Source organism: Williamsia sp. Y712 (assembly GCF_059445525.1).
In genome coordinates this window covers 682,493-740,163 of the sequence record NZ_JCAIUN010000001.1, presented here as the reverse complement: position 1 = coordinate 740,163, position 57,671 = coordinate 682,493, and the positions used below count along the sequence as shown (strand labels likewise).

Here is a 57,671-nt window from a genome sequence, read left to right as displayed (position 1 = left end):
CGCGTACCCGCCATCGTCAGAACCGGGTCGTTGCCGCCGCAGAGAAACATCGCGGGTACATCGAGCATCCGAGGCTGCACGTCCTGTTGTTCCCAGTTGAGGTCGGCGGCGCGGTACCAGTTCAGGCCACCGGTGAAACCTGCTTGGCAATAAGCGCTTTCGTAGACGTCCATCTCGGCGGGCGTCAGCCAGGACCACGGGAGCGGCGGCGCCTGCGGCAGGACGTCGAGGTATCCGAGCCTGGTGTCGTCGCGATGATTCGGGCGATGACTCGGGTGCTGCCAGATGTCGAGGTAGCGGTACGACCCCGACAGCGCGTGATGGATGCGGTGCAGGAACTCCCGAGGCGCGCCGTCGAGTTCGGCATCGGCCAGGCCGGGCTGCAGGAAGTATTCGAAGTGGAAGAAATGCTTCTGCGCCATGGCGGTGAACACATCGGACGGCCTGATCGGAAGCCGGTCCGGCGTGTACGGCATTGCCATCAGAACCAGTCCTGCGACACGAGTCGGGTGCTCGAGCGCCAAAGTCCATGCCGTGGGCGCCCCGAAGTCGTGGCCGACCACCAGCGCGCAGTCCACGTCGAGGGCGTCGAGCAAGCCGATCAGACGGGTACCGACGGACCTGTAGGTGTACTCACCGACGTCCGCAGGCGCCGAGGACCCGCCGTATCCCGGCATGTCCGGTGCGATCACCCGGAACCCGGCGGACACCAGCGGCTCGACCTGGTGTCGCCAGCTGTACGCCAGGCCCGGGAAGCCATGGCAGAGCAGTATCGCCGGCCCGGAGCCCTCGTCGATCAGGTTCCAGTCGAATCCGGCGACAGACATCTGCCGATAGCGCATGAAACTACAGTTGCTGCAGGTCCTCGGGACGCCAGACCGCTCGCATCGTCTTGATCTTGCCGTTCTCGTCGAACACCATGATGTCGACCGGGGTGATCTTGAACGCCATCCCGGCGGTTTCGGTGATCAACGTGAACTCGAACACCGCGGTGTCTCCGGCGATCTTGGTCCAATGGAGTTCGGCGGTGGCCTTGTCCATCGCGGCGATCACGCCGTAGAACTCGATCAGCGACTCGCGGGTGTTCCGGATGTCGGCCCCGATGGGATCTTCGACGGTCGCCCCGTCGGCGTAGAGGTCGGCGACCTGTTCGGGCGTTCCGTTCGCAACCAGGTCGACATACGATTCGACAACCTTCTGCAACTCCTCGACACTCGCCATCTGGCGTCTCCCCTCGAATATGTAGAACGTGTTCTAGTTCGAGGCAGGACAATACCCCGCCGGCACACTGTGCCGACGGGGATTGAGGAGTTCGGAGTCCGGCTACGCGGTCAGCGACTCTTCTTCGCTGCCCCAGCCGCGGTCTTCGCGCCCGCGTTGGACAATTCGCCTGATGCGTTCTCCAGATGCGCCCGGACGAACCACTGGAACTTCTCGAGTTCGGCGGTCTGGCCGATGAAGATGTCCTCGGTGACCGGATCGATCTCACCTGCGACGGAGATCGCCTCACGCTGCGAGGTGATGAAACCGACGTACACCAGATCAAGCGCTCCGAGGTGGGCCTGGACGGTATCGCGGCCGACCGAATAGTCCTTCCACGAGCGATCCTCCTCGATCGCCTTTGCGGTGCCGTTGGGCGATCCGCCCAGCGTCGCAATTCTCTCGGCGAGGGTGTCTGCGTATCCGCGGGCCAGCTCGACCTGCGGATCGATCATCTCGTGGACACCGATGAAGTTAGGGCCGACGACATTCCAATGAATGTGCTTGAGGGTCAAGTGCAAATCGTTGAACGCGCTGAGTCGTTCCTGCATGACTGCGATCAGTTTTTTTGTGGCGTCATCCGAGAGGCCGGGTGCGGTGAATGTCATGGGGGCAGGGTTCCCATCAAGCACCGGCGCCAAACGTCCGCAATCGTCACCGTGTGACGTTCAGACACACGTTGGCCAAACGGGTCCCGATGTCCTTGACACCCCATACCTGGTGGGATTGGGTCAGTTGAACACTAGTGCCGAAGTCTCAACGGATTGTCGAAGGATTGCGAAATGACGCAGAACCCACCCCCACCCGGGAACGAACCAGACGTTCCCCTCGGAAAGGATCCGGGGCAGGCCGAACCACCCCAGGGTGGCCAATACCCACCGCCGGGCGGATACCAGCCCCCGCAGGGCGGCCAGTACCCAGCGCCCGGTAGTTACCAACCGCCACAGAGCGGGCAATACCCACCGCAAGGTGGCTACCAGCCCCCACAGGGCGGGCAATACCCACCGCAGGGCGGCTACCAGCCCCCACAAGGCGGATTCCCGCCACCACCGCCGCCCGGGCAGTACGCGCCGCAGGGTGGCGGATACCCCGTCGGCGGCTTCGGACCTCCGCAGCTGTCGGTCGGAGCGGCGATCAGCTACGGCTGGGACAAGTACAAGGCGAATGTCGGTCCCTGGATCGCGATCTGCCTGTTGGCATTCGTCGTGAGCCTGTTTGTATCATTTGCATTCTCGGGCTTCAGCTTCAACGACGAATCAGTGGTGATGAGCCTGCTCGGCAGCTTGGCGTCGTTCATCGTCAGCACGCTTTTCAAGGCCGCGCTCACCAACGGCGCCCTGGCCGAACTCGACGGCCGGCGTCCGAACGTCGCCGCGTTCTTCAACTTCAGGAACCTCGCCGCGGTGTTCCTCGTTGCCATCGTCGTGGGTATTGCCACCTCGATCGGCTTCATCCTGCTGATCATCCCGGGCCTGATCATCATGTTCCTGACCTGGTTTGCGCTCACCTTCGCGATCGATCGCGATCAGGACGCGATAACCGCGATCAAGGCGAGCTTCGAGCTGACGTCCAACAACGTCGGTCCCCTGTTCCTGCTCGCGCTCGCCAACACCGGACTGATCGTCCTGGGAGTCATCACCTGTGGCCTCGGGTTGCTGGTGGCCGCACCAATTGTTGTCATCTCCAGCACCTACGCCTACCGCGTCCTCACCGGCGGTACGGTCTCACCGACCGCCTAGGTCAGTAGCGACCTGCGGAGCCAGATTCACCAAAAGCCCGATACCGGCGCCGATCACGGCGACGGTGTCGGGTTTTTGTTGTCCGCAGGCACCGGCACTTCGATGAGCCGCACGCCCGCTTCCCGGCGCGCCCGGCCGCGGTAGACCAGGACACCGGCGATGGCGCCGATCCAGACGAGGAACTGCACGGTCCACGCGACCCGGAACGAGTCGAAGGAATAGCCGCCCATCGCGCCGATGATGCTGCCCATCAACTGCATCACCACCATGGACACCAGGAACCCACCCATGTTGACCAGGCCCTGCGCGGTCCCGAGCACCGCACCCGGGTTGGAGGTCCGGGCGAAGTCGAAGCCGATCACCGATCCGGGGCCCCCGACCGAGATGACCACCACCAGCAGCAGCAGCAACCACATCGGCGCCGCAGTGGGAAGCAGCAACACAATCGCCCAGATCACCGCGTTGCTGCCCATGATCACGAGCACCAGATCCGACCGCCGCCTCGGGTAGCGTCCGGTGAACATGCCGATCAGGATCCCGGCGATGACGATCACACCGACCGACACCGTCAGGATCCCACCCGCCGTGTGCTTGGAAAGTCCCTGTGCAGCAGTCAGATACGGGATTCCCCACATCAGAGAGAACACCGTGATCGAGAACTGGGTGCCCATGTGGGTGAAGAAGCCCAATTTGGTCCCGGACCGCGACCACACCGTCTTGACACCCGCCAACGTCACGCGCAGCGAGGTCCGTGGCACGGCCGTCTCGGTTCCGGCCGGAGCGTTACGCACCACGGCCACTGTCAACACCACCGACAACAGTCCGAGGGCGGCAGCCGACATGTACGCCGGCGTCCATCCGTGCACATCGAGCACCTTGAGGAACGGCAGCGCCGACAGCACCTGACCGAACTGTCCACAGATCCCGGTCAACTGCGTGACCAGGGGCACCCGTCGCGGCGCAAACCATCGGGGGACCAAGCGCAGCACCGAGATGAAGGTGAATGCGTCGCCGATCCCGACCAGGACCCGCGCCGCAATCGCGACAGCCAAGTCGTCGGTGAGCGCCATCGTCATCTGTCCGGTGACCAGGATCAAACCACCGGTCACGAGCATCGACCGGGACCCGAAACGGTCGAGTAACAGTCCCGCCGGAACCTGCGAGAGCGCGTAGACCGTGAGCTGTAGGACCACGAACGTCGAGAGCACACCGGGCGACGCAGAGAATCGGTCAGCGGCATCGAGCCCGGACACACCGAGTGTGGTTCGCGCGAGAATCGCCACCACATAAGCGAATACACCTGTCGCCCAGATCACCCATGAGCGCACAGACATCCCTTTCACGCGTTCGGCCCCAGGTTTCAAGCATGGTCCTCATCGATTCGGCCCCGACATCCGGCCCAAGGCCGGTGCACACGAGGGTCATGGGCGATGATGGAGTCGTGCCGAATCCCGATGAGCCACCGGCGGATCAACAGCTCCCTCCCGGTGCGGTCGACGCCCGGTTCACCCTCGCCGCCGAACGGACGGTGTTGTCGTGGTTCCGGACCGCGCTCGGGCTCGTCGCGGCCGGGTTGGCGGTGATGCACGTGCTGCCCGACTACTCGACCCAGATGTCTCGTGACATCCTCGGCATCGGCCTGGTGGCGTTCGGCGCGTTCACCGCGATCGCAGGCGGCTTGCGCTGGAAACAGACCGCCACCGCGCTGCGGGACGGCGGCGAACTGCCCGGCCCTTTCCCCATCTGGATGCTGATCGCGCTGCTCATCGGATTCTCTGTGTTCGCCGTTATCCTCGGATTGCAAACACGCTGAGCCGCCCCCTGGCACGTGGAACACCTGAACCTCACCCGTCGTTGTAGGTACAGAACTCCACGACTCCCGCCGAATGCCCGACACCGGCAGTCGGCGGTGACAATTATCAAAGGAGCGTCCCCGTGTCGCATGAGTACCGCAAAGATCCAGAGGCCGTCGCCAAGCTGAACCCGGCGCAGTTCGCCGTCACGCAGGAATCTGCCACCGAGCCGGCCTTCCGGAACGAGTTCTGGGACAACCACGAAGCCGGCCTCTACGTCGACATCGTGTCCGGCGAACCGCTGTTCACCTCGACTCAGAAGTTCGACAGCGGCTGTGGATGGCCCAGTTTCACCACTCCGATCGAACCGAAGAATGTTGTCGAAAAGACAGACACCACACACGGGATGGTCCGCACCGAGGTGCGTTCGGCCCACGGCGAGAGCCACCTCGGCCACGTCTTCAACGACGGCCCGATCGCCGAGGGTGGTCTGCGTTACTGCATCAACTCGGCCGCACTCCGCTTCATCCAGGTCGCTGACCTGGAGAAAGAAGGTTACGGCGAGTATCTCAAGCTGTTCACCACCGAGGAGGCGAAGTAGATGAGCGAGAAGGCGATACTGGCCGGCGGCTGTTTCTGGGGCGTACAGGACCTGGTCCGTAAACTTCCCGGCGTTCTGTCGACCCGGGTCGGATACACCGGCGGCGACGTTCCCAATGCCACGTACCGGAACCATGGCACGCATGCCGAGGCCCTGGAGATCGAGTTCGATCCGGACAAGATCACCTACCGTGATCTGTTGGAGTTCTTCTTCCAGATCCATGACCCGTCGACCAAGAACCGGCAGGGCAACGACGTCGGTGCCAGCTACCGGTCGGCGATCTTCTACACCGACGACGACCAGAAGCAGGTGGCGCTGGACACGATCGCCGATGTCGACGCGTCGGGACTGTGGCCGGGCAAGGTCGTCACCGAGGTGACCCCTGCCGGCGATTTCTGGGAGGCTGAGCCCGAACATCAGGACTACCTCGAACGCATCCCGAACGGGTACACCTGCCACTACGTCCGACCGGGCTGGAAACTGCCACATCGGGCGCAAACAACCAGCTAGACCCGCATTTCTCGAAGCCCTCGCCCGACTCCGGTCGCGCGGGGGCTTTGACTTTCCCACTGGGAAAGTAGATACTACTTTCCCGATAGGAAAGTGAGTTTAACATCATGGCCGATATTGATCCAGAAGAAGCCCGCAGCGCCCTGGAGTCCGCCGAACGCGCCCGTCGCCAGGTGAGCGACGAAGTGGGTTTGCCCAACCGATACTGGTGGGGCATGGCGGCAGGCTGGCTGGTGTTGGGGGTCCTTTCCACATTCACTCCGTGGTGGGTGGCGCTCGCGGCAACCATCCTGTTCGGTGTGGGGCATTCCGTTCTCGCATCGCAACTGTTGAGCGGTCGTCGCCGCACCTCTCGCCTCCAGGTCAGCCGAGAGGTGACCGGCGCGAAGAACGCAATCATGGTGGTCGGAATCCTGCTGATCCTGGTGGCGCTGACCATCTCGTTCGCACTGGTTCTCGACGCCCAGGACGTCGGGATGCCCGCGCTGTGGTCATCGCTGGTCGTCGCCGTGATGACCGGGGTCGCCGGACCGGAGATCCTGAAGACGGTACGCAGATGGGCACGCGTGTGAGCCCACCCGACGGTTTCGACGAACTCATCCACCCGAGTACACGGCTGTCGCTGGTCGCGACCTTGGCGGCCGCAGACTGGGCCGAGTTCGCATTCCTGAAAGAACGCCTCAACCTTTCCGATTCAGCGCTGTCCAAGCAATTGTCGACGCTCGAAGACGCTGGTTACCTGATCACCGAACGGGCATCCACCGGTCGCAGACGAACGGTTCGGGTCAGGCTCACCGACGTCGGACGGCATGCCTTCAAAGGCCATACCGCTGCGTTGCAAAAGATTGTCAGCAGCGCCGCCCCCGGTCATCCACTGACCGAAGGATGACCGGGGCCGTGCGTTAGAAACCGAGCCCCATCCAGTCGGTGGCGGTGAATTCTCTCTCCAGGTGCGCGGCCTCGAGCTTGACCTCATCTGGATCCGGGTCGAGACCATCACCGGCGAAAGCACGCAGTGCACAGATGACACCGGCCTCGTAGGTTTCGAATCCACCGATGACCACACTGTCGGCCCGCCACCACACAAGTAGGTGCGATCCACTCGGGGACGGGCAGAAGCCGATCACCCGGCCATCACGGGCCAACGTCGGGCAATCGTCGGGGAAGCCGTCGGTTTCACTCATGGGAGCACTGTATTCGCAACCCCCGACGTACCCGTTGACCAGCAAAAACACCGACCACACCGCAGCGGTTGTGTTTGCCCCCGAGGCGCACAGGGTAGTCCGTCAGCACCATCGACATGTCTGGAGCTGATCGTGAACACCGTTGTCTGGATCGTCATAGCCGTTGTAGTCGTACTCGTCCTACTCGCACTTGCTGTCGTCCTGGTGCGCAAGCGCCGCGCCCATCGCCGGGTCGAAGCCGGACAGATCCGGGAAGCCGCCTCCCATCGGGTGAACGAAGTCCAGCGGAACGAGGCCATCGCCGAAGAATCAGCAGCGAAGGCTCGCCGCGCACAAGCAGACGCCGAAGCAAAGGCCGCCGAGGCCAAGCGTCTGTCGCACGAAGCCCAGACCCATCACGGTGTGGCAGCGTCCTCACGTGAGGAACTGCAGGCCGAGTTCGAACACGCCGACAAGATCGATCCCGATGTGCCGCACGCCGGCCGGCATGAGCGCCACGGAGACGGCGACAATCCGGTCGGTGTCGATACTCCGGCTCGCGACGACAATCCGGTCCACTCCGGCAATCCGGCCCGCGATGGCAATCCGGTCCACTCCGATAATCCGGTCCGCGACGGCAACGTCTCACGCGGCGAAGATCCGGCCCGGCACGTTGGTGATGCTCCGGCACCCGGCCAACGGCACACGCCCCAGTAGGCGAGTGGTTTCGGCGATCAGATGAGGCCGGTCACCTCGAGTCCGTCCAGGGCGACATTGGCCGTACCCAGCAGCAGGTTCATCTCGGCGACCGTCGCGTCGTGGGTGGCAGGATTCTGCAAACCGAAACTGTTGACCAGCGCCACGGTCCGTACCGACTGGAACATCAACGTGGTCGCCAACTCATCGCCGAAGATGTCGCCGACGAACCAGCCCGTGAACAACCCCTCGAGGTCGGTGCCGTAGGTCTTCTCGAAGCCCGAGACGATCCCGGGTGTCGCGTCGACCAACGCACCGCCGAAGGTGTAGAAATCCTTGGTGTTGTCCGCGGTGGTGCCGATGTTGACCAGCGCTTTGGGGAAATCGATGATCAGGTGCGCAAAGATCGCGCCCATGACAACCCGTCCTGGACTACGGTCGCAATCCTCGGTCAGCGCCAGCGCAGCGGCCCAGTGGGGCGACGGTGTGCCACCGGTGACGAACTTGTGCAGGTCGGTCAGGTACAACCGGACCACCTCCACGGCAAGGTCGCCGGCCCACACCGGATCGTCGTACACCCCCGAGTCGATACTCGGGCCGACGAGATTCAGGATCTCGTCGAACGCCAAGGGGAATGTGCCCCGGTAGTCGTCGGAGTGGGTGAGTTCGCCACGCAAGGCGGTGATGCGATCTCGCGCCTGCTCGAAGGTCTCGATGCCGGCGGGGTCCGTCAGGGCGGCGAGTGTGGCGTCGGACTCAGGTGTCGAAAGGGGTACACACGCCGACGCGGCAGGTGCCGCGCCAACGGCGGGAGCGGTCAACGTCGCGGACCCGAGAACCAGCGCAGCCGTCACGACTGCGGCCCGGAGTGTCGTATTGAGAATCACAGCCGGACACTAGCCCGTGCTGTGACCGACTGCACGTTCGGGTGTGGGCGTCATCTCGCGCACACCGCTCAGAACTGTGCGCCGTTTCCGGTTTAGGCTCAGCTGATGCGGTATGGGATCTCAATACTTCCGGACCAGCCATGGCATCAAGCGCGGCCGAAGTGGGAACGTGTGGAAAGCATGGGTTTCGACCACGGGTGGTTCTTCGACCACCTGGTGTGGGGTGGTCTGCCCGACTCCCAGTGGTTTTCCTGCATACCCACGATGACCGCCGCGGCAGCGGTGACACCGATCAAGCTCGGGACATTCGTGGCCACACCCAACTTCAGGCATCCCGTCTCGTTCTCCCGCGAGATCGAAACCCTCCTCGACATCGCCGGCGACCGGATCCTGCTGGGACTGGGCGCCGGTGGCACCCCCGACGACGGTCTCGAAGGCAGGGCTCCGCTGTCCGCCAAGCAGAAGGTGGACCGGTTCCAGGAGTTCACGCTGCTGCTCCAACGGCTTTTCCACGAAGACCACGTCACCGCGGACGGTGAGTACTACCAGGCCAGGAACATGCGGCTCGTCGGTGGATCGGTACGCGACAGGATCCCGTTGGTGCTGGCAGGCAACGGCCCCAGATCAATCCGCTTTGCCGCAAAGTACGGCGATGCCTGGATGACCACCGGCGCCAAGGTCGAGACGCTTGATGAGTGGTTCACCGGCATCGCCGCGAGTTGCGGGTTACTCGACGAAACACTGATTGCCAACGGTCGGGATCCGGAAGGCTTCGATCGCTATCTGAACCTTGATGCCTCACCTCAATTCTCACTGGAGAGCATCGGGGTCTTCGACGAGATGGTCGGCCAGGCAGCAGAACTCGGATTCACCGACGTGATCACCCATTGGCCGCGTGACAACGACCCGTTCCGTGGATCGGTTTCTGTATTGGAGTCGTTGGCAGAACGCGGATTCAAGAACCCGTAGTCAATAGCCGGTTCGTACCATCGGCCCGTTCGGGAACGAAGCGGTGCCCGTTCGCGCGAGGTTTGACCACATCCCTTACCTGGCGGCCTCGGCGCGGTTATCGTCGAGCGGACCATGTACTCAGACCGCACACCGGATACACGCTTCGAGTCAACGCCGCCTCGAACCCGATCCCTCTCTGCCCCAACGCAATCGGGTGCGGCACTTCTGAGCCTGCAACGCGAGGCCGGCAACGCGGCGGTGACGAACGCGATCACCGGAACCGGTGGCCCACAGACGTCCACCCCCGCCAATGCCCAGTCCGGGGAGGCCGGCGCGGCCCCGATGTTCCCGGTCTATGACCGCATCGCGCGGAAGAAGAAGATGGTGGACGCCACCGCGTTTGAAGCCGAACGCGCGGCGCTCGGTCGTCGGTTGCGCTACCAGATGAAGGCGATCCCGGAGGACGCCAAGACGGTACTCAAGGAATACCCGTTCGAAGAAGTCAAAGAGATGTACGCCGAGTCGATGGAGCTGCTCGGGCGGGCAGCCAACCATTACTCCCGCGGCAATTTGTTACTCGCCGGGATGTGGACGCGCGAGGCGGGCAAGTACACGGACATCGAGATCAAGGCGCACCGGATCTTCATGGGGCAGTCGGTGTGGTCGTATGTCGGCAAGCGGGTGGGGCTGGCCGTCATCGGCATCTTCGAGGGTGCGGCCGACTCCCTGCTGGGTTTGATCGACATGGGCGCCGGCCTGGTCGGCGTCCATCCCGGGCTGGTCGAGTGGAACACCCAGCGCTACAACACGATCAAGGGCGGCTTCACCTCGGCCACAGGCATCGACCACACACTCGTCAGCGATGACGAACTCGGGCGCTTCGGCGGAAAGGTCGCCGGCGGACTGGCTTTCGGCGGCGGAATCGCCAAGGCAGCGCAGGGTGGAAGCGTGGCAGCACAATTCCTGATGCTGACCCAGGTCGGCGGCGGCATCCGGATGACAGCTGACGGTATCGGCGTGATGCGTGGCCAAGGGAAGTCCTGGGGAGAGATCTTCAGCGATCCGGCCGTGATCGCCCAGATAGCCGGGGGTATCGCCGGTGTGGCGGGAATCGGATCGGCGAGCGTGCCCGCGGTGCGCGACTTCCTCAACCAGGTGGGCCTCGTCGCGACCGCTGCCCAACTGTCCGGGATGACGGCGACATTGGTGAAGATCCAGAACGACACCACGCTCACCGACGAACAACGACAGCAACAGTTCCTCGATGCGACCGCCAATCTCATTGTGGCAGTGGGTCTGACCGCCGACCAGCAATACGGTGCCAGGCAACCTGCCGCGGCACCGGAAGCCATCGGCCAACCCAAAGCTGTTCCATCCGCCACCGCAGCACCGGAAGGCCTGCCGGTACCGGCACCCAAGCCGGCTGCACCCAAACCGAGCGTGCACGAGCGGTTCGACCTGTCCGACACCCCGGACGGAACCCAGCCGGCGCCGGTTCCGGCATCAGCAGGTGGACGCGGCAGTGGGGCAGGCGGCAGCAGTAGAGACAACGACGGCCCGACCGCTCCCGGCGACAACAAGACCGTGACGCGGCCCGCACCCCACGACGCCGACGCCGTCACCGATCTGGGCGACGTCATCGAACCCCCGAAACCGGCCGGCCCCACACCAACCACCCCCGGCGACAAACGAACCACCACCCGCCCCGCACCCCACGACACCGACGCCAACACCGACCTCGGCGACGTCATCGAACCCCCGAAACCGACGACATCGCCGAAGACATCCGCACCCGAACGCGACGTGCACGGTCGGTTCGACCTATCCGATACCCCGGCACCGGTCGAATACTCCGCGAGAAGCGCACAGGCCCAGGCGACGACCGCCCGCCGGTCGCTCGACCAGATCGCTGCTGCCGCAGGTGAGGTGAGCGCGGTGATCGGCAGGGCCGGCACCAACTCCACCCCGGCCTCAGAGGTTGTCGCCTCCGCGGGACGAACGATCAACCGCCTGACCAAGGAAAGTGCGGATCATGCCCGACGCGCGGCGGAGGCGGCGGAGAACGCCGCGGCGGCACGGCAGGCGGGCGACCACAAAACCGAGCGACTCGAGGCCCGGGTCGCCGAGTACAACGCCAACCAGGCTCGCAAGGCCGCCGTCGATGCCACTCGACTGGCCCTCGCGGCCCAGATCGACGGGGTGAATCCCACGAAGTCGACGAACAACTGCGGTCACGTCATCGAGGCCATCGAAGCCCGGCTGAACGGGACGAACCCCGATGCCCACGCCCGCGCAGGCGGCAATCTGCGTCTGGGCTCCACACCCCGCTCCGACGGCATCCGGTACAAGGAGAGCATCGGTGACCAGTACGACGGTTCGTTCGACCCCAGTACCGAGCCCAAGGTCGCCGCGAACCTCGCGGCCCGCGGCGAGGGCGCTCAGGGGGTTGTCTATGTCGATTGGCTGGGCGTCGATGGCAAGGCACTCGACACCGGGCACTTCTTCAACGCCCTCTACAAGAACGGGACCGTCTACTATCTCGACGGTCACAGCGGCAACGTCGCGACCACAATCGCGGCGCTGTTCCCCGATGCGCGAATCGGTGCGATTGACTACATGCCGATCGAACGGCACTGAGCCCGGCCCGGGGTCGAGGTCGCTGGGAGACAGCACTTCACGGTGGATGAGGAGGCTGTTCGCCCACAAGTTCTCGGCGACGCCGGATTCTGCTGTCGATGAACACCGATACCTGCGGGAACAACGCTCCTGAATTCGAAGTTGAGCCCTATGAACTTAACTTTGGAGGTCACATGTCCGAACTCAATCGCTTGCCGGTGTTGTTCCTGACCGAGCCCGTTCTCCTGCCTGGGATGGTCGTGCCGGTCGAGCTGGATGACGCCGCTCGAGCTGCGGTCGACGCTGCGAAAGCCAGTGATCCGGAGACGAACGCGAAGCCGGAGCTCGACCACTACGCCGGCAAACTACTGGTCGCCCCACGCCTGGACGACCGCTATCCCGCCTACGGTGTCGTTGCCTCGATCGTCCAGCTCGGCCGGATGGCCGACGGCCGATCGGGCGCCGTGCTGAGAGGTGAATCCCGCGCGCACATCGGCTCGGGCACCACCGGCCCCGGCGCTGCGCTCTGGGTCGAGGTAGAGCCTGTTGACGAACCCGACGTCACCGACGACGTCCGTGAACTGGCCACCGAATACAAACAACTGGTGCTCGCGATGCTGCAGCGCCGCGAGGCCTGGCAGGTCATCGACTCGGTCAACAAGCTGACCGATCCGTCGGCGCTCGCCGACACCGCGGGCTACGCGTCGTATCTGACCGACGTCCAGAAGCGTGAACTGCTGGAGACCCCCGACGTGGGGAGCCGCCTGCGTACCCTCATCACCTGGACCCGCGACCACCTGGCCGAGGTAGAGGTCAACGACAAGATCGCCGGCGACGTCCGCGACGGCATGGAGAAGACCCAGAAGGAATTCCTGCTGCGTCAGCAACTGGCCGCCATCCGCAAGGAACTCGGCGAGGATGAGCCGGACGGCAGCGACGATTACCGCGCCCGTGTCGAATCGGCAGAATTGCCCGACAACGTCCGCGAAGCCGCGATGCGCGAAGTCGGCAAACTCGAACGAGCCAGCGACCAGAGTCCCGAATCAGGTTGGATCCGAACGTGGTTGGATACCGTCCTCGATCTACCCTGGAACGTCACCACCACTGATTCCACCGATATCAAGGGCGCTCGGGCGGTTCTCGACGCCGATCACCACGGTCTGGACGACGTGAAAGACCGCATCGTCGAGTACCTCGCGGTACGGGCCCGCCGGACCGAACGTGGCTTGCAGGTCGTCGGCGGCCGCGGTTCCGGAGCCGTGATGGTGTTGGCCGGACCTCCCGGGGTCGGCAAGACGTCGCTTGGTGAGAGTGTGGCACGGGCGCTGGGCCGCAAGTTCGTTCGTGTCGCCCTCGGTGGCGTCCGCGACGAGGCCGAGATCCGCGGCCACCGGCGCACCTACGTCGGCGCACTGCCGGGCCGTATCGTCCGGGCCATCGGTGAGGCGGGATCGATGAATCCCGTTGTACTGCTGGATGAAATCGACAAGGTCGGCGCCGACTACCGTGGCGACCCCAGCGCGGCCCTGCTCGAGGTGCTCGATCCGGCGCAGAACCACACGTTCCGTGACCACTACCTCGACCTGGACCTCGACCTGTCCGACGTGGTGTTCCTGGCCACGGCCAACGTCATCGAACAGATCCCGTCGGCGCTGCTCGACCGGATGGAACTCGTGACCATCGACGGCTACACCGAGGACGACAAGGTGGTCATCGCGCGTGACTACCTGCTGCCCCGGCAGCAGGACCGCGCCGCCATCACCGGCGACGAGGTGGAGGTCACCGACGCCGCGCTCCGCAAGATCGCGGCCGACTACACCCGGGAACCGGGAGTCCGCCAGTTCGAGCGTCTCCTCGCCAAGCTGCTCCGCAAAGTGACGACGGAACTCACCGCCGCGGGCAACACCGACAAGGTGCTGGTGGATGAGCCCGATTTGGTCGGGTACCTCGGACGACCCCGGTTCACCCCGGACGCCGAGGAACGCACCGCGGTGCCCGGTGTGGCGACCGGACTCGCGGTCACCGGCCTCGGCGGTGACGTCCTCTATATAGAGGCCGGATCCACCGACGGTGAAGGTCTCGTGCTCACCGGACAACTGGGCGACGTGATGAAGGAGTCCGCACAGATCGCGCTGAGCTACGTCCGTTCGCACGCAGCCGAGTTCGGCATCGATCCGGAGGCACTGGAACGGAGCATCCATGTACACGTGCCGGCAGGTGCCACTCCCAAGGACGGACCGTCCGCGGGTGTCACGATGGTGACGGCGCTCGTGTCGATGGCAACGGGCCGCAATGTTCGCGCAGACGTCGCGATGACCGGTGAGGTCACACTCAACGGCCGGGTCCTGCCGATTGGCGGGGTGAAGCAAAAGCTTCTCGCTGCGGCCCGCTCGGGAATGAGCACCGTATTCATCCCGCAACGCAACGAGCCCGATCTCGACGACGTGCCGACCGAAGTTCTCGAAGCACTGACTGTGCTCCCGATGACCGATGTGGCACAGATAGTTGCCCAGGCACTCGAGCCGATCTCCGAAGGCGCGACCGCCGCCGCCTGATCACCCCGATCTGAAGCCCACCCGCACCTGGTTGCGGGTGGGCTTCTTTGTGTCCGACGCATCGCGAATTACTTAGCTTGGCTACAGAGATAAGCCGAAAACAATTGCCTGCTAGCTGCTTTCGCAAAGCATCTACAGCACAGCGCATTCCACACGCCAAATGCGTGGTGACTCACATCACATCAACGGCTCTCAGCACCGAAGACGCGCAAATTTCGTAAATCGGAAATCGGTTTGTCACGTCAAGACACCTCGATGAAACAAACCCTACCTATTTTTATGCAGGTACACGGAACCGTATACGCGCAGTTCTGGGTCGGAGCGCTGCTTGCAGACCTCCTCTTTCGGTGCAAATTCTCGTGCAACGCAACACAAGTGAAAGGCCGCTATGCCGCAATCCGATGCTGTTTCCCAGAGGTCCCGGTTCCGCCGGTCCGCCCTCGTCGCCCCTGCCGCACTCGCAGCAGTTGCCCTCGCCCTCAGTGCCTGTGGCAGCTCGGCCAGTGATGAGTCCACCACCTCGGCCACTTCGTGTGTCGACACCTCTGGCAGCACAATCAAGGTCGGCTCTCTCAACTCGCTGTCCGGCACCATGGCGATTTCCGAAGTCACCGTTCGTGATTCGATCGCTCTGGCGGTCGATGAGATCAACGCCTCCGGCGGTGTGCTGGGCAAACAGATCCAGCTCGTCGGTGAAGACGGCGCCTCTGAGCCGACAATCTTTGCCGAAAAGGCCGAGAAGCTGATCAGTAGCGACTGTGTTGCAACGGTTTTCGGTGGCTGGACCTCCTCGAGCCGCAAAGCGATGCTCCCGGTCTTCGAAGACAACAACGCGCTGCTCTACTACCCGGTGCAGTATGAGGGCCTCGAGTCCTCGCCAAACATCTTCTACACCGGCGCCACCACCAACCAGCAGATCGTCCCGGCGCTGGACTACCTGAAGGAAAAGGGCGTCAAGTCCCTCTACCTCGTCGGCAGCGACTACGTCTTCCCGCAGACGGCCAACCGCATCATCAAGGCCTACGCAGAAGCCAACGGCATGGAGATCAAGGGCGAGGACTACACGCCGCTGGGCTCCACCGACTTCTCGACAATCGTCAACAAGGTTCGCTCCGCCGACGCCGACGCCGTCTTCAACACCCTCAACGGCGACTCCAACGTGGCGTTCTTCCGTGAGTACAACAACGTCGGCCTGACCGCCGCGGACATGCCGGTCGTCTCTGTCTCGATCGCCGAGGAAGAGGTCGGCGGAATCGGTGTACAGAACATCGACGGCCAGTTGACGGCCTGGAACTACTACCAGACCATCGACACCCCGGTGAACAACGCGTTTGTCGCCGCATACAAGGCGAAGTACGGCGCCAACAAGCCCACCTCTGATCCGATGGAAGCCGCGTACGTCTCGGTCTACCTGTGGAAGAACACCGTCGAGAAGGCGAATTCTTTTGAGGTGGCAGCTATTCAGGAAGCCGCAGGCGGCGTCACCTTCGACGCACCCGAGGGCCCGGTCACCATCGACGGCGAGAACAACCACATCACCAAGACCGCACGTATCGGTGAGATCCGTTCCGACGGTCTGATTTACACGATCTGGGAGTCACCGGCACCCATCGAACCCGATCCGTACCTCGAGGGGTACCCCTGGGCCGAGGGCCTGAGCGCCAAGTAGTTCAGCTCGACAGCGACGACGGAAGCCGGCAAAAAGTGATCGGGAAGGAACAGCCCTCGTGGATGTGCTGATAGGACAGACGTTTACCGGACTCAGTCTGGGGTCGATCCTGCTACTCGCAGCATTGGGACTCTCACTGACCTTTGGTCAGATGGGCGTCATCAACATGGCTCATGGTGCGTTCATCATGACCGGTTCGTACACCGCCTACGTGGTGCAGGAACACGTGGTGGCCAATACCAATGTCTCCCTGATCGTTTCACTCTTTGTCGGCTTCCTCGTCGGCGGGCTGATGGGTGTACTCCTCGAAGTCACACTCATCCAGCGCATGTATCACCGGCCGCTCGACACCCTGCTGGTCACATTCGGTGTTGGCCTGGTCCTGCAACAGGCTGCCCGCGACATCTTCGGCGCACCGGCAGTGAACGTGGTCGGCCCGGAATGGCTCAGCGGTGGTGTCGACATCTTCGGCGCAGTCGTGCCGAAGAGCCGCATCTTCATCATGATCCTCGCCGTCGTCTGTGTGGTGGCTCTGGCGGCAACCATGAAGTACACACCCATGGGCCGGCGGATCCGGGCTGTGGTGCAGCACCGCGAACTCGCAGAGACAAGCGGGATATCAAGTCGCAAAACAGATATCACCACCTTCTTCATCGGTTCAGGCCTGGCAGGCATCGCCGGTGTGGCACTGACACTGATCGGCTCCACCAGCTCCAACACCGGAACCACCTACCTGATCGACGCCTTCCTGGTGGTTGTGATCGGCGGCCTCGGACAGATCAAGGGCGCAGTCATCGCGGCCGTGTCGCTCGGTCTGCTCAATTCATTCATCGAATACAACACCACCGCCTCGGTGGCCAAGGTGATCGTCTTCGTCCTCATAGTGGTCTTCCTGCAGATCCGGCCGCAGGGACTGTTCACCGTCAAGACGAGGAGCCTGGTATGAAACAGTTCTTATCCTCACGCTGGCAGGCTTACTCCGGCTTTGCGATCGCCGCAGTCATCCTCTTTGCCGTCGCCCCCGCCATACTGAGCGACTTCCGGCTCAACCTGCTCGGCAAGTTCCTCTGCTTCGGCATCGTGGCCGTGGGTATCGGATTGGCCTGGGGCCGTGGCGGAATGCTCGTCCTGGGCCAAGGTGTGTTCTTCGGCCTTGGCGCCTATATCATGGCCATGCACCTCAAGATCTCGGACGCCGAGCTCCGAGGTGACGACGTTCCCGACTTCATGCAGATCGCAGGCAAGACCGAACTGCCCGCGTATTGGCAGCCGTTCGCCTCACCGGTCGTCACGATTCTGGGCATCCTGTTCATCCCGGCCGGTGTGGCACTGATCCTCGGCCTGGGAATCTTCAAACGCCGCGTCAAGGGCGCGTACTTCGCCATCCTGTCGCAGGCTCTCGCGGCCGCGTTCGCCATCCTGCTCATCGGCCAGCAGAGCACCGGCGGCAGCAACGGGCTCAACCGTTTCCGTAGCTTCTTCGGTCTGGCACTGAATGATCCGGCCAACAAGCGACTCCTGTTCTTCATCGCCGCAGCAACATTGCTGATCGTTGTCGCACTGACCCGCCAGCTGATGTACAGCCGCTACGGCGAACTGCTGGTTGCCGTCCGCGACCAGGAAGAGCGCGTCCGTTTCCTCGGCTACGACCCCGCCAACATCAAGCTCGTGGCGTACACCGTCGCCGCACTGTTCGCGAGTATCGCCGGCGCACTGTTCGTTCCGATCGTCGGCATCATCTCGCCCGCGGACGTCGGTATCGTGCCGTCGATCGCATTCCTGATCGGTGTCGCCATCGGTGGGCGCACCACACTGCTCGGTCCGGTCCTGGGCGCCATCGGTGTTGCGTGGGCTCAGACCAACCTGTCGGAGAACTTCCCGTCCGGCTGGGTCTACGCCCAGGGTCTGCTCTTCATCGTCGTGGTCGGCTTCTTCCCCGCCGGATTGGCCGGGCTCGGTGCCCTCGCCAAGTGGCGTCGCAAGAAGGCCGAATCCGAGCCACCCGAATCTGATCCCGATCCAGACAAGGCGGACGTGACACCAGTGGGAGCTTCCTCATGAGCGCAAATGAAACCCCGGTTGTGGAGAAAGAACCCGAACTCGGCGGCAACGCCGGTATGTCGAGCGACTACCTCCAGGTCCGTGGCCTATCGGTCAGCTTCGACGGCTTCAAGGCCGTCAGTGACGTGGATCTGACTTTGCTGCAGGGTGATCTACGGTTTCTCATCGGCCCCAACGGCGCAGGCAAGACCACCGTCATCGACGCCATCACCGGCTTGGTCCCCGCGACCGGATCCATCCAGAAGTCCGGTGTCGAGCTGGTCGGCAAGAAGGTGCACCGCATCGCCCGCCTGGGTGTTGGCCGAACCTTCCAGACCGCCAGCGTCTTCGAAGAGCTCACCGTCCTACAGAACCTCGACATCGCCGCCGGCGCCGGACGTGGTCCACTGACCCTACTGCGTCGGCGGTCCGGGATTCTGCCCGAGATCGAAGAAGCACTCGAGACGATCGGCTTGCAGCACCTCAAGGACTCCCCCGCCGGGATTCTTGCCCACGGGCAGAAGCAGTGGCTCGAGATCGGGATGTTGCTGGTACAGAACGCATCTGTGCTCCTTCTCGATGAGCCGGTCGCCGGCATGAGTCACGAGGAACGCGAAGAGACCGGACAACTGTTGCGCCGCATCGGTGGACAGCGCACCGTGGTGGTGGTCGAACACGACATGGAGTTCATGCGCTCGTTCGCCACCTCGGTGACCGTGCTCGCCCGCGGCAAGGTCATCGCCGAAGGCTCTGTCGCCGACGTTCAGGCCAACCCGCAAGTCCAGGAGGTCTATCTCGGTACCGCGGCCGGCGGCACCGAGATCGAAGAAGTCGCCGCCGCCGCAGAATCCGAAGGGGCACTCTGATGCTCGAATTGATCGATGTCCGTACCGGTTACGGCCGCACCGAGGTCGTCCACGGCGCCAGTATCGAAGTACCCACCGACGGTGTCGCAGCGGTGATGGGGCACAACGGGGCGGGCAAGACCACCCTGCTGCGTGCAGCGGTCGGCCTGTTGAAGGTCACCAAGGGCACCGTGAAGTTCAACGGCACCGACATCACCTCGATGCGTCCGAGTGCACGGGTGGCCCGGGGATTGGCCTATGTCCCACAGGGCCAACAGAGCTTCGGCTACCTGACCACCGCAGAGAATCTTCAGGTTGTCGCCGACGGCCGCAAGCGCGGCAAAGAGCTCGTCGCCGAGGCATTGGACTTGTTCCCCGCACTGACAGAACTCCTGACCCGCCGAGCCGGACTGCTCTCAGGTGGTCAGCGCCAGCAGTTGGCCATCGCGCGAGCCCTGATCACGGAACCGAAGATGCTGATCCTCGACGAACCCACCGAGGGCATCCAGCCGTCGGTTGTCGCCGAGATCGAGAACACCATCACCGCCCTCACCCAACGCGGTGACATGGGAGTTCTGTTGGTGGAGCAGCAGATCGGATTTGCGCTCGAAGCCGCCGATCGGTACTACATCCTCGAAGGCGGTCGAATCACCTCATCCGGCGCAGGTGGCGCCGACGCCGAAGCCGGCGTCCGTGAGGCGATGACCATCTGACCGGAATCGCTCTCGGATGGCGATATGTGCACTGCGCCAGTATCTTTAGCTGATGAAAGGGAAACCTGGGGCCGGGGAGCACGAATCACGTTTCAGTGCACCAAGAGTCAGTGAAATACCGGTGGCGCTGGGCGCTCTCCTGAGCCCGACATGACGATCGAGAAGTCCGCGATCCCGGGGGATCGCACCCGAATCGGTCTGGCCACAGCGGCATTGGCCGCCGGAACCTTCGTCATCGGTATGACGGAGTTCATCACCATGGGGCTGCTCCCAGAAATCGCAGCCTCGATGGACCGCTCGGTCGCCGAGACCGGGCGCATCATCACCACCTATGCCTGCGGAGTTCTGGTCGGTGTTCCCCTGATCGTCGCGGCGACAACCCATCTGCCGCGTCGGACACTGACCATCGGATTGGTCCTTGCCCTCGGCGTGGGCAACCTGCTGACCGCTCTGGCCACGAACTTCGAGACCTTGCACGTGGCGCGGTTCCTGGCCGGGCTGCCACACGCCGCGTACTTCGGAGCCGCACAAGTGCTGGCATCGACGTTGGTGGCACCGATCCGGCAGGGGAGGGCGGTCGCATACGTTGGGTTGGGCCTGACACTGTCGTCCATCACCGCGGTCCCGGCCGGCACCTGGCTCGGGCAGGTCACGAACTGGCGGGTTCCCTTTCTGGCGATCTTTGTGCTGAGCCTGGTTGCCGCCGCGGCGATCTGGGCGTTTGTACCGATGTCCCCCGGTGACAAGACCCTCAATGTGCGTGCGGAGTTCAGCGCACTGCGGCGGTCCCAGGTGGTCTTCGGCGCGGTGGGCGCGCTCCTGACCTCGAGTGGCGTCTTCGTCATGTACGCCTACATCGCGCCGCTGGTCACCGACTCCGCGAACTTGTCGGAGGGTTCGGTACCGGTGGCGATGCTGCTGTGGGGACTCGGTTCGGTGCTCGGCGGCCTCGTTGCCGGACGCATCATCGAATCCGGGGCGATCAGGGTGATTGTCGTGGGGAATCTGGTGACGATCGGCCTACTGGTTGGGATCACTCTGGTGACGCGCACGTCGTTGGCGCTGTTCCTGCTCATCTTCCTGGTGGGCCTGCTCGGCCCACCTACCGGACTCGGCTTCATCGTGCACGTCATGCGTGCGGCCGGGCGGGCCCAACTACTGGCCACCGCCCTCACCAGTGCATCGTTCAACGCGTCCAACGGTCTTGGCGCACTGATCGGTTCGATTGCTGTGATGCGTGGGATGGACTACGGATCGACCGGGGCGTTGGGCGCGGGGGTGACACTGTTCGGTCTGGCGACCTTCTGTTTGGGCTTGCTGTTTGTTCATCGTGCGGCGCCGGTGCGATCGTGAACCACCCGTTTCCCCACCTGGCGGGTCCAGCTCGCGATCCCGTCGGGATCGCTCACGCCGGTGGCATGACGACGGGTAGATGTGCGGTGTCACCGAGGGTGAACATTCCGGTCTCGGATCCGATGGGATGAGACAGGTGCCGGATCCGACCGTCCGCAGATGCCGCGGTTGTGGTGTCGCCCAACCGATGTGCTGCGATCGACAGGAGCGCCCACCGTGTGGTCGCGAGGTGATCGGGAGGTGGTGCCGGTGCCTGCTGAAGCGATGTCAACGCGCGTCGGTGATCGCCGGCGGCATCAGCCGTGATGGGGGTCGTCCACGGCATGTTGGGCCCGAAGTCGACGTCGTCGAACGTGTGGAGACCCGACCCGGTTCGTAGGGCATGGACCAGCGCGATCAACGGGGCCAGCCCACGTGTGATGCCGGGCATTCCGCAGGAGGGCAGCAGGGAGAGCGCTGTGGCGTAGCGTTGCCGGATCTCGGCAGGTGGACCGTCGGTCATATCCGCGCGAATCGCACGGTACCAGGTGGTGAAGAACCCCGCGAGGCTGCGCTCGTGGTATTCGCCGAGCCGGTCCACGGTGGTTGCGTGGTGATCTCCTCGGTCGAAATCGACTGTACTGGCGCTTGTTTGGAGGCAGATCAAATGTCCGAGGATCTGATAGGTCGGCAGGTCGTGGTCGGCAGCGAGCGCGATGAGTTCGCCGCCGATCGCTTGGCGCTGCTCGATGGAGTCCAAGGTATGGAACGACTGTAGAAACTCGGCGTTGAGCGCGATGCACAGCACGGTGGGATCGCGGAGGTCGCGCGCCATCGCGACCGCCCGGTCCGCGGCCTCGGAACCGGCCGGTCCACGGGTACCGCGTGATTCGATGCCGATGAGGGCCAGTAGTCGGGCGCGTTGCGCGGGAGACAGTTCGCCGTCGAGGAGTTCGAGACACCTGCGGGAGGCGGCGACGATCCGGGCTGATCGCGCCGGATCGTCGGAGATGGTCCAGATACCCGGGATCTCGAGGTGGGTGAGAAAGTCCGCGGCCAGGCGGGGATCGTCGCGCGCCGTGAGTTCCGTTGCACCCGTTGAGCGTTCCGTTTGGGCGGTCACCAATCCGTCCGCACCACTCAGTGCCAGGTCGCGCAGCAGGACCGCGGAGCTGAGCACCCGGGATCGGCTGCCTGTGGGCATGAACGCGGTCGCCGAAGACTGCCACGGTCTCCCGGTCTCTTCGGGAAGACCATCACTCTGCAGAAGCTCCCGGCGCACCCGATCCAATTCCACCGATGGGTCCAGACCGAACTCGTCCGCCAAACGTGTGCGTGCGCGGTTCAGCACCGCGAGTCCGTCTTCTGTGCGCCCGGCGGAGTGCAGGGCCGACGCCAGAAGAATCCACGCGCTTTGCCGACTCGGGTGTCGGTCGACATGCGACTGCAACTCGGAGATGGCGAGATCACCTCGGCCTGAATGGATCTGCGCCTGGGCGAGTGCCTCCACTGTCCGGGCGTGTAGTTCGACGAGCCGAGCGTACTCTGCTCCAACCCCCGGTAGATCACGGTGCCCGGCGAACGGCGCCCCACCCCACAAGTCGGTCAGAGCGTCGGGAAGCCTGCTGAGCCGCTGCGCCCATGGCATCGAATCCACCGATGCGGCGAGCTCGGCGAACTCCCATGCGTCGACTCGTGCCGAGTGGTCGAGCCGATAGAAGCGGCCCGAGGTCACCACAAAAGCCGACGGCACTCCGCGGGGCCGCTGCGGTTCGAGTCGGCGGCGGATGTCGGCAACGAAGGTGCGGATCGCGGCGACGGGGTCCCGCGGGCTCTCCGCCTGCCACAACGTCGCGGCCAGATCATCAACGGACACCGCGGCGCCCCGCGCGGCCACCAGCCGGGCCAAGAGCTGCGCCTGACGGCGGCCGCCGAGCTCGATCCGTTCACCGGTCGGCGTGCGCCCACCGACAAACCCCAGGACGCAGACCATCTCCGCGGCGGTTGCGGGTAGATCACCGCGAGGACTCATCGGTTACTCATCCGCTCCGCACAGACTCGATCCGAACGACATCACCACTCAACTGTAGGAGACCCGATCGCCATGACCACACCATCCATCGACGGATTCGAATACCACCGCGTCCAGGTCGCACCCGATGTCTCCTTGAACGCCGCCGTCGCAGGTCAGGGCTCACCTGTTGTCCTACTGCACGGATTCCCGCAGACCCATCTGTGCTGGCGTCACGTCGCCCCTGCGCTGGCCGACAACCACACCGTGATCGTTCCTGACCTGCGTGGCTACGGGGACAGCGACAAGCCGGCAGAGACGAGTCCTGACGTTTACAGCAAGCGGACGATGGCAGACGACGTCATCGCGCTGGCCGCACATTTCGGCTTCGACAAGTTCGCACTCGTCGGCCACGACCGCGGCGCACTCGTGGCGATCCGCGCCGGACTCGATCACCCCGACCGCATCACCCATCTGGGCAGCCTCGATGTCCTGCCCACGCTGGACATGTGGGACGTCATGCACGGGGTGTCCGCCGCGGTCGGCTTCCACCTCTATCTCATGGCTCAACCGGCCGGGTTGCCCGAGGCGATGATCCGGGGCAGTGCCGACACCTTCTTCGGCTACTTCCTCGATGCCTGGGGCGCTGATGGACAGGTGATTCCCGCCGATATCCGGGCGCGGTACCTGCAGGCAAGTGCCGACGCCATCGATTCGATCGTCGCCGACTATCGCGCGTCAGCAGGCATCGATATCGAACACGACCAGCAGGACCGCGCCGCAGGTCTGACACTGACCATGCCCATCAGCGTCATTCAGCAGGATTGGGGCACGCAGATGGGTTTCGACGGCGAGCAGATCTGGAAGAGCTGGGCGACCGATCTCGATCACCGCCTCCGGGACTTCGGCCACTTCATGGCCGAACAGTCTCCCGCCGAGGTGGTCTGCGCCATCACCGACCTCCTGAAACGTTAGATCGCGGAAAGGTTTCAACCTTCGCGCAGATCGGTACTCTCTGGTCGTCTGATCCGCGTTCGAACAAGGGAAGCAAATGAGCGTCAAGTCCAAAGCCATGTACAAGCCACTGTCGATCGCTACCGGCGTGCTCGGTGGGTTGGCTGCCTCCGCTGCCTTCGGACAGGTGTGGAAACGTCTGGGCCACGACTCGAAGGTCCCTGACCCCAAGGATCTGAGCAGGAGCAACACCGAAGTGCTTGTCGCTGCCGCGCTGCAGGGGCTGATCTTCGGACTGGTGCGCGCGGCCGTGGACCGTGCAGGTGCGCGCAGCTACAAGGCCATGACACACGAGGATCCCGCCTGAGGAAGGCGGCATCGTCCAATCGCTCAGTCGTCGATCAGCGTTGCTGCCCCTGAACCCGAGAGCGCGCCCGTGGGCACCAGCCGGCCCGAGACCGCCAGCAGTAGATCGATGGTCTGACCGCGGACATCGTCCCCGGTATCGAGGCCGTGGACGAACTCGGAGTCGGTTGCGATCAGGCGCAGGCCAGACACCCGTTCGCGTCCACCGCCGAAGCCGACCGCGGTGACCGCCTGATAACCCAGGGCATCCACAACGGAGTCCACGGAGTAGTGCGCGTCGATGCCGAGCGGCCGGCGAATGTCCTCGCCATGGACAAACGCTTCGACAAGACGTGTTGCCGGATTGGCCGGCGGCGTCCTGGTCGACTCGGCAACGGCGCGCATTGCCTCGAGCGTGTCGCGGGGGTCATCCCGTTTCTGCCTTGCGATACCGGTGGCATTGTCTCGATCGAAGTCGAAGCGTGCCAGGATCATTCGTCGCGCAAAGCTGGACCTGGTGGTCATCGCCGAGTCGACCAGGTGTGCCAGGACATCGTGCACATCCCAACCCGGACACAACGAGGGCGTCGACCACGCATCAGCGGGTATGCCGCGCAGATCACCGACCAGCTGGACCCGCTCGGCATGCACCACCGGCCACACATCCGAGAACTTGCGCTTCATGCACAAACAGACCGCCGACAGTTCGAAAACTCATCGCGAGGGCGAACAACACCATCCGGCACACAAGGCCCCACCCTGTGGTCAGGCCGAGCCGAGTCTCACGGGGCCTGGCGCCACCAGGCGATCACATACAACGCCATGGCCGAGATCAACCCGGCCACCACCCACAGCACCACGGTGTAGTCGACCCACGATCCGAACGGCGGCGTACCGGGGAAGATGTTGCGCAGTGGGAGGACGGCAAACAACATGACGGCGAACCAGGTGACCATCGGCGGCTGAAACGCCTTGCGCCGGCGCACCGTCTGGATCGCGACGAACAACGTACAGACGGGGAGCACCACCAGCATCGCGCAGAGCGCCAGATCGAAGACGAGGGATCCGGCAGATCTCGACCCCTCGATGGTGAATGACTGTCCCGCACCGGGGTCGTCGTCACCGGCATCGATGTCCCAGCCGCTGAGCGAATCGGTGATCGCGACCTCGGTCTCGAGTGGTTCGCGCTCGTCGCCGATCTCGCTCACGCCGCGCACCACAACAGACTCCGAGGTGTACTCGTCGAAGGGCCAGGTGCGGATGTCGCCGTAGGCATAGAGCGAGACCGCCAGCATCCCCGGCCGTGTCCCACTGGCGAATTCGATCCGCTGATTCGCAACCATCGGTGAGATGTCGATCAGCAGAGCGTCCTTGAGGTTGCCGTCCTCGTCCACCAGATTGCCACCGGGATACACCGACACATGCCCGCCGAACGAATACTCCGCGCCATTCACGGTGTCTATATCGAGATACACGAGCACGCCATCGGCAGCAGGCTCACGGGTGTCGGGCTGATTGCCGGAACCGCCCAGGGCATACAGGAGCAGAACCGACACGTACACCACCAGCACACCGGCGACGATCGCCAGACCACGCAACATCGCTGACCGCCGTGGGGCACGCGCCATCTGTTCGTCTCCAACCCGTCGTCCTGCCCTGGAGCCGAACTCGACTCCGATCGGACAAACCAGGTCCGGTCGAAGTCGAGTCTGTCAGCAGTTCTACGGGGCCACAAGTTGATTCGCCATATTGCCGGCGAACTCACCGACCTGCGCGAGACGTCCGAAGTCGAGTTTGACCAGTTGATCGGCAAGATCGAAGTAGCGATCGTCGTGGGTGATCACCACGACCGTCTTGCCTGCCTCTTTGAGGTCACGCAGGATGCGCCGATAGAAGAACTCCCGGAACTGTGGTTCCTGATCGGCCGCCCATTCGTCGAAGATGTAGATGGGACGATCCTCGAGCAGCGCCGTCACCAGGCTCAGTCGCTTGCGTTGTCCCTGTGACAGATTGATGGTCGACAGCTTGCCGTCGGACACCGTCACCTTGTGGGCGATCTGCAGCTGATGCAGGTAACCGCGCACCTCGTCGTCGATTCCGGGCCGATCGAATCCGAGGTAGTCCTCGAACAGGTGGAAGTCGGTGAAGACAGCCGACACGTTCTGCCGGTACCACTCCACATTGTTGTGGTCGATGGGCTCGCCGTTGAGCACCACCTGTCCGTGGTGAGGTGCGTACAGGCCCGTGATCAGTTTGGCCAGAGTCGATTTGCCGCTCCCGTTGCCACCCACGATGAAGGTGACCTGCCCGGGATCGAGCGTCAGGTCGATGGGTCCGAGGTGAAAACCGGCACCGTCGTCGGGGCCACCCGGAGGTGGACCGGACGGTCGCTGACCCGGCTTGCCTGGTTTCTGGGGTGGCGGGGGAGGACCGGTCAGCTGCTCGCCGTGATAGGCGTAGCCCAGCCCGCGCAGCTCGATCCGGGCGCCTGCGACCACCGGCCGATCGGTGTACGGCAGGTTCGACTCGTCATCGGCCGACATCATCGACAGGTCCATGTCCCTGATCTTCGCCAGCGCCACATCACCACGGAGGATGTCGGGGATCAGGTGCATCATGTTCTGCATCGGCATCGCCAGGAACGTCGTGATCAGCACGTAGCCGATCATGTGCTCGTGCGGAATGTCCAGCAGCAGAGCCAAACCGAACAAAATGAATGCCATGGTCGCCAGCTGGCAGAGCTGACCGAAACCCTGGGCAATCGAGAACTTGGCTCCGGCAGAGACATTCTTGGCACGCAGGTCCTCGGCGGTGCCGAGCAGATGCCGGTCCATGAAGTCCTGACGGCGTCCGCGATGCAGCTTGAGTTCCTTGATGCCGAAGGTTACCGACTGGAAGGAGCGCAGCAGGTCGTCCTCACGTTCCCGAGCGTGCTGATAGATGGCCCGCACCCGTCGCAACACCGTCTCCACACACATGATCGCCAGCAGTGTCGATCCCACGGTGATCGCAAAGATCGGGCCGGAGAGCATCGCCAGGAACACCAGGCATCCGACGATGGTGGCGGCGTCGATGCAGATGCTCGGAATCGCCGAGACCGCCATCGACAGCGCACGCACGTCCTCGGTGAGTGTTGCGATCAACCGATGCATACCCAGACGTTCGAGTTGTTCGAGCGGAGCCGACACCACGCCGGCGCTGAGCTTGGCCCGCAATCGGTAGATCGCGCTCTGCGCCAAATGGATCAGCACGATCTGGGACAGCAGCCCGGTGACCAGGACGACAATCGCAGTGATGGCGAATCGGATGACCATGTTGTCCGGGTGGGGCGGCGGTGAGACCACGGTGTTGATCTGCGTGACCAGGTACGCGTTGGCCGCACCGCCGATCAAACCGGCGATCACTGCGAATGCGATGCCCTTCCAGGACACGGAGATCAGAAATCTGATGAGCTGCATGATGTTTGACCTTTTGTTTGTTGACTCGGTGGTCGCGTCAGCGACGGACGATGTCGAAGAGGAGGCCCTCCAGGGTGACTCCGGGGGCAAAGGAGAAGGCAACACCGGTGGTGGACTCCTCGTTGGTGTCGGCACCACGCTGCGCCATCTGCTCGAGCACAAAGATCAACGAGACGCTGAGCATGTTCCCGTAACGGGCCAGGATGTCCCAGCTGACGTCGGCGCGCTCCGGATCGATTCCGAGCGAATGCGCCGATTCGTTGATGATCTTCGGGCCACCGGGGTGGATCGCCCACAGGTCGACGTCGGACTTGCCGAGGCCGTGAGAGCCCAGAACCCGGGTGATCACCGGGTCGACACCGCGGAAGATGTACTGGGGGAGATCCTCCGCGAGTTCGCAGGTGATCCCGTTGTCGTTGACTCCCAACACGATTCCGTCTTCCGCGTCATCGAGGAGATGACTGAACGTCTCGCGGATCACGATCCGGCCTGCCGGGATCGGCGCACGGACCTCACTGGCACCGACCACCACCGCACCACACCCGTCGCCGAAGAGGCTGTGGGTGATGACCTCGTTGATGTCGTCGGCGAAGACGGCGTTGACCGAAGACACCTCGAGACTGATCACCAGGGCCTTCTTGTCGGGGTTGGCGCGGGCGAAGTCACCGGCGATGCGGATCCCGTTCATCGCGGCCGCGCAGCCCATGAAGTTCACGACCACACGATTGGTACTGCGGGGCAGGCCGAGCTCTTTGATCACCGCGACATCCACACCCGGCGCGATGAACCCGGTGCTCGTGACGAACACCAGCAATCCCACCTCGACCTCACCCTTCACGCTGCCCAGGGCCCGACGGGCGACGTCGACGGCCAGGGGTGCGGCATGCTCGAGGTAGAGGCTCATGCGTTCGCGGATGGTGCCACGCCGCTCACTGAAGTCGCGGAACTCGGGATCGGTGGGGTCGATGGCCAAGTGACGCTCGCTGATTCGGGTCTTCTCGTAAATCCGGCGGATGCGGGCCTGCTGAGTCGGATCGGTGAACAGCGCGGCCACCTCCTCGGCGGCATCGGCCTGGGAGAAGACCTGCTCCGGTGCGCCGGTGGCGATGCCCTCGATCACGGCGACAGTGGTCGGCGGGGCCGGCGGCAGACTCGGGCGGATGTGTGGACGCCGGCCGACAAACGTGGGATGCGATCCGGTGATGGGCTGATCAGAGATGACAGACATGGGGGAGTGGTCCTTTCGGGTAAGGGAGAGGTGGTGCGGGGATGTGCTGGGATGGGGTCGGGCAGGGGTCAGACCGTCCCTATTCCGGTGAAGCCTTTGATGGTGTAGTCGGCACAGGTCTTGAGTGCGGCCGGTGAGAAGTGCTCGCGGAAGAAGCCCCATCCCTGTTCCTGGGCCGGCCGCGACCGCGAACCCAGGTAGACGCGGCACTGCTTGGGCAGGCGGTCGGTGACAAAGCTCTTGGCAGGTAACCATTCGACACCGAACTCGGCAGCTTCTTCTCGCACCACGTCTTCGGTTGCGATGTTGGCAAAGCCGCTGCGCTGGAACGGAAGAACGTGGTGCACGCGGTGCGAACTGAGGCCGGCGGACAAGAAGCAGTCGGCATAACGGTTACCGATGACCTTGAGGTCGTATGCCTTCTCCAACTGATCCACGGCCCAGTCGTCGGTCTCGACCTCGGGTAGGTCGTGGGTGTCGACATCGAAGTCGTGACTGGCCACCACCAGGAAGGTACTGAACCAGAGGACCGCGACGAACTGCGCCAGCCAGGCCCAGAAGTCGCCAACGGCAATGAAAATCGCGAGTTCGGAGATCAAGAGGGCTCGCAGACCGAAGGCACCGACGAAGTGCGGCAGTCCGCCTCGCAGCGAACCGTACATGTCGGAGACACCGACTTGCCTGGTCAGCTTGCAGATCTCCAGCAGCCGGATGACCATGCCGGTGGTGGCGTGCCCGAACTTGTGGAGGGTGTGGATCGGCACCCGAAAGGCCCGCGGCAGATCCATCATGAAGGTGAAGACGTTCTTCTTGATGTCCACCTCACTCTGCGTGTGTGGATGATGCAGCAGCGCATGGCCATCGGCGGTGACAAAGGACAGTGCGACGTAGTTGATGTCGAAGGCACTGACCAACGCCTTGTTTGCACCCTTTTGCGCCCGGTGGATCGCATAGTGTCCGTACCCGGCAATACCGCTGCGCAGCACCACCATCGCGATCACGAAGACCGGCAACGGCATCCAGCTGGTGTCATACAGCCGCAGGCCTTGGACGGCAAAATATGCCAGCACCAACGCGACGACCACGACGTTGAAAATCGTGTCCATCCGCTTGATCCGGGCCGCGAGTTCCGGTTCGCGCAACCGGCGTTTGATCCGGTGCAGCAGGTCGTTCTTGTCGTCGAACCGGAAGTGCGGGGTGTCACGCCAGCTGTCGAAGCCTTCCTTGAACAGGAAGTCCGGTGCGTTGGCCTTCGGGTGGATGTCCTCGACCTCGGCGTCGCGGTCGAGGGCGTACTTCTCCAGCATCTTCTCGACCCGCTCAGGATTCTTGTGGTACGAGCCGATGATCGAGGTGATATCGCGGTTTTTCGTGCGACCGATGAAGAACTCCCCGCCGGGATGCTTCGAGATCCAATCCGTCAGGTCGTAGGCCCGGCCCTTGTAGATCCACACATTGGCCAAGCGGGGTCCGCCGTCGGGTCCGGGCGCCCGGCCGAGGTCGTGGTCCGCCGCCGGCCCCTGATCGACGTCGACGTCTGTCGCCTCGTCGGTCTGCAATTCAGTCATCCGATTCCTCCGTGTCGGCTGCCGGAATCAGGTGACGGCAGCGGTCTTGGTTTGGCTATAGGAGTACGCGGAGGCGTCCGATGTTCCCGGGCGAGGAAACCGATTACGGTCAATTGAACGACTTTTGACATGCCGCGCGGGGCTATACCGTCCCTGAGCATGCCAAATCAACCTTCTCGCACCCCGCGAATCATGCGCTCGAAAACAAACCTGTTCGCGGCCGCGGTCGCACTGTCGCTCTCCGGCGTTCTGCTGACCGCCTGCGGCGGCGGAGGTTCCAACGATTCGGAAGCGACTGTGTCCCAGTCGGTTCCGCCAATCCTGGAAACATCTCGATCGACTCAGCCGTCGGTGGTCGCGACTGATCCGGCTGCCGTGATCGAGCAGAGCTCCCAGACGACCCGGATGATGAACTCGGTACACATCGCACTGGTGGTCGACGAGTCGATCGAGAGTCTGCCCATTCAACAGATCGACGGTGATGTCACGAATCAGCCGGTTGTCGGCGCCCAGGGTGCCGGTGAGTTCCGGATCAACAACAACCTGACGGCGTCCGATTTCATCGTCGCGAACGGCAACCTCTACACCCGCGGCGAAGGCGCAAACAGCTACGCCAACCTCGGCCCGGCCCAGCGGATCTACGACCCGGCCATCATCCTCGACAAGGACAAGGGTTTGGCCAATGTGATCTCCAAGGTCCAGAATCCGACGGTCGTCGGCACCGAGGAGGTCAACGGTGTCGAGGCGATCAAGATCGAGGGCACCATCGCGAGTACGGAACTCAAGCCGATCCTTCCCGAGGTCGACAAGACCGGTGCCGAGCTACCCATCACGCTGTGGGTCACCGCCGAAGCCCCGTACAACCTCGTGCAGATCACAGCTGAGGTCTCGGGCGGCGAGGTCAACATCGTCACCTCGAAGTGGCAGGAGCCCGTCACCGTCGCGAGCCCCGAATAGTCGCCGGTGACACCGGCAGCGCTCACCGAACACCCGACGTCAGGTAACAGCAGACCATGACCACACGTATCCCCGCTGAACTGCAGATATGGGTCGATGGGATCCAGGCTCCGCCGGTGGACGGCGCGACCCAGATCCAGATCGGCCGGGTGCCCGAGAACGACATCACGATCGACCATCCGCTGATCTCCCGGCGGCACGCGGTGCTGTCCTGGAACGGCGGATGGTCGATCACCGACGCCGGGAGCACCAACGGGATCTATGCCGGTGGTCAACGGGTGCAATCGGTGAACCTACGCGGCACACAGGACGTCCGACTCGGTGGGCCCGACGCCGGACCGGTGTTGCGGTTCAGAATCGCAGAACCCGCTCCGGCACCGATTCGGCCCCTGCAGAAGCCGCGCGGGGCCGACGACCGGCCGCACATGCAGGCGCTGCGGCAGAACATGTCCGCGGTGTACCAGACCGCCGGGAATCAGCCGCCGCCGCAACGACAGGCCGTCGACATCGCCAGCGGATCCACGATCCGTATCGGTCGCACCCCGGACAACGATGTCGTCGTCAGCGACGTACTGGCTTCTCGCCACCACGCCCAGATGATCAGCAGCCCATCCGGTCTGGTGATCGAAGACCTGCGCAGCGTCAACGGAACGTTTGTCAACGGCCGCCGGATCACCCGGCAGCCCCTCACCGACGGCGATGTCGTCACCATCGGCAACAGCGACTTCGTGGTCGCCGAAGGTCAGTTGGTCCGCGGTCAGGCCCGGTCGGTGGTCTCCGGCGGTGTGCACGTCAGTTCGGTGAGTATGACCATCGACGGCAAACAGCTACTCGACGACATCGACTTCACCGCCGCACCCGGGACACTGACCGCGATCATCGGACCGTCGGGCGCCGGCAAATCGACTGTGTCCAAGATTGTTTCGGGTTCACACCACCCATCCGCGGGAACCGTGACGTTCGAAGGGCACGGCGTTCACGAAGAGTACGACGCACTGCGCACCCGGATCGGTATGGTCCCGCAGGACGACGTCCTGCACAGTCGGCTGACCCTGCGCCAGGCTCTGCGCTATGCCGCGCAGCTGCGACTGCCACCGGATATGTCCCGCGCCGACCGGGATCTGGTGATCGACGGAGTGCTCGCCGAGCTGCAATTGACCGAACACACCGGTACCAGAATCGACAAACTCTCTGGTGGACAACGCAAACGGGCATCAGTGGCGATGGAACTCCTGACCGGGCCTGCACTGCTGATTCTTGACGAACCGACGTCCGGGCTGGACCCCGCACTCGACCGGCAGGTGATGCAGACCCTGCGCCGTCTCGCCGACGCCGGTCGTGTGGTCATCGTCGTCACCCATTCCGTGGCACACCTGTCGATATGCGATCAGGTGCTGTTGCTCGCACCCGGCGGAAGGACCGCGTTCTGTGGTCCGCCCGGATCCGTGAAAACCGCCATGGGCACCGATGATTGGCCGGAGATCTTCACCTACGTCGCCGCTCATCCGGAAGAGGCGTCGAATCGGTACCGGGCCACTGTCCGACGGCAACCCCCACCGGCGCCACCGCAACCCGGATCATCGCGGCCACGTTCCCGTCAGGCGAGCGCCCTGCGGCAGGTCAGCACGATCACCCGCAGGCAGTTCCGGCTGATCCTGGCCGACCGCGGATATCTGGTTTTCCTCCTGCTGCTCCCGGTGGTCCTGGGAGCGCTGACCCTGGTGATCCCCGGGTCGGCCGGATTCGGACTCAACGCACCCGGAACCACTGAAACCCTGCAGATCCTGGTGATCCTGGTGATCGGTGCGACCTTCATGGGGTCGGCGCTCACGGTCCGTGATCTGGTCGGTGAACGTTCGATCTTCGAGCGCGAACGTGCTGTGGGACTACGCCCCGGCGCCTACCTGGCCGCGAAGGTCCTCGTCTTCGCGGTGTTCGCAATTGTGCAATCGGTGATCATGCTGTTGATCTGTTACGCCGGCCGTGGCACGCCCGGTAAGGGCGTATACCTGCCTGCCACAGTTGAACTCGGCATCGACCTCGCCTTGCTCACCTGCATCGGCGCCCTCATCGGCCTCGCCATCTCGGCGTCCGTTCGCACCCCGGAACAGACCATGCCGCCACTGGTGGTCGCGGTGATGATCCAGCTGGTGTTCTGCGGTGGCCTCTTCGCCCTGCATGACAGGGCCGGACTGGAACAGATCGCGTGGCTGATCCCGAGTCGATGGGGTTATGCCGCAGCAGCTTCCACCGTCGAGGTGCAGTGGACAACACCCGGCTCGGCCACCGAGGACGAACCCCTCTGGCAACACGACATGACCACCCTGGGCACCAGCTACGCGATCCTCGGCGCCATGGCCGCGGTCCTGTTGTTGTTCATCTACAGCCGACTGCGTTTGAAAAGGTCCTGACCGCCCCATCTTGGTGGGTTCTGGGGACCGCGACCTGCGCGTTTACTCGCCAAAACCCACCAATTCCGGGGTCAGGGGATGATGTTGACCATTCGGCCGGGTACCACGATGACCTTGCGGGGTTCACCGTCGAGCAACGGGATGATCTTCTCGTCCGCCAACGCCGTCGCACGCAACGTCGCCTCGTCTGCGTCGGCCGCAACCGTCATCCGGCTGCGCACCTTGCCCTTCACCTGGATGGGGATCTCGACGGTGTCGTCGACCAGCCACTGCTCCTGCGCCACCGGGAACGGCCCGTGTGCAAGAGATCCGTTGTTGCCCAGACGCTCCCACAGTTCTTCGGCTGCGTGAGGTGCCACCGGCGCCAGCATGAGCACCAGCGGGGTGACCGCATCGCGCGGAGCACCGTCGGGATACTGCTTGGTCAGGTGGTTGGTCAGCTCGATCAACTTCGCCACTGCGGTGTTGTCCCGCAGGTTCGAATAGTCCTCGCGCACACCGTCGATCGTCTTGTGCAGCAGACGATTGGTGTCATCGGACAGATCCACGTCGACGACCCGGGTCTTGCCGGTCATCTCGTCGACCACCAGACGCCAGGCGCGCTGCAGGAATCGCTGCGCACCGACGACGTCCTTGGTCGCCCAGGCCCGCGAGGTGTCCAGCGGTCCCATCGACATCTCGTAGACACGCAGGGTGTCGGCACCGTAATCGCGGCAGATGTCGTCCGGCGCAACGGAGTTCTTCAGGGACTTGCCCATCTTTCCGTATTCGCGGTTGACCTCTTTGCCCTCGTAGAAGAACTTGCCACCTTCTTCGACGACTTCCTCGGCAGGCACGTAGACACCACGGGAATCGGTGTACGCGTACGCCTGGATCATGCCCTGGTTGTAAAGGCGCCGGTACGGCTCGGCCGAGCTGACGTGCCCGAGGTCGAACAGCACCTTGTGCCAGAAACGCGAGTACAGCAGGTGCAGCACCGCGTGCTCGACGCCACCGACGTACAGATCGAGCCCGCCGGGATCGTTCTCACCGTGGATGTCCGGCCGCGGCCCCATCCAGTACGCCTCGTTCTCCTTGGCGCACAGTTCTTCCGAGTTGGTCGGGTCGATGTAACGCAGCTGGTACCAGGAACTACCGGCCCACTGCGGCATCACGTTGGTGTCGCGGGTGTAGTGCTTGAGTCCGTCGCCGAGGTCGAGTTCGACGTTCACCCAGTCGGTGGCCTTGGCCAGCGGAGGGGACGGTTCGCTGTTCGGATCGTCGGGGTCGAACGAGATCGGCGCGTAGTCGATGACATCCGGAAGTGCTACCGGCAACATCGAATCCGGGATCGCATGCGGCGCACCGGACACGTCGTAGACGATGGGGAATGGTTCGCCCCAGTAGCGCTGACGCGCGAAGAGCCAGTCGCGCAGCTTGTACTGAACGGTGCCGCTGCCGGTGCCGTCGGCTTCGAGACGCTCGATGGTGGCCGACTTGGCCTCGTCGACCCGCATGCCGTCGAGGAAGCCCGAGTTGACCAGTGGTCCGTCACCGGTGAAGGCTTCCTCGGCCACACCCTGCTCCGAACCGATGACCTCGATGATCGGCAGCCCGAATGCGGTGGCGAACTCGTAGTCGCGGCCGTCGTGGGCCGGGACCGCCATGATGGCGCCGGTTCCGTAACCGAGCAGCACGTAGTCGGCGATGAACACCGGGACCTGCGCGCCGCTGAGCGGATTGACGGCGTAGGAGCCGGTGAAGACGCCGGTCTTCTCCTTGTTCTCCTGGCGTTCGAGATCCGACTTCGCTGCGATCGTCTTCCGGTAGGCGGCAACAGCTTCCGCCGGAGTTGCCGCGCCGCCGGTCCACAGCGGATTGACATCGGCAGGCCACTGCGCCGCGATCAGCTGATCGACGAGTTCGTGTTCGGGGGCGAGCACCATGTACGTCGCACCGAACAGGGTGTCGGGGCGGGTGGTGAACACCTCAATTTTACAGTCCCGCACCGGAGACGAAGGCGAAGCCGGAGCTCGACCAGATGGGACGCTGAACGCGACCTGCGCGCCGCGCGATCGGCCGATCCAGTTGCGCTGCATGGTCTTGACCTTCTCGGGCCAGTCCAGCAGTTCCAGATCGTCGAGCAGGCGGTCGCTGTACGCGGTGATGCGCATCATCCACTGCCGCAGGTGCTTACGGAACACCGGGAAGTTGCCGCGGTCGCTGCGGCCGTCGGCGGTGACCTCTTCGTTGGCCAGCACGGTACCCAGACCGGGGCACCAGTTGACCAGCGAATCACTCTGGTAGACGAGCCGGTAGTCGTCGATCACCTCGGCCTTGGCAGCCTCATCCAGATCCGACCAGTCCCGGCCGTCGGCGAGAGTCCGTGCTCCGGAATCGAATTCGGCGATCAACTCGGGGATGCGGCGGGCCTTGCCTGCATCGCCGTCGAACCAGGCGTTGTAGATCTGCAGGAAGATCCACTGGGTCCAGTGGTAGAAGTCGACGTCGGTGGTGGCGACCCGGCGACGTTCGTCGTGGCCCAGGCCCAGCCGGCGGATCTGTTCGAGGTACCGCTCGATGTTGGCCTCGGTGGTCGTGCGGGGATGCGTTCCGGTCTGCACCGCGTACTGCTCGGCCGGGAGCCCGAACGAATCGAAGCCCATCGTGTGCAGAACGTTGCGCCCGTTCATCCGGTGGAACCGCGCGTACACATCGGTGGCGATGAAGCCGAGAGGATGCCCCACGTGGAGTCCGGCGCCCGAGGGGTACGGGAACATGTCCTGGACGAAGAGCTTGGCGTCGGGTCCGTCGAACACCGACAGATCACCTGCCAGGTCACCCACCGGGTTGGGCGCCTCGAAAGTGCGCCGCTCGGTCCAGTTCTGCTGCCATCGCGCCTCGATCTGCCCGGCCAGCTCTGCCGTGTAGCGGTGCTGCGGGGATTCGTCGGGGGCTGAAGTCGTCGGGCCAGTCACTTGACCAGCGTAAAGCCTGGCTCATCTGAGCTGCAGGCAGGCCTGGGTGACCATTGATTTTCCGGGGCCTCGTATTGTATGGGCGTGACCGTCGCAGCAAACATCCTCGCCGTCGTCGCTCTGGCGCTGGCGCTGGTCTTCGGAGTACCCGGGGTCCTGGGCACCGTGAGGCGCCTGCCCCGCAACCGTTGGCTCGGCGTGCGTTCCGCCGAGACCATGGGCAGCGACGAGAAGTTCCAGCTGGCCAACCGCGTAGCCGGACCCGGTCTGATCTGCGCAGGTGTGGTCCTGGTGATGGGCGCCGTCCTGGCGATTCTCCTCGGTGGCACCGCAGGCGTGATCATCGCCATCGCGGCCATCGCGGTCGGTATCGGCCTGGCCGGTGTCATCGGGTCACTGGGCGTCCGAGCGGCCGCAGCACTGCCCGATCCCGCCTCTGACTGCGGTGTCAGCGGTGGTTGCACCAGCTGCTCTTTGCAGAGCATGTGCACCACCGACAGCGCCGCCGGTGGCGCAGCTCCCGCCAACTAAAGGCGTGGCGCGCTCCCCGCTGGCCTTCCTTCAGCGCTTCAACATCGATGGCTTCATGGTGGCCATCATCGGCGCGGTGGTCGTCGCGACGATCTTCCCCGCCCGCGGCGTCGCCGACGACATCCTCGACTGGGTGGTCAAGATCGGCGTCGGGCTGCTCTTCTTCCTCTACGGCACCCGACTGCACCCACGTGATGCCCTCACCGGTCTGACCCACTGGCGTCTGCACCTGACAATCCTCGGGTTCACCTTCGTGGTGTTCCCACTGCTCGGTCTGGCCCTCTGGCCGTTGCTCCCGCACCTCGTCGGCGACGACCTCGCCACCGGTGTGCTCTACCTGTGTTTGGTGCCGTCGACGGTCCAGTCATCGATCAACTTCACCTCGATCGCCCGCGGCAACATCGCGGGCGCCATCGTCAGCGCCTCGGCGTCGAATCTGCTGGGTGTGTTCCTCACCCCGATGCTCGTGGTGCTTCTGATGAACTCGTCCGGCGACATCTCGTTCTCGGCCTCGTCCGTGGTGACGATCGTCCTGCAACTACTGGTGCCGTTCATCGCCGGACAGTTGCTCAGGCCGCTGGTGGGCCGGCGGATCGCGGCGCACAAGAGCCTCACGAAGTTCTTCGACCGCGGCATCATCGTGCTCGTTGTGTACGCCGCGTTCGGTGACGGTGTGCGGGACGGTATCTGGAGTCAGGTCAGCTGGTGGCAGGTGGTGATCCTCGTCGTGCTGGCCGTGGTGCTGGTGGCCGTGATGCTGTGGCTGACCGGCGCCGGATCGCGGCGCCTCGGATTCGACAGGGCCGATTCCATCGCAATCCAGTTCTGCGGCACCAAGAAATCACTGACCACCGGTCTGCCGATGGCCGCTGTCCTGTTCGAGGGTCGCACCATCGGCCTGATCGTCCTGCCGCTGATGATCTTCCACCAGGTTCAGCTGATGATCTGCGCCTGGCTCGCCACCCGCTACAGCCGCCAGTCCGAGGCCTCCGACTAGAACCGCTGCAGCCGCCCCCGAAATTCGCGCCACTTACTCGCGAACGCGCCGGTTACAACTGGCGCAAACGCAGGCAAGTGGCGCGAATGTGGGAAGGGGGTCAGCCCACCGGCCGCGACACCGGAACGTTGACGTAGCTCGGCGCATTCGGATCGAGCTGGATGTGTTCGGGTTTGAGTTGCGAATCGTTCAGCAACGGCCGCAACGGAACACCTCTCGGGAAGTTCGCCGCGAACACATCGATCCGCAACCGATGTCCGGGTTTGATCAGGGCATCGGTGGCCAGCAGGCCCACGTCGAGCTGTACGGCCTGGCCCGGGGTCACCGGCTGACGTGTCGCCAGAGTCAATGTCTGCACCGGATCCACCACGTCACCTCCCGGACCGTACCCGGTCGCATCCTCGTCGAGCGCCCGCAACGAGGCCATCAACTGGCCTGAGGTGAGGACCGTCGAGGTGCCGTCGGGGGCAACATCATTCAGTGTTGCCGTCCAGTAGCCGTCGGTCGCGTCCATGACGGCGTTCAGATGCAGATTGATCGGACCGCTCACGCTCGTCGACTCGGCAAACGGGGCCGTGGTGAACGTCAAAGCGCTGGATTCGGCGATCCGTGAATCGTCCGCGCAGAACGAGAACACCGCGAGGATGCCCGCCGTCTGCTGAGCGGCATCACGCGAACACAACGTGGCCAGAGCCGGTGCGACCGTGAGCCTGCCGCGGCTGTCGGATGGTGTCGCGGACAACGATCCGTCACGCACCGCGTGCGGCGCCGTACCGCTCGAACGGTCGGAGAGATAGAGCCGCTGGTGGTTCATTCCCGGGCGCGGGAAGTCCTCGGCGGTGGTCCAGCCATTGCCCTGCTGGTACAGGGTGGCCGGGCCATAGTTGTCGATGCCGTTGTCGATTCCCTTGAGCCACTTGTCGAACCACGCGCGTTGCAGGACGTCGAGCCGCGGCGGATAGCCGGGATCACCGAATCGGGAGCCGCCGGTGACGTGATACGTGGGGCCCATGATCAGCTGCTTGCGGCCGTTTTCGAGCGGGATCTTGTCGAACATCCGCCACTCGCTGTTGGTGAACAGGTCGTACCAGCCGCCGTAGATCATCGTCGGCGTGGTGATGTTCTCGGCGTAGTCCTGCCAGTTGATGCGTTCGGAAGAAGCCTCGTCGAGCAGGCTCTGCGTACGCGGCGGCACCGACTCCACGGTGGGGGAGAGCAGCGCGTCCAACAGCTGCGGGGCGAAGACCGCCGGATCAGAAAGCCGCGAGCCCAACCACTTCCAGTCGAATGTGCCGTTGAACATCGACGCTACGTCGGGCACGAACTTGAGTCCGTTGACCAGTGCCAGCCACGCAGGCAAGAAGCCGACACCCAACGCGCCGCCGGGCGCCACGATGTCGCGGATCAGGTCGCCACCGGGTTCGACCGGGAAGATCGCCTTGAGCGGTTCCGGGTTCTTGTTGGCCGCCTGGACCTGATTGATGCCCGAGTACGACGCCCCGCTCATGCCGACCTTGCCGTCGGACCAGCTCTGCTTCGCGGCCCAGTTGATGACCTCGATGGTGTCCTGCTGCTCACGGGCCTGGAAGACGTCCCAGACACCCTGCGAGAAACCGGTCCCGCGCACATCCACGACCACCTGCGTATAGCCGGAGCGAACCAGTGCGGGGTCGACGCTGAAGGTCTGGGCGAAGCCGCCTTTGAGGGTCTGCACCAGATCGGACAGGCCGTCGATCGGGGTGCCCGAGAAGTTCAGCAGGTCGGCCAGCTGCAGGGCCAGCGGCGCCAGCACCGGATTCGACAGCGCCGCATCGGCAACAGCGCTCACCAGTTTCGTGTACGGCGTCATGTTCACGATCACCGGCGTCTTGGTGGCAACCGGCCTCGTCGCGGCGTCGGCGGGCCGGTAGATGTTGGCCTTGAGGACGGTGCCATCGCTCATGGTGATCGGGACGTCCCAGGAGACGTTGATGCCGGGATACCGCGGCGGACCGTCGTGTTGCGCGGTCCACCGCTCACCATCCGTGCCACCCGTCGGATCAGCCTGCGCTGCAACAGGATTTACGAAGCCTGCAATCAGCGCAACTGACACGAGACCGGCGACCACGCCCACACATCGACCCCACAAGACCATCGGACCCCTCCGCATTCCCCGACCCCCGAGCAAGCATCTGTTGAGACGCCGCTCACATCAGGGATGAACAATAACAGGTTATCGAAATCCAATCGACAATCAGAGATCAGTTACGTTCGAGCTCGATCGGGTGTGTCGACAGCATCGGAAGCGGCCACGGCTGACGCCGCAGGACCTGCGACCAGAGATCGACCTCGGCGGGGGCGATGACATCGGTGGGCAGCGACGGGGCCACGATCCAGCTGCCGCTGCGCAATTCATCACCGAGCTGTCCGATACCCCACCCGGCATAACCGGCAAAGATCCGGACGCCGACCAGGAAGTGGCCGAGTTCGTCGGCGTCGGCGTCGAGATCGACCAGGACCACACGGCCTTCGACCTGTCGCAGTGCGGGCACGTCATCGATCTCGACACCGGGTTTGACCACTCCGAGGCACAGCGCCGAGTCCTGTTTGACCGGACCGCCGACATACACCGCCTTCGGCCGGGCCGCGGTGTCGGTCCACGTCGGCAACAGGTTGTGCACCGCCGTCTGACTCATTCGGTTCAGCACAACACCCAGGCTGCCGGCATCGTTGTGTTCGATGACGTAGACCACCGTCCGGCGGAATGTCGGCTCCGCGAGATCGGTGGACGCCATCAACAAACTGCCGGCGGAAATCGCCTCGGTACCAGATGACACCCGAACATGATGCCACGCCGATGGCCCCAACAGGCTACGGCGATCAGTCGGAATCAGCCGGTCTCGTATCCGTCGGAATACCCGATCGTGAATTCATTTGTAGGCTGGACACGATGAACGCCGAACCGCCCGTCGCGGACCCAGAGCCGCATGTCTGCGCCAGCCATGAGCGGTTGGCGTTGCGCGATTTCACGCGGTCGTTTCGGGAATCACCCGGCCTGTCCCGGCTTCTGGCCGTCCGGTTCGGCAGTCAGTTCACCGATGGTCTCTTCCAGGCCGCGCTGGGCGGCGCGATCCTCTTCAACCCGGAGCGCCACGCCGATCCGATGGCGATCGCGGCCGGGATGGCGGTCCTGCTTCTGCCCTACTCCCTGATCGGTCCGTTTGCCGGCGCGCTCCTGGACCACTGGGATCGACGGTTGGTTCTCGTCTGGGCCAACGTGCTGCGAGCGATCCTGGTCTCGATCGTGTCGGTGGTGGTCGCCACCGGAGCCGGCGACACCGGTGTGCTGATCGCCGCGCTGGCGGTGACCGGCGCGAGCCGGTTTGTCGCGTCGGGGCTGTCCGCGTCGCTGCCCCACGTGGTGTCCCGCGACCTGCTGGTCGGTATGAACTCGTTCTTCACCACCGCAGGTTCCGGAGTCCTGGCCCTCGGCGCCGGTGCCACCTTCGCCCTGCGCGAGGTTTTCGGGTCCGACAACACCGGCAGCGCCCTGACCCTGCTCGGCGCAGTTGTGATGGCGATGGTCACCGCAGTCGTCGCACACCGATTCAAACCACTGCAGCTGGGCCCGGATCATCCCGATTTCGTCGGTCCTCCGATCCCCGGGCACCCGGAGGGCACTGCCATGCGCGCTGTCGCGGTCGGTCTGGGCCATGGCGCCCGTGCGGTCTGGAGCTCGCCACCTGCGGCCGCAGCACTGTCCGGTGTGGGTGCTCATCGCATCGTGTTCGGCATGAACACGCTCCTGCTGCTCGTCCTGACCAAACAGTCGGCGCTTGGCGGTGGACTGACCGGCTTCGGGCTCGTCGCGGGTCTGACTGCGGTGGGCATGCTGCTCGCCGCGGTGATCACCCCCTTCGCGGTCGCCCGATTCGGGCGTCAGCGCGCTGTGGTGTCGGCGCTGGCCATCGGGACGGTCGCCCAGCTGTCGCTGCTGAGTTTCAACGGCGTGGTCATCTGCTTCGCGGCGGTGGTCTTGGGTCTGATCGGCCAGGTGTGCAAGCTGTGCGGCGACGCGGCCATGCAGATGGACGTCGACGACGCCCGCCGCGGACAGGCATTCTCATTCCAGGACGCGCTGTTCAACGTTGCGTTCGTCGCTGCGGTCACCGCCGCCGCGATTGCCATTCCCACCGACGGCAAGTCCGCGGTCCTGGTCGTGGCCGGTTGCGTGCTCTATGCGCTCGCCATCGTTTCGGTCACCCTGATCCACCATCGACCCGTCCCGGTCAGCTCACCACCGTCCGCGCCACTGGCGACCACCTCCTGATCCGTGCCCGCTGCCGGTCAGGTCGACTCTTCACAGGAGGCACCGTGCAGTACGGAATCGTTTTCCCCAAAGGTGACAGTGCGGATTTCGCCGAGATGGCAGTGGCCGCCGAGGAAGCCGGCTGGGACGCGGTGTTCGGCTGGGAAGCGCTATGGGGCGTCGACCCCTGGATCTCCCTGACCGCTGCGGCCATGCGAACCAGCCGGATCAAGCTCGGGACGATGCTCACGCCCTTGCCCCGGCGCAAACCGTGGGACCTGGCATCGACCACCGCCACCCTGGATCGGCTGAGCGGTGGTCGCGTGATCCTGAGCGTCGGATTGGGCGCACTGCATCCGGGCTGGCTGGCATTCGAGGCCGATCAGGGACGCAAGGTGCGTGCCGAACTCCTCGATGAAGGTCTCGACGTCTTGTTCGGGCTCTGGGGTGGTCAGCCCTTCACCTACGACGGCAAGCATTACGAAGTGCGGCCCACCGATTTCGAATTGCCCGATCCGCCGGTTCAACAGCCCCGCATCACCACCTGGTGTGTGGGATTGGAGGGTTCTCGCAGATCGATGTCGCGGGCGGCCCGGTGCGACGGGTTGATCCCCAACTTCGCCGGTGCGCAGGGCCCGGGACCGCAACCGTTCGAGCGGTGGGTCAGCGTGGCCCGGAACATCCGAGAGCTTCGCGACGAACTCGGCTACAGCGGGCACTACGACGTCGTCTACGAGGGCACCACCGACCTGACGGACCCCGCAGGCGAACGCGAGCGGGCGGCGGCACTGGCCGACGCCGGCATCACCTGGTGGTTGGACTCGGATTGGGGTGCAACACCCGACGATCCCATCGCTTACCAACTCGAGCGCATCAATGCCGGGCCGCCCATGCCCACTACCCCATAAATGGGGTATCTGCGGAGGTCAGCGGCATATCTTCGGCCCGAGCCCGGATTTGCGAAAATTGATCGTAACCTTTGCGAAAGATCACGGAAACACCAGCTGAATTCGAGCGTTTATGCAGTTCAGCGCCGTGAAGCGCCTGGGAGCGCAGACACTCCGGCACAAACATCACCGATACCGTGACAGAAAATATCGGCAATTTCCGCTCATCAAGGCGACAAAATAGGGAATCACCTGGCACTATTGGCGAATGCGCAATCGTGACGAGGTGTCTGAGTTCGCCATTGAACTCAATAGGCTCTGTGCTACTCGCTGGCCAGGTGGGTCGCGCACTGCAAATGCAGAGATTGCCGACTGGGTGACGGCCGAAACAGGTCGCAACATCGATCGGCAATTTGTATGGCGGATCCGCAAGGGCCGCGTAATGAAGGTGGACGGCGCAGTTCGCGACGCCATCTGTTCATTTTTCGGAGTCTCGAAAGAACATTTCTCATTCAGCCCCCGCACGCTCGGCCAAGAGGTGCAGGCTGCGATCGAGGAAACAGGACTTCAAGTAGCCGGCCTCCGCGCCGATCAGCTGTCGTCGACCGGGCGGGCTGAACTCGCCTCCCTACTGCGAGAGGTGAGTCGGGTCCTCGAAGCCGAGAAGAGCGTCGGACAATGATGACCCGGCAGAAGATGTTTCGCCTCGCCGCGGCCATCACACCGATGAGCGGCTGGGACTGGGACGATTTCGAGTCCCGGCTCGGCGAGCAACTCGAGTGCGATGTCCGGTGCATCACGTCGGAGTCATTCAACTCCGGCGAGATCACCGGAGCCGCATTGCGGACCACCCGCGGGACCGCGATCATCGTCTCTCCTGCCAATGTCTCTGACGCCCACCGGATCCACATTGCAGCCCATGAAGCCTGGCATCTCCTTGCCGGCCACGAGGGTTGCGATCAGAACGCACGGCGCGAAGCGCAGGCCGAGGCATTTGCCACGACCGTCGGCACGCTCGCCGAAGGACGGGGCAACGAACCCCGCAATAATCGCGCTTTGACTGCAGCGTTCGGAGCTGTTGGCATAGTCGCATGAGTCAAGCTCTGGGCGCCCTCGCCTGGACGGGGGTCGCCCTGGGAGCGATACTCGCAATCCGTGGGGCCCTGTACCGCCAGACAGCGACGACCGCCTTCGGCGTGTGCGTCGCTTTCTACTGCCTGACCGGGGAGACCTACACCGCCCTGGTTCCGGAAAACGGTGTCCGCCACGTGTTGAACACTTCCGAACGGATCTGGGGTGCCACCTCGGCGGTGATCGCCGGTTGCGCCCTGGTCGCATCCCTGATGGCGATCCGCCGCGGCAACAGCAATCCGGGATCCGCCCCTCGAAACGATCCCGACCTCAACCAGCGGATAGTGCTTCTGGTGGTGGCTGCCGCGGCTTCGATTGCCGTGATCAACCTGACGCTCGCCCACAGCACACTCGCGCCGTCGGCGAACTTTCTCTCCGACTACGGCCACATGTACCAGGTGGCGATGTACCAGGTGGTATTCGCCAGCTGGATCGGATTTCCGGCCGGTTATCTCGGATGGACCGTTGTCCGATCCGAACTCGGTCCGCTGCGCTACACCGTCGGGTTCGGTGGACTGTGTGGTGTGCTCTGGGCGATCTGGAAGATCATCGTCACCGCAACGATCTGGATCGGCGGCGTCGATATCGCCGAAAACAGTCCGGTGAGCGTGACTCTCGGATTCCTGGCCCTGGCGTTCTGCGTGATCGGGGCACTGCTGCTCGGACTGACCGCATCGTATTCTGCCTGGCAAAACGGGCGGACTTACCGGAACGCACGCGCGATCGAGGACCGTCGCCTTCGGCACCACAACCGGGCCGCCTGACGTTACGGCCTGAAGCTTGTGGTCTGACTTCTCAGACACCGAAACCGGGTTGGCCCGGCAACATCACCGCATCTGCCGTTCCGTCGAGATCGTCGTCGACGAACAATTGGTCGAAACCTTGATCGCCGTCGGTATCGAAGTACACGCGCCCGCCCGACCGCACCACCACGATCTCACCGCGACCGTCCGCGTCACGGTCGTAGAGCACATCAGCGGCATCACCGTCACCGACAAAATCGACCAGCGCGCGCGAACCCCCCGGATCTGCGTCTGCCGTCGCTGTCTGTGATGCGCCATCGAGCGACGTCCACGTGAGACGGATGTCGGTTGGCTGGGATATCGGCGGATGGGGAACCGGGGGTGGGCTCGGTGCACTGACCCGAGGATCCGGCTCCGGGTGCCCCCACACTCCAGAACCGTTGTCCGAGAACCATTTGTCGACTGCACCATCGTCATCGAGGTCGAGACCACTGAGATCGGCCCGGCCATCACCGTCTCGATCCCACATCACGTCGTCGGCTCTGCCGTCACCGTCGAAATCGAGTCGAATCGCATCTACCGCACCTCCACCGAGTGCCACGTCGGCCTGCGACGTCCATGTGGTGCTCGATCCGTCACCAATTCCAAAGACGTACTCGATGACCGGCTCCATGAGTACTTGGACGGACTGGACCGGTGCGTCGGTTCCACGGCGCCCGAAGACGGTAGCGTGTGATGCACACCATGTCCCGGCGTCGAGGAGGATCTACGGATGTATGTGAGCGAGCTCGGCGATCTGTGGCATCGCGGTCGCACCGAGCCGATGAACATCCATCTCGATTCGGCGGCGGCATCACGCTCCTCCACCAAAGTCATCGAGACGATCACCGCGCACCTGTGGCGTGAATCCGAGCGCGGCGCCTACGTCGCACAGGAACAGATGAGCGAGGCCCTGGACCGCTGCCGTCGCGATATCGCCGCGCTCGTCGGACATCAGGCCCACGAACTCGCGTTCCGGGAGTCGGCAAAGGCCGCGCTGCGAGCGCTGTTGACCTACTGGAACCTCCCGATATCCGCCACGGTCTGGGTGGCGAAGAACGAGTTCGGCCCCAACCTCGACGAGTTCGAACGCCGCGGTTACGCCGTCCACACCATCCCCTCCGGCGATGTGTACGGGCATGTCGACACCGACGCACTCGAGAACATGCTGCAGTTCGACCAGCCCGACTTCATCCACATCTGCCATATCGGCTCTCAGAGCGGCGTGGTGCAGCCGGTCAGCAAGGTCGTCGAGCTCGCCAGGGTCGCCGGTGTGCCGGTGGTTGTCGACGTCGCGCAGTCATTTGGCCAGCGCGACTGCGCATCCGGAGCCGACGTGGTCTACGGCACCAGCCGTAAGTGGCTGGCCGGCCCGCGCGGTGTCGGATTCCTTGCCGCACGTTCGGATTCGGTACGCCCGGTGGAGGTAGAGAGTTCGGAAGCCTTCGTGGCCGGGCGTCTCGGGCTCGGTGTGGCGATCCAGGAACTGCAGAGCTTCGGGCCCGAACGGGTCAACCGGGAGCTGGCGGCCATCGGCCGCTTCACCCGTGAGCGCCTCCACGGTATCGGCAGCTGGGAGGTTCTCGAACCGATCGACGAGCCGTCGGCCATCGTGACCCTGGCCCCACCACCGGGTTGGGGTCCGTCGGACGTCCAGGCCGCCCGTGACAAACTGCGATCGATCGGAATCCTTGTGACCTGCGCGGACTCCTGGCGCGCGCCACTGGATTCGGAACAGTCGGTCCTGCGGATCAGCCCACATCTGGACGTCCAGCGATCCCACCTCGATCTGCTGGCCGGTGAGCTTCGCGGGATGGGCTACTAGTCCGGCGTCAGGTCCCCGCCGGGGTTCACGATCCCGGCGATCTCGGCGACGGCAGCCCTGGCAAGGTCGGCATCCTTCTGTACCAAGGAAATTCGCGTTCGGCGGGCCAGGATGTCGTCGACCGTGCAGGCACCTTCGTGGGTGATGGCGAACTCGATCTCGGCCCGGGTGACATCGATGCCGGGCGCGATCGGGGCGGCCGCATCCGGCACCTGCGCGATGTCCAGCACGTGGGGGGCCTCTGCACCGAAACGGGCGATCAACGAACCCGGTAAGCCCGAGTCGTCCGGTGTCCCCGTCGCCCCGATGAGCGGCAGTTCACTGGTGTGGCACGGCCCGGCCCGCAGACCCGCACGACTCACGGCCTCGTCGACCGCCTCCTCGGCCATCGCACGGTATGTGGTGAGCTTGCCCCCCACGACCGTGATCAGACCGCTGTCCGCCACTGCCACAAGGTGTTTGCGCGAGAGGTCAGCCGTGCTCAGCGGCACCCCGGGACCGACCTCCTCGACCAACGGACGCAGGCCGGAGAAGACTCCTCGGACATCGTCGGTGGACAGCGGACGTTCCAGCGCCTTGTTGATGGTGTCGAGCAGCAAGGTGATCTCGGCGTCGGTCGGCTTCGGCACGTCCGGGATCGGACCGGGCGCATCCTCGTCGGTGAGACCGATGTAGGTGCGACCGAGCTGCTGCGGCAACGCGAACACGTACCGGCTGATGCTGTCGCCCAAGGGAACTGTGAGTGCACCCGTCGGGTTGCCAAGGGACGCCGAGTCGACCACGAGGTGCGTCCCGCGGCTCGGCCGCAGCTTGACAGCGTTGTCGACCTCACCGGCCCAGACACCCGTCGCATTGACGACGGCGCGGGCGCGGATCCCGAACGTGGCGCCGGTGCGGACATCGGTCAGGGTTGCTCCCGTTCCGGTCACATCTGTTGCCCGGGTGTAGGTACTGATGATCGCGCCATGCGCGGCAGCGGTTCTCGCCAGTGTCACCACGAACCGGGCATCGTCGATGAGCTGCCCGTCGTGGGCCACCACCGCACCCCGCAGCCCTTCGGTACGGATTCCCGGACACAATTCCACGGTCTCCGACGCCGATACCCTCCGTGACCGCGCGAGGACTTCGGTTGACGTTTTGGCATTGTGGCGCAGCACATCCCCGGCCAGCATCCCCAATCGCGCGGCCAGGTTCCCCTTCACCGAACCACCGGCAAAGACCGGGATGACCTGCGGCAGTGAGCGCACCAGGTGCGGGGCGATCACCGTCATGATCCGGTGCCGCTCGACGGCCGACTCCTGCGCGATCGACACATCGAGGCTTGCGAGATATCTCAGGCCTCCGTGGATCAGCTTGCTGCTCCATCGACTGGTGCCGAAGGCGAGATCATGGGCCTCCACCAGGGCCACCGACAGACCACGGCTGGCAGCATCCAATGCGACGCCCGTTCCGGTGACGCCGCCGCCGATCACCAGGACATCCAAAGGCTCAGTGCGCAGCCGCAATTCATCGAGGCCGGCTCGACGTGACGCCGGGCTCAGCGCTCCGGCCGGGAACTGTCCGGCGATCACGGCGCCGTCCGCAGGTACGAGTGCAGCGCGTACCGGAGTTCCACGGTCCATCGATCGGCCAGGATCGGTTGGACGATCGCATGCGACTGAATCGCCGACTGACAGATCAACAGCACCATGGCGGCCATCTCGTCCGGAGCCCCGTCACGGACGTCGCCGCGATGCTGACCGTCGATGATGGCCCGTTGCAGGATCGTCAGGGCGGCGTTCTGGCTGCGACCGAGCCTCACGAAAACATAAGGGGCAAGAGCGGCTGACGGCTCACGCCACAGCATTTCGAGCAGGTTGTTGCCCCGAATGGCATCGGCGACGGCAACCAGGCGATCGACCTTGGCGTCCAGGGTCGTGCCGCGTGCGGGGATGTCGGCGATCGTGCCGATCAACTCCCGGGTGACGAGGTCGGCGATCAACGTCCGGACGTCCGGCCAACGCCGGTAGACGGTAGGCCTGCTCACCCCGGCCTCCCGGGCCACCTCAGCCAACGTGATCTTGCGGCCCTCGGCGCGAATCAGCACCGCACGGGTCGCATCGAGGACCCGATCGGTGATGTTGGCGCCCATGGCAGAGGCCACCGGGTCGGGGGTGCCGGCGTCGTGGTTTCCGACCATGGACGATTTACCGTTACGGATTGACATGTTGTGTAAAACTGTAACTCATGACGGTCGAGTTTCCCCAGCATTCCCTGCCTCTGCCCCCGATGCGTTGGGACGGATGGGGATCACCCGAGGCCGCCACCGAGCTCTCCGAACCGATCAGGGCACTCCTGTCACAGGTTCTCGGCGTCTCCGGCGATCGGATCTCGGCCCCGGCCGCGACCGAGGTCGAACTCTCGCCCGTCCGGCTCACGGACGCCGACCTCGATGCCCTCCGCGGAATCGTCAGTGCGGTATCGACGTCCGACGGTGATCGACTGACGCGGGCGGGTGGTAAATCGACCCTTGACCTCCTGCGTCGAAGGACCCGCAGACAAGACGCACCGGACGGTGTGGTCGAACCCGCAGGCGAACAGGAGATCTCCGACCTCCTGGACTGGTGCGCCAGATCCCGGGTCGCGGTGGTTCCCTTCGGTGGCGGCACCAGTGTGGTCGGGGGAGTCGACCCGGACGCCGGCTCCCTGCGCGCGGTGCTCAGCCTGGATCTCCAGCGTTTCGATCAGCTGCTGTCGATCGACACCATCTCCGGTGAGGCGATGCTGGGTGCAGGCGTCACCGGTCCACAGGCCGAAAAGCTCTTGGCTGCACATGGATTCACACTCGGACATTTCCCGCAGAGTTTCCAGTTCGCCACCATCGGCGGGTTCGCGGCCACTCGATCATCAGGGCAGGCCTCCGCCGGATACGGCCGGTTCGACGAGATGGTCACCGGCCTGCGAGTGGTCACACCCACCGGGGTCATCGACCTGGGTGGGGCGCCGAAGACCGCGGCCGGACCCGATCTTCGCCAACTGTTCCTCGGTTCCGAGGGCTCCCTCGGCGTGATCACCGCCGTGACCCTGCGTGTACACCGCATCGCGCCCGTCACCCTGTACGACGCCTGGCACTTCACCGACTTCGCCTCCGGCGCAGAAGCTTTGCGAGCGGTGGCGCAGCAAGGAGGCGGGCCGACCGTGATGCGTCTGTCCGACGAGGCCGAGACCGGTGTCAACCTGGCCAGCCCGGACAAGATCGGTGCCGACACCGACACCGTTTCCGGTGGATGCCTGGCCATCACCACATTCGAGGGGACCGAGGCGGTGGCCCGGGCTCGCCAGGAGCTCACCGGACAACTGTTGGCCGCCGCAGGTGGGACGTCGCTGGGCGCCGCCCGCGCACAGGCCTGGGAACACAGCCGTTTCAACGCTCCCTACCTGCGGGATGCACTCCTGGACATCGGGGTCGGCTGCGAGACACTGGAAACCGCCACCACCTGGTCGAACGTGAGCACACTCAAGACCGCTGTCACCGGCGCCCTGACCGAGGCCATCGGACGGTCCGGCTCCCCGGCACTGGTGCTCTGCCACATCTCCCACACTTATCCCACCGGCGCCTCACTGTATTTCACGGTGGTCTACCGCTACGGGGATGATCCGATCACCGAATGGTCCGGCGTGAAAGCCTCTGTCGGTCAAGCGATTGTGGATTCAGGCGGCACGATCACCCACCATCATGCCGTCGGCGCCGACCACCGTCGCTGGTTGCCGATGGAGATCGGGGACGTCGGCTCGCAGATATTGCGCGCGGTCAAATCCGCCCTCGATCCCACCGGCATCCTGAATCCGGGCAAACTCATTCCATGACCATCCTTCGGGTTGCCGCGCTCATCAATCCGGCCGCACGTCACGGCCTCGCCGGCGCCGCAGTGGCCGCCGCCGTCGAAGCGCTGGTGGCAACCGGCCTCGAGGTCACCGCGTTGACCGGTTCGAGCGCCGACGAGACCTTGCAATTCGCACGAGGCGTCCGTTCACCCGAGCATGACGCCCTGGTGGTGGTCGGGGGCGACGGCACCATCCGCCTGGCCCTACAGGCCGCCTATGAGGCCGGCGCAGACGCCGTACCCATCGGACTGATGCCTGCCGGCACCGGCAACGACACGGCCCGGACACTGGGCATCCCGATCGGTGATCCGGCCGCAGCGGCAGCCATCATCCGCGGCGGTGCCCGCCGGGTCTGCGACACCGCCACCATCACGCTGTCCGATGGCAGCATTCACGCGTACGGCACTGTGGCCGCCACCGGCCTCGACGCCCTGGTCACCGAACGGGCGAACACCCTTTCGTGGCCGAAAGGTCAACTGCGATACCCGATTGCGGCCCTGATCGAGCTGGCCCGGATGAAACCGTTTCCTTATCAGATCTCCGTGGACGGCCGCCGACTCGAGCGCGATCTCGTGCTGGCATCGGTGGGGAACACCGCAAGCTACGGCGGTGGGATGCAGATCACTCCGTCGGCCGTCATCGACGACGGGGAACTCGACGTCATCCTGGTGCATCACGGGCCACGCCTGAAGCTGATGGGTCTGTTCCCAACCATCTACAGCGGCAAGCACATTCATCGCAAAGAAGTGGAGCAGTTGCGCGGCAGGCGCATCGAACTCACCAGTTCCAGGAGGACGCCGATATACGCCGACGGCGACCGGATCGGCGAACTACCGGCAACCATCGAAGTCCGTCCGGGTGCGGTATCGTTTCTGTCGTCGGCAGCGCCGGGGGGTGTTTGAGAGTTCTCCTGTCCGATCCATGTTCCGAATTGATCAATACAGGAGTTCTGCGTGCAAAAGCGCGATGTGTCAGCCCGCCTCGACGTCGACATCAACGGCGAGACGGATCTCGAGTTCCAGATCGCCGTTGCACCGCATCCCGGTGCCGAGGTGACCGAGACCCTCTCATTCACGCTCGATGGAAAGCCCTTGGACGCCAGGGAGATCAGCGGACCCCACGGCAACAGAATCCACCTGTTGCATGCCGGCGTCGGCAACCTGAAGGTCGCGTACACGGCCACCATCGTGGGGACCACCGCGCCCGCCACGGCCACCGACTACGATCGGTCGCTCTATCTTCGACCCAGTCGGTACTCCGAGACAGACAAGTTCTTCGGTTGGGCCGCAAAGCAATTCGATACCAACGCCAAACCTTCCAAGCTACTCGAAACCGTTGCCGCCTGGGTGGGTAACCACCTCGACTACACACCCGGTGCCAGCGGTCCCACCGACGGGGCCACCGACACCCTGCTCGCCGGGGCCGGTGTGTGCCGGGACTACTCGCACCTGGTCGTCGCGGCCCTCCGCGCCCTGAATGTGCCGGCCCGACTCGTCGCCGTCTATGCGCCCGGATGTGACCCGATGGACTTCCACGCCGTTGCCGAAGCACTTGTCGACGACCAGTGGCGGGTGGTGGACGCGACCTGCCTGGCACCGCGCCAGACCCTCATCCGCATCTCGACCGGACGCGACGCCGCCGACACCGCGTTCCTCGACAACCACGGTGGCGCAATCACTTTGAACAACACGACCGTGACCGCGGTGGTCGACGGCAAGCTGCCCGCCGACGACATCGGGAAGCTGGTCTCGCTCACCTGATCTGCCGGACCCCCGGGTACTAACCCTGCTGTTGCTGCGCCCACCACTCGCGCAAGGCCTGCTCGGCCTCCTCATGGGACATCGGGCCACGATCGAGCCGGAGTTCCTTGAGGTAGCGCCAGGCCTTGCCCACCTGGGGTCCGGGCGGCAATCCCAGCAACTCCATGATGGCGTTGCCGTCGAGATCGGGCCGGACCCGGGCAAGATCTTCGTCCTGCGCGATGCGGGCGATCCGCTCTTCGAGGTTGTCGTAGTTCTGCTGCAGTCGGCGAGCCCGGCGCTTGTTGCGGGTGGTGCAGTCGGCGCGGACCAGCTTGTTGAGGCGGGGGAGTAGGTCACCGGCATCGGTGACGTACCGGCGGACCGCGGAATCGGTCCACTGGCTGTCGCCGTAGCCGTGGAATCGCAGATGCAGGAAGACCAGATTCGCGACGTCCTCGATCACGGCCTTCGGATACTTCAGTGCCCGCAACCGCCTGCGGACCATCTTCGCGCCGACCACCTCGTGATGGTGGAAGCTGACGCCGCCGTTGGGTTCGTGCCGACGGGTGTCGGGCTTTCCGATGTCGTGCAGGATGGCCGCCCACCGCAACACCAGATCCGGGTCGCCGTCCTCGAGGTCCATCGCCTGCGCCAGCACCGTCAACGAGTGGGTATAGACGTCCTTGTGCTGATGATGCTCATCGATCGCGAGCTTCATCGCCGGGATCTCGGGGATCACCCGCTCCGCCAAACCCGTTTCGCAGAGCATGTCGATGCCCTCGACCGCATGCTCTCCGAGGATGAGCTTGTCCAGTTCGACCGCAACCCGTTCGACCGTGATCCGGGCGATCTGGTCGGCCATGGCCGTGATGGCCTCGAACACCCGCGGACTGAGGGAGAAACCCAGCTGCGAGACGAACCGGACACCCCGCAACATGCGCAGCGGATCGTCGTTGAAGGAGTCCTCGGGGGCAGCCGGTGTGTCGATCACCCCGGCGAGCAATGCCTCCAGACCACCGAGCGGGTCGACGAACTCCTGGCTGCCATCGGCGCCGATCTTCACCGCCATCGCATTCATGGAGAAGTCACGCCGCACCAGATCGTCTTCGAGGGTGTCGCCGAACCGGACCTGCGGGTTCCGCCCGACCCGGTCGTAGCTGTCGGCACGGAACGTCGTGATCTCGATCTGCTGCCCGGACCTGACCGCACTGATCGTCCCGAAGTCGATGCCGGTGTCCCAGATCGCCTCGGCCCAGCCACGCAGCAGTTCCTGTACGTCCTGCGGGCGGGCATCGGTGGTGAAATCCAGATCGCCGTGGTTGAGCCGGCCGAGGACGGCGTCCCGCACGGAACCACCGACCAGGTAGAGCTGGAATCCGGCCGCGGCGAACTTGGCACCGAGGGGATCGAGGACGTCGGAGAGCTCCCGCAGCGACACCGCGGCAGAGGCCAGCAGCCGCGTGCGTCGTTCGTCTGCGCCTGCGGAATCGGCGGCAGAGGAATCGGCGGCAGGCGGGGGAGTTGTCACGAAACGCCAGACTAGTCGAGCGGGACCGGCAGGGGAGTTCACGGGCCACCACAGGGTGTGAGTTCGGTGCCTGATCGGCCACGCTGGCGGAAACAGCCGGTTACCGACGACTAGCATCTATTGAGTGTCAGCCGAACCCACAGAGCCGAGTAGGGACGTCACCCGGCGTCCTCGGCGACGGCGCGGCAATCGCCGCGGGGGCGGCGCTGGTCAGACCACCGATCCCAGGCCACCCGCAGCGGTGTCCGATTCGCCGGCGACGAACGACGCCCCGGCAACCGACAAGTCGCCCGCGGGCGGATCATCGCGTCGATCGCGCCGCGGTCGGCGCCGCAAACCGTCCCGTCCCGTCGACAACACGGTCGATGCCGCCCGCAGCGAATCGACCGGTGTCGCAGGCACCAAGGCGGCCGACGGGCGGACCGCGCAGGTCAAGCCATCGGACGTGGGCAGATCGAAATTGCCCGCGAAGGTCCCGGCGAACCTTGCCAAGCAGCGGCTGCGAACCGTCCGGGAGACCTCTGCAGGCGGTTTGATGGTCTCCGGCCTCGACGGTCCCGACAACGAGCGGTGCGCCGCACTGATCGGTCGCGTGGACCGGCGGGGCCGCATGATGTGGTCGCTGCCCAAGGGCCATATCGAAACCGGTGAGACCGCCGAGCAGACAGCCATCCGTGAGGTCGCCGAGGAGACCGGCATCAAGGGCAACGTCGTCGCGCCCCTCGGCAAGATCGACTACTGGTTTGTCAGCGAAGGCAAACGTATCCACAAGACGGTGCACCACTATCTGATGCGGTTCACCGGAGGAGAGCTGTCCGACGCCGATTACGAGGTCGCCGAGGTGGCCTGGGTGCCACTGGTCGATCTGCCCCGTCGACTCACGTACTCCGATGAGCGGCGCCTGGCCCGCGTGGCCGAGGACGTCATCGCCGAACTGACCGCCGATCCCGATCGGATGGCCGAATCCGAGGCCTTGGGCACGCGCAGCGAACCCAATGCCTACGAGAAGGCCGCCGCGGCGCGCAACCAGAAACGCAACGAACCACCTGCTCCCGTCCAGAAACCGCGTCGACGCCGACGACGCGGTCGACGCGGCTCCGGTCGCGGAGGCGAGGGTTCGGCGGGTAAAGGCGGGGGAGCGGCCGCGCACGGCCCAACCGGTGACTCCGGCCCATCAGAAGCCACGTGAAGGCCGGTTCGATGCGGGCTCGGGGGGTCGGCCACCTGCGGTGGTTGCTCGTTGTCCGGCGACTACTGATCGTCCTGGGCGCCACGATCATGATTGCGGTGCCGCTGGCTCCGGCAGCGTTCGCAGCGCCCGGCGACGTGCAGACCGACTCCGATCAGTTCCTGCAGATCTCCCTCGAGTCGATCGATCCGTCGACGGTGTCGACCACCAGCGGCGGGACCGTCACCGCGAGCGGAACGCTGAACAACATCGGTGACCGCCCGGTCCGCAACATCGCGATGCGCATGGAGCGCGGGGACGTGATCACCACCAGCGCGGGCCTCGGTGACTCGTTGTCGGCAGATCCGAACAGTTTCGAGATCGTCGGCAACTTCGTCGATGTGACCAGGGAACTGAAGCCAGGGGAATCGGTGCCGTTCACGCTGCGGCTCCCCTTGTCGGCGGACGATTCCGACCGGCCCAGTCTGGCCATCGACACACCGGGCGTCTATCCCATCCTGATCAACGTCAACGGCACACCCGAGTACGGCGATGCGGCCAGGCTCGACGACGCCCGGACCCTGCTGCCGGTCATGGGGTTGCCCGACGACGACACCCGCGCGCAGACGCAGGGTTCGGCCGGATCGGACTCCGCGCCGACCGGGGCGATCCCGGTGGCGCCGGACGGATCCATCGCCCCGGACACCTCCCAGCCGATGGGCCTGACCCTGCTGTGGCCGATCGCCGCACCCGCGTCACTGGCACCGGGTGTCACCGGAGGCGGCGACGAAACGGTCCGCTTGTTGGACAACGGTTTGCGCCAATCACTCGAATCCGGCGGTCGACTCGACACCCTCCTGACCGCGATGGAACAGACCCACGCGCAAGAGGCCAACACACCGCTCACCCAGAGTCTGTGCTTGGCCATCGATCCCGATCTGCTCGTCAGTGTCCAGGCCATGACCGGCCCCTACCTGGTCAGCACCGACCCCGGCGATCCGACCGGACCCGCGTTCGAGGGCACCGGATCGGCGGTCGCCAAGGCCTGGCTGGCCCGGTTGCAGGCACTGGCACCGACGATGTGTGTCGTGGCGACCCCGTTTGCACATGTGGACACGAACGCGCTCGCGCAGGTGGACGACTCGGGGCTCTCGAAGGCCGCACTCGACACACCGGCCGACATCGTCGACACCATCCTCAAGGTGAAAAGCGTGCGCGGACTGACCCTTCCCACCTCCGGCGTCCTCGACGACAAGGCCGCCGACCTGGTGAAGGACAACGGCTCGGTCGGCACGCTCCTGTCCGCGTCCGCGGTCCGCACCACCACACCCACCTCCACCAACGGCGAGTACCCGCTCGGCGACGACCTTGCGGTCCAGACCTTCGATCCCGCGATGTCCAGTGCGCTGGCCGCGATGGGTGATGCCCCGCGGTCGGCGCAGGTCACCCCCACCGATCAGCGCGACGGCTGGTTGCGGGGCAGCGAGGCGGCCCGGCGACAGACCGCGCTCGGAGCGATGATGTTCTCGGCACTGGCGCCGTCGACACTGTCCGCGATCACCGGTGATGCCGAGCAGAACGGGAGCGACGACCCGATCGCCAAGACGATCGGACGGGGTCAGGTCCTCATGCCGCCGCCGACGTGGTCCGCCACCGCAGACGACACCAA

At 64.5% G+C, this 57,671-nt stretch carries 52 protein-coding genes (2 of these 52 running past the window's edge); 33 read left to right on the top strand and 19 right to left on the bottom strand.

Translation table 11 applies throughout. The annotated features are described in order from the left end of the window. The 3 genes from AC1D75_RS03605 to AC1D75_RS03595 form a co-directional block, all read right to left on the bottom strand. Positions 1-842, bottom strand: partial view of an alpha/beta fold hydrolase gene (locus AC1D75_RS03605; RefSeq protein WP_495513935.1) — the 5' portion only. 142 nt of this gene lie to the left of the window's left edge; the window shows 842 of its 984 coding nt (coding positions 1-842); its start codon is at positions 840-842; the stop codon falls past the left edge of the window. A 4-nt stretch (positions 843-846) separates the two neighbouring features. Further along, positions 847-1,221, bottom strand: a complete 375-nt coding sequence (locus tag AC1D75_RS03600; RefSeq protein WP_495513934.1) for a nuclear transport factor 2 family protein — start codon at positions 1,219-1,221, stop codon at positions 847-849. Between the two features lie 110 nt (positions 1,222-1,331). Continuing rightward, positions 1,332-1,868, bottom strand: coding sequence for a Dps family protein (locus AC1D75_RS03595; RefSeq protein WP_495513933.1), 537 nt, complete (start codon positions 1,866-1,868; stop codon positions 1,332-1,334). Positions 1,869-2,042: 174 nt separating this feature from the next. Between AC1D75_RS03595 and AC1D75_RS03590 the strand changes: the two genes are divergently transcribed. Beyond that, entirely contained in the window at positions 2,043-2,999 is a 957-nt protein-coding gene (locus AC1D75_RS03590) for a hypothetical protein (protein WP_495513932.1), read from the top strand. A 53-nt stretch (positions 3,000-3,052) separates the two neighbouring features. Here AC1D75_RS03590 and AC1D75_RS03585 read toward each other — a convergent pair whose 3' ends face one another. Continuing rightward, a complete protein-coding gene (locus AC1D75_RS03585) occupies positions 3,053-4,327 on the bottom strand; it encodes an MFS transporter (protein WP_495515970.1) in 1,275 nt (424 codons plus the stop codon). A 95-nt stretch (positions 4,328-4,422) separates the two neighbouring features. Here AC1D75_RS03585 and AC1D75_RS03580 point away from each other — a divergent pair, with 95 nt between their 5' ends. The 5 genes from AC1D75_RS03580 (at position 4,423) to AC1D75_RS03560 (ending at position 6,792) form a co-directional block, all read left to right on the top strand. Further along, positions 4,423-4,812 (top strand): YidH family protein, encoded by a 390-nt coding sequence (locus tag AC1D75_RS03580; protein WP_495513931.1) that lies wholly within the window; start codon positions 4,423-4,425, stop codon positions 4,810-4,812. A 122-nt stretch (positions 4,813-4,934) separates the two neighbouring features. Further along, the gene (msrB, locus tag AC1D75_RS03575) at positions 4,935-5,393 is read left to right on the top strand and encodes a peptide-methionine (R)-S-oxide reductase MsrB (protein ID WP_495513930.1); all 459 of its coding nucleotides are present in this window, start codon (positions 4,935-4,937) and stop codon (positions 5,391-5,393) included. Further along, complete coding sequence (gene msrA, locus AC1D75_RS03570) at positions 5,394-5,903, top strand: peptide-methionine (S)-S-oxide reductase MsrA (RefSeq protein WP_495513929.1); 510 nt, start codon at positions 5,394-5,396, stop codon at positions 5,901-5,903. Between the two features lie 107 nt (positions 5,904-6,010). After that, positions 6,011-6,475 (top strand): hypothetical protein, encoded by a 465-nt coding sequence (locus AC1D75_RS03565; protein ID WP_495513928.1) that lies wholly within the window; start codon positions 6,011-6,013, stop codon positions 6,473-6,475. Continuing rightward, positions 6,460-6,792: a transcriptional regulator gene (locus tag AC1D75_RS03560; protein WP_495513927.1), complete on the top strand. Its 333-nt coding sequence runs from the start codon at positions 6,460-6,462 to the stop codon at positions 6,790-6,792. The genes AC1D75_RS03565 and AC1D75_RS03560 overlap by 16 nt, the downstream gene beginning before the upstream one ends. 13 nt (positions 6,793-6,805) lie before the next feature. On the opposite strand, the gene AC1D75_RS03555 is transcribed toward AC1D75_RS03560, so the two are convergent. After that, positions 6,806-7,087 (bottom strand): hypothetical protein, encoded by a 282-nt coding sequence (locus tag AC1D75_RS03555; protein WP_495513926.1) that lies wholly within the window; start codon positions 7,085-7,087, stop codon positions 6,806-6,808. Positions 7,088-7,219: 132 nt separating this feature from the next. Between AC1D75_RS03555 and AC1D75_RS03550 the strand changes: the two genes are divergently transcribed. Continuing rightward, positions 7,220-7,783, top strand: coding sequence for a hypothetical protein (locus AC1D75_RS03550; protein ID WP_495513925.1), 564 nt, complete (start codon positions 7,220-7,222; stop codon positions 7,781-7,783). A gap of 17 nt (positions 7,784-7,800) precedes the next feature. Here AC1D75_RS03550 and AC1D75_RS03545 read toward each other — a convergent pair whose 3' ends face one another. Beyond that, entirely contained in the window at positions 7,801-8,649 is an 849-nt protein-coding gene (locus AC1D75_RS03545) for a DUF5995 family protein (protein WP_495513924.1), read from the bottom strand. Positions 8,650-8,754: 105 nt separating this feature from the next. Between AC1D75_RS03545 and AC1D75_RS03540 the strand changes: the two genes are divergently transcribed. The 9 genes from AC1D75_RS03540 to AC1D75_RS03500 all read left to right on the top strand — a co-directional run bounded on the left by AC1D75_RS03540 (position 8,755) and on the right by AC1D75_RS03500 (position 21,391). Beyond that, the gene (locus AC1D75_RS03540; protein WP_495513923.1) at positions 8,755-9,618 is read left to right on the top strand and encodes an LLM class flavin-dependent oxidoreductase; all 864 of its coding nucleotides are present in this window, start codon (positions 8,755-8,757) and stop codon (positions 9,616-9,618) included. A 240-nt stretch (positions 9,619-9,858) separates the two neighbouring features. Next, positions 9,859-12,237, top strand: a complete 2,379-nt coding sequence (locus tag AC1D75_RS03535; RefSeq protein ID WP_495513922.1) for a toxin glutamine deamidase domain-containing protein — start codon at positions 9,859-9,861, stop codon at positions 12,235-12,237. A gap of 173 nt (positions 12,238-12,410) precedes the next feature. Then, complete coding sequence (lon, locus tag AC1D75_RS03530) at positions 12,411-14,771, top strand: endopeptidase La (RefSeq protein WP_495513921.1); 2,361 nt, start codon at positions 12,411-12,413, stop codon at positions 14,769-14,771. A gap of 388 nt (positions 14,772-15,159) precedes the next feature. Beyond that, complete coding sequence (urtA, locus tag AC1D75_RS03525; RefSeq protein ID WP_495513920.1) at positions 15,160-16,440, top strand: urea ABC transporter substrate-binding protein; 1,281 nt, start codon at positions 15,160-15,162, stop codon at positions 16,438-16,440. Positions 16,441-16,498: 58 nt separating this feature from the next. Next, complete coding sequence (gene urtB / locus AC1D75_RS03520) at positions 16,499-17,386, top strand: urea ABC transporter permease subunit UrtB (protein WP_495513919.1); 888 nt, start codon at positions 16,499-16,501, stop codon at positions 17,384-17,386. After that, the gene (urtC, locus tag AC1D75_RS03515) at positions 17,383-18,501 is read left to right on the top strand and encodes an urea ABC transporter permease subunit UrtC (RefSeq protein WP_495513918.1); all 1,119 of its coding nucleotides are present in this window, start codon (positions 17,383-17,385) and stop codon (positions 18,499-18,501) included. The genes urtB and urtC overlap by 4 nt, the downstream gene beginning before the upstream one ends. Further along, positions 18,498-19,346, top strand: a complete 849-nt coding sequence (gene urtD / locus AC1D75_RS03510; RefSeq protein ID WP_495513917.1) for an urea ABC transporter ATP-binding protein UrtD — start codon at positions 18,498-18,500, stop codon at positions 19,344-19,346. The genes urtC and urtD overlap by 4 nt, the downstream gene beginning before the upstream one ends. Then, complete coding sequence (gene urtE / locus AC1D75_RS03505) at positions 19,346-20,038, top strand: urea ABC transporter ATP-binding subunit UrtE (RefSeq protein ID WP_482136485.1); 693 nt, start codon at positions 19,346-19,348, stop codon at positions 20,036-20,038. The genes urtD and urtE overlap by 1 nt, the downstream gene beginning before the upstream one ends. A 150-nt stretch (positions 20,039-20,188) precedes the next feature. Then, entirely contained in the window at positions 20,189-21,391 is a 1,203-nt protein-coding gene (locus tag AC1D75_RS03500; protein ID WP_495513916.1) for an MFS transporter, read from the top strand. A gap of 52 nt (positions 21,392-21,443) precedes the next feature. Here AC1D75_RS03500 and AC1D75_RS03495 read toward each other — a convergent pair whose 3' ends face one another. Further along, on the bottom strand, positions 21,444-23,402 hold the full coding sequence (locus tag AC1D75_RS03495) for an AfsR/SARP family transcriptional regulator (protein ID WP_495513915.1): 1,959 nt from the start codon (positions 23,400-23,402) through the stop codon (positions 21,444-21,446). A gap of 72 nt (positions 23,403-23,474) precedes the next feature. On the opposite strand from AC1D75_RS03495, the gene AC1D75_RS03490 reads away from it, so the two are divergent. Both AC1D75_RS03490 and AC1D75_RS03485 read left to right on the top strand, forming a co-directional pair. After that, positions 23,475-24,356 (top strand): alpha/beta fold hydrolase, encoded by an 882-nt coding sequence (locus tag AC1D75_RS03490; RefSeq protein WP_495513914.1) that lies wholly within the window; start codon positions 23,475-23,477, stop codon positions 24,354-24,356. 76 nt (positions 24,357-24,432) lie between these two features. Next, entirely contained in the window at positions 24,433-24,702 is a 270-nt protein-coding gene (locus AC1D75_RS03485; RefSeq protein WP_495513913.1) for a DUF4235 domain-containing protein, read from the top strand. A gap of 23 nt (positions 24,703-24,725) precedes the next feature. Here the strand turns inward: AC1D75_RS03485 and AC1D75_RS03480 are convergent, their stop codons facing one another. The 5 genes from AC1D75_RS03480 to AC1D75_RS03460 all read right to left on the bottom strand — a co-directional run bounded on the left by AC1D75_RS03480 (position 24,726) and on the right by AC1D75_RS03460 (position 30,934). Next, positions 24,726-25,364 carry a maleylpyruvate isomerase family mycothiol-dependent enzyme gene (locus tag AC1D75_RS03480; RefSeq protein WP_495513912.1) on the bottom strand — a complete coding sequence of 213 codons (639 nt, stop codon included), beginning with the start codon at positions 25,362-25,364 and terminating at the stop codon, positions 24,726-24,728. Between the two features lie 98 nt (positions 25,365-25,462). Continuing rightward, entirely contained in the window at positions 25,463-26,308 is an 846-nt protein-coding gene (locus tag AC1D75_RS03475; RefSeq protein WP_495513911.1) for a DUF8686 domain-containing protein, read from the bottom strand. Between the two features lie 93 nt (positions 26,309-26,401). Beyond that, on the bottom strand, positions 26,402-28,138 hold the full coding sequence (locus AC1D75_RS03470) for an ATP-binding cassette domain-containing protein (RefSeq protein WP_495513910.1): 1,737 nt from the start codon (positions 28,136-28,138) through the stop codon (positions 26,402-26,404). 37 nt (positions 28,139-28,175) lie between these two features. After that, the gene (locus AC1D75_RS03465; RefSeq protein WP_495513909.1) at positions 28,176-29,366 is read right to left on the bottom strand and encodes a type III polyketide synthase; all 1,191 of its coding nucleotides are present in this window, start codon (positions 29,364-29,366) and stop codon (positions 28,176-28,178) included. Between the two features lie 68 nt (positions 29,367-29,434). Continuing rightward, complete coding sequence (locus AC1D75_RS03460; protein ID WP_495513908.1) at positions 29,435-30,934, bottom strand: cytochrome b5 domain-containing protein; 1,500 nt, start codon at positions 30,932-30,934, stop codon at positions 29,435-29,437. 192 nt (positions 30,935-31,126) lie between these two features. Here AC1D75_RS03460 and AC1D75_RS03455 point away from each other — a divergent pair, with 192 nt between their 5' ends. Further along, positions 31,127-31,891 carry an LppX_LprAFG lipoprotein gene (locus tag AC1D75_RS03455; protein WP_495513907.1) on the top strand — a complete coding sequence of 255 codons (765 nt, stop codon included), beginning with the start codon at positions 31,127-31,129 and terminating at the stop codon, positions 31,889-31,891. Positions 31,892-31,947: 56 nt separating this feature from the next. Further along, a complete protein-coding gene (locus AC1D75_RS03450; RefSeq protein WP_495513906.1) occupies positions 31,948-34,302 on the top strand; it encodes an FHA domain-containing protein in 2,355 nt (784 codons plus the stop codon). 71 nt (positions 34,303-34,373) lie between these two features. Here the strand turns inward: AC1D75_RS03450 and leuS are convergent, their stop codons facing one another. Next, positions 34,374-37,259 carry a leucine--tRNA ligase gene (leuS, locus tag AC1D75_RS03445; RefSeq protein WP_495513905.1) on the bottom strand — a complete coding sequence of 962 codons (2,886 nt, stop codon included), beginning with the start codon at positions 37,257-37,259 and terminating at the stop codon, positions 34,374-34,376. Positions 37,260-37,343: 84 nt separating this feature from the next. Between leuS and AC1D75_RS03440 the strand changes: the two genes are divergently transcribed. Continuing rightward, a complete protein-coding gene (locus AC1D75_RS03440; RefSeq protein WP_495513904.1) occupies positions 37,344-37,790 on the top strand; it encodes an SdpI family protein in 447 nt (148 codons plus the stop codon). A 55-nt stretch (positions 37,791-37,845) separates the two neighbouring features. Next, complete coding sequence (locus tag AC1D75_RS03435) at positions 37,846-38,787, top strand: bile acid:sodium symporter family protein (protein ID WP_495515969.1); 942 nt, start codon at positions 37,846-37,848, stop codon at positions 38,785-38,787. A gap of 100 nt (positions 38,788-38,887) precedes the next feature. On the opposite strand, the gene AC1D75_RS03430 is transcribed toward AC1D75_RS03435, so the two are convergent. Then, on the bottom strand, positions 38,888-40,921 hold the full coding sequence (locus AC1D75_RS03430) for a CocE/NonD family hydrolase (protein WP_495513903.1): 2,034 nt from the start codon (positions 40,919-40,921) through the stop codon (positions 38,888-38,890). Positions 40,922-41,027: 106 nt separating this feature from the next. Beyond that, on the bottom strand, positions 41,028-41,603 hold the full coding sequence (locus tag AC1D75_RS03425; protein ID WP_495513902.1) for a YqgE/AlgH family protein: 576 nt from the start codon (positions 41,601-41,603) through the stop codon (positions 41,028-41,030). A 113-nt stretch (positions 41,604-41,716) separates the two neighbouring features. Between AC1D75_RS03425 and AC1D75_RS03420 the strand changes: the two genes are divergently transcribed. The 5 genes from AC1D75_RS03420 (at position 41,717) to AC1D75_RS03400 (ending at position 45,857) form a co-directional block, all read left to right on the top strand. Beyond that, entirely contained in the window at positions 41,717-43,096 is a 1,380-nt protein-coding gene (locus tag AC1D75_RS03420) for an MFS transporter (protein ID WP_495513901.1), read from the top strand. Between the two features lie 44 nt (positions 43,097-43,140). Beyond that, positions 43,141-43,983, top strand: a complete 843-nt coding sequence (locus AC1D75_RS03415; RefSeq protein ID WP_495513900.1) for an LLM class flavin-dependent oxidoreductase — start codon at positions 43,141-43,143, stop codon at positions 43,981-43,983. Positions 43,984-44,230: 247 nt separating this feature from the next. Next, positions 44,231-44,644 carry a hypothetical protein gene (locus AC1D75_RS03410; RefSeq protein ID WP_495513899.1) on the top strand — a complete coding sequence of 138 codons (414 nt, stop codon included), beginning with the start codon at positions 44,231-44,233 and terminating at the stop codon, positions 44,642-44,644. Next, positions 44,641-45,057 carry a M78 family metallopeptidase domain-containing protein gene (locus AC1D75_RS03405; protein ID WP_495513898.1) on the top strand — a complete coding sequence of 139 codons (417 nt, stop codon included), beginning with the start codon at positions 44,641-44,643 and terminating at the stop codon, positions 45,055-45,057. The genes AC1D75_RS03410 and AC1D75_RS03405 overlap by 4 nt, the downstream gene beginning before the upstream one ends. Next, the gene (locus AC1D75_RS03400) at positions 45,054-45,857 is read left to right on the top strand and encodes a hypothetical protein (protein WP_495513897.1); all 804 of its coding nucleotides are present in this window, start codon (positions 45,054-45,056) and stop codon (positions 45,855-45,857) included. The genes AC1D75_RS03405 and AC1D75_RS03400 overlap by 4 nt, the downstream gene beginning before the upstream one ends. A 31-nt stretch (positions 45,858-45,888) precedes the next feature. Here the strand turns inward: AC1D75_RS03400 and AC1D75_RS03395 are convergent, their stop codons facing one another. Continuing rightward, positions 45,889-46,509: a hypothetical protein gene (locus AC1D75_RS03395; protein WP_495513896.1), complete on the bottom strand. Its 621-nt coding sequence runs from the start codon at positions 46,507-46,509 to the stop codon at positions 45,889-45,891. 99 nt (positions 46,510-46,608) lie between these two features. On the opposite strand from AC1D75_RS03395, the gene AC1D75_RS03390 reads away from it, so the two are divergent. Next, positions 46,609-47,700, top strand: coding sequence for an aminotransferase class V-fold PLP-dependent enzyme (locus AC1D75_RS03390; protein ID WP_495513895.1), 1,092 nt, complete (start codon positions 46,609-46,611; stop codon positions 47,698-47,700). Here the strand turns inward: AC1D75_RS03390 and AC1D75_RS03385 are convergent. Both AC1D75_RS03385 and AC1D75_RS03380 read right to left on the bottom strand, forming a co-directional pair. Further along, positions 47,697-49,322 carry a glycerol-3-phosphate dehydrogenase/oxidase gene (locus AC1D75_RS03385; protein ID WP_495513894.1) on the bottom strand — a complete coding sequence of 542 codons (1,626 nt, stop codon included), beginning with the start codon at positions 49,320-49,322 and terminating at the stop codon, positions 47,697-47,699. The two genes, AC1D75_RS03390 and AC1D75_RS03385, sit on opposite strands and share 4 nt — an antisense overlap. After that, positions 49,268-49,906: a TetR/AcrR family transcriptional regulator gene (locus AC1D75_RS03380; RefSeq protein WP_495513893.1), complete on the bottom strand. Its 639-nt coding sequence runs from the start codon at positions 49,904-49,906 to the stop codon at positions 49,268-49,270. Before AC1D75_RS03380 ends, AC1D75_RS03385 begins: the two co-directional genes overlap by 55 nt. A 62-nt stretch (positions 49,907-49,968) precedes the next feature. On the opposite strand from AC1D75_RS03380, the gene AC1D75_RS03375 reads away from it, so the two are divergent. From AC1D75_RS03375 to AC1D75_RS03365, 3 genes are read left to right on the top strand one after another with little or no spacing between them, the layout of a single operon-like run. Next, on the top strand, positions 49,969-51,546 hold the full coding sequence (locus AC1D75_RS03375) for an FAD-binding oxidoreductase (RefSeq protein WP_495515968.1): 1,578 nt from the start codon (positions 49,969-49,971) through the stop codon (positions 51,544-51,546). Then, on the top strand, positions 51,543-52,466 hold the full coding sequence (locus AC1D75_RS03370; protein WP_495513892.1) for a YegS/Rv2252/BmrU family lipid kinase: 924 nt from the start codon (positions 51,543-51,545) through the stop codon (positions 52,464-52,466). Before AC1D75_RS03375 ends, AC1D75_RS03370 begins: the two co-directional genes overlap by 4 nt. Positions 52,467-52,517: 51 nt before the next feature. Next, positions 52,518-53,324 (top strand): transglutaminase-like domain-containing protein, encoded by an 807-nt coding sequence (locus AC1D75_RS03365; RefSeq protein WP_495513891.1) that lies wholly within the window; start codon positions 52,518-52,520, stop codon positions 53,322-53,324. A 19-nt stretch (positions 53,325-53,343) separates the two neighbouring features. On the opposite strand, the gene AC1D75_RS03360 is transcribed toward AC1D75_RS03365, so the two are convergent. Continuing rightward, on the bottom strand, positions 53,344-54,834 hold the full coding sequence (locus AC1D75_RS03360) for a CCA tRNA nucleotidyltransferase (RefSeq protein WP_495513890.1): 1,491 nt from the start codon (positions 54,832-54,834) through the stop codon (positions 53,344-53,346). A 124-nt stretch (positions 54,835-54,958) separates the two neighbouring features. On the opposite strand from AC1D75_RS03360, the gene AC1D75_RS03355 reads away from it, so the two are divergent. Next, on the top strand, positions 54,959-56,023 hold the full coding sequence (locus AC1D75_RS03355; protein ID WP_495513889.1) for an NUDIX hydrolase: 1,065 nt from the start codon (positions 54,959-54,961) through the stop codon (positions 56,021-56,023). A gap of 11 nt (positions 56,024-56,034) precedes the next feature. Beyond that, positions 56,035-57,671, top strand: the 5' portion of a protein-coding gene (locus tag AC1D75_RS03350; protein ID WP_495513888.1) for a DUF6049 family protein. Its footprint extends 940 nt past the window's final position; the window shows 1,637 of its 2,577 coding nt (coding positions 1-1,637); it begins with the start codon at positions 56,035-56,037; its stop codon lies off the right edge, out of view.

What these genes read in the sequence shown, in the direction of transcription:
- AC1D75_RS03600 (WP_495513934.1), bottom strand. Translation starts at nt 1,221, where the DNA reads ATGGCGAGTGTCGAGGAGTTGCAGAAGGTTGTCGAATCGTATGTCGAC.
- AC1D75_RS03595 (WP_495513933.1), bottom strand. Translation starts at nt 1,868, where the DNA reads ATGACATTCACCGCACCCGGCCTCTCGGATGACGCCACAAAAAAACTG.
- AC1D75_RS03590 (WP_495513932.1), top strand. Translation starts at nt 2,043, where the DNA reads ATGACGCAGAACCCACCCCCACCCGGGAACGAACCAGACGTTCCCCTC.
- AC1D75_RS03580 (WP_495513931.1), top strand. Translation starts at nt 4,423, where the DNA reads ATGGGCGATGATGGAGTCGTGCCGAATCCCGATGAGCCACCGGCGGAT.
- msrA (WP_495513929.1), top strand. Translation starts at nt 5,394, where the DNA reads ATGAGCGAGAAGGCGATACTGGCCGGCGGCTGTTTCTGGGGCGTACAG.
- AC1D75_RS03565 (WP_495513928.1), top strand. Translation starts at nt 6,011, where the DNA reads ATGGCCGATATTGATCCAGAAGAAGCCCGCAGCGCCCTGGAGTCCGCC.
- AC1D75_RS03560 (WP_495513927.1), top strand. Translation starts at nt 6,460, where the DNA reads ATGGGCACGCGTGTGAGCCCACCCGACGGTTTCGACGAACTCATCCAC.
- AC1D75_RS03555 (WP_495513926.1), bottom strand. Translation starts at nt 7,087, where the DNA reads ATGAGTGAAACCGACGGCTTCCCCGACGATTGCCCGACGTTGGCCCGT.
- AC1D75_RS03540 (WP_495513923.1), top strand. Translation starts at nt 8,755, where the DNA reads ATGCGGTATGGGATCTCAATACTTCCGGACCAGCCATGGCATCAAGCG.
- lon (WP_495513921.1), top strand. Translation starts at nt 12,411, where the DNA reads ATGTCCGAACTCAATCGCTTGCCGGTGTTGTTCCTGACCGAGCCCGTT.
- urtA (WP_495513920.1), top strand. Translation starts at nt 15,160, where the DNA reads ATGCCGCAATCCGATGCTGTTTCCCAGAGGTCCCGGTTCCGCCGGTCC.
- urtC (WP_495513918.1), top strand. Translation starts at nt 17,383, where the DNA reads ATGAAACAGTTCTTATCCTCACGCTGGCAGGCTTACTCCGGCTTTGCG.
- urtD (WP_495513917.1), top strand. Translation starts at nt 18,498, where the DNA reads ATGAGCGCAAATGAAACCCCGGTTGTGGAGAAAGAACCCGAACTCGGC.
- urtE (WP_482136485.1), top strand. Translation starts at nt 19,346, where the DNA reads ATGCTCGAATTGATCGATGTCCGTACCGGTTACGGCCGCACCGAGGTC.
- AC1D75_RS03500 (WP_495513916.1), top strand. Translation starts at nt 20,189, where the DNA reads ATGACGATCGAGAAGTCCGCGATCCCGGGGGATCGCACCCGAATCGGT.
- AC1D75_RS03495 (WP_495513915.1), bottom strand. Translation starts at nt 23,402, where the DNA reads ATGAGTCCTCGCGGTGATCTACCCGCAACCGCCGCGGAGATGGTCTGC.
- AC1D75_RS03490 (WP_495513914.1), top strand. Translation starts at nt 23,475, where the DNA reads ATGACCACACCATCCATCGACGGATTCGAATACCACCGCGTCCAGGTC.
- AC1D75_RS03485 (WP_495513913.1), top strand. Translation starts at nt 24,433, where the DNA reads ATGAGCGTCAAGTCCAAAGCCATGTACAAGCCACTGTCGATCGCTACC.
- AC1D75_RS03480 (WP_495513912.1), bottom strand. Translation starts at nt 25,364, where the DNA reads ATGAAGCGCAAGTTCTCGGATGTGTGGCCGGTGGTGCATGCCGAGCGG.
- AC1D75_RS03475 (WP_495513911.1), bottom strand. Translation starts at nt 26,308, where the DNA reads ATGGCGCGTGCCCCACGGCGGTCAGCGATGTTGCGTGGTCTGGCGATC.
- AC1D75_RS03470 (WP_495513910.1), bottom strand. Translation starts at nt 28,138, where the DNA reads ATGCAGCTCATCAGATTTCTGATCTCCGTGTCCTGGAAGGGCATCGCA.
- AC1D75_RS03465 (WP_495513909.1), bottom strand. Translation starts at nt 29,366, where the DNA reads ATGTCTGTCATCTCTGATCAGCCCATCACCGGATCGCATCCCACGTTT.
- AC1D75_RS03460 (WP_495513908.1), bottom strand. Translation starts at nt 30,934, where the DNA reads ATGACTGAATTGCAGACCGACGAGGCGACAGACGTCGACGTCGATCAG.
- AC1D75_RS03455 (WP_495513907.1), top strand. Translation starts at nt 31,127, where the DNA reads ATGCGCTCGAAAACAAACCTGTTCGCGGCCGCGGTCGCACTGTCGCTC.
- AC1D75_RS03450 (WP_495513906.1), top strand. Translation starts at nt 31,948, where the DNA reads ATGACCACACGTATCCCCGCTGAACTGCAGATATGGGTCGATGGGATC.
- AC1D75_RS03435 (WP_495515969.1), top strand. Translation starts at nt 37,846, where the DNA reads ATGGTGGCCATCATCGGCGCGGTGGTCGTCGCGACGATCTTCCCCGCC.
- AC1D75_RS03430 (WP_495513903.1), bottom strand. Translation starts at nt 40,921, where the DNA reads ATGGTCTTGTGGGGTCGATGTGTGGGCGTGGTCGCCGGTCTCGTGTCA.
- AC1D75_RS03420 (WP_495513901.1), top strand. Translation starts at nt 41,717, where the DNA reads ATGAACGCCGAACCGCCCGTCGCGGACCCAGAGCCGCATGTCTGCGCC.
- AC1D75_RS03410 (WP_495513899.1), top strand. Translation starts at nt 44,231, where the DNA reads ATGCGCAATCGTGACGAGGTGTCTGAGTTCGCCATTGAACTCAATAGG.
- AC1D75_RS03405 (WP_495513898.1), top strand. Translation starts at nt 44,641, where the DNA reads ATGATGACCCGGCAGAAGATGTTTCGCCTCGCCGCGGCCATCACACCG.
- AC1D75_RS03400 (WP_495513897.1), top strand. Translation starts at nt 45,054, where the DNA reads ATGAGTCAAGCTCTGGGCGCCCTCGCCTGGACGGGGGTCGCCCTGGGA.
- AC1D75_RS03395 (WP_495513896.1), bottom strand. Translation starts at nt 46,509, where the DNA reads ATGGAGCCGGTCATCGAGTACGTCTTTGGAATTGGTGACGGATCGAGC.
- AC1D75_RS03390 (WP_495513895.1), top strand. Translation starts at nt 46,609, where the DNA reads ATGTATGTGAGCGAGCTCGGCGATCTGTGGCATCGCGGTCGCACCGAG.
- AC1D75_RS03385 (WP_495513894.1), bottom strand. Translation starts at nt 49,322, where the DNA reads ATGGACCGTGGAACTCCGGTACGCGCTGCACTCGTACCTGCGGACGGC.
- AC1D75_RS03380 (WP_495513893.1), bottom strand. Translation starts at nt 49,906, where the DNA reads ATGTCAATCCGTAACGGTAAATCGTCCATGGTCGGAAACCACGACGCC.
- AC1D75_RS03375 (WP_495515968.1), top strand. Translation starts at nt 49,969, where the DNA reads ATGCGTTGGGACGGATGGGGATCACCCGAGGCCGCCACCGAGCTCTCC.
- AC1D75_RS03370 (WP_495513892.1), top strand. Translation starts at nt 51,543, where the DNA reads ATGACCATCCTTCGGGTTGCCGCGCTCATCAATCCGGCCGCACGTCAC.